Below are 54,819 nucleotides of genomic sequence, written 5' to 3' on the forward strand. Positions count from 1 at the left end.
GCCCCAAGGCGCGGTAGCCCCGCCGCCCCCGGCGACCAGCGCCTCGCCGAGCCGCTGAGCGTTGCTTCGGCCCCGGCAGCCAAGCGTGCGGGGGCCTTGCGCTTGTACAGCGGACGCGAGGAAGCGCCGTCAGTCGAAAGACTGCGGCGCTACATCGTTGGTAGATCCAGATTCTTTGCCTTCGCCCCTATCGGGGGAAGTGGTGCCCAGAAGAGGACTCGAACCTCCACGACCTTGCGATCGCCAGCACCTGAAGCTGGTGCGTCTACCAATTCCGCCATCTGGGCACGGGGTAGGCCGGCGCCTCTAGTGGAGGTTTGCGGGGGGTGTCAAACACTTTTTGCGAAAAATAATGGACTTCGCGTCGCGCTTGCCGTTTAGCCGTCCGCACGGCATTGGGGCCGCACGTTTGCGAGGCAAGAGGCGGAAGATGAAGGACAGGCTGGTAACCCTGATCGGCGGTGGGGGCTTCCTCGGCCGCTACGTGGCGCAGGAGCTGCTCGCCGCCGGCGCGCGCGTCCGCGTCGTCGAGCGCAAGCCCCGCGACGCCTGGTTTATCAAGACCCAGGGGAATCTGGGCCAGACCCAGCTTGTCGTCGGCGACATCACCAAGCCCGAGACGCTCGCCCGTGCGCTGCAGGGCAGCGACGCGGTGGTGAACTTCGTCGGCATCCTCGCGGGCGATTTCGACAAGGTCCACGTCCAGGGTGCGCGCAACGTCGCCGAGGCGGCCAAGGCCGCGGGTGCCGGCGCGCTGGTGCACATCTCGGCGCTCGGTGCCGATGCCGGCTCGCCCTCCGCCTATGGCCGCAGCAAGGCGGCCGGCGAGCAGGCCGTGCTCGCCGCCTTCCCGGGTGCAACCATTCTGCGTCCCTCGATCGTGTTCGGCCGCGAGGATGCGTTCGTGAACCGCTTTGCGGGCATGATCGCCGGTGCGCCGCTGAACATCGTGCCGATCGTGCGCGGCGAGACCCGGTTCCAGCCGGTGTTCGTCGCCGACGTCGCGCAGGCGGTGACGGCGGCGCTCGCCGATCCGGCGACGCATGGCGGCAAGACCTATACGCTGGGCGGCCCGGACGTGCTGAGCATGTCGGCGCTGCTCCACTGGATCGCCGGCGCGATCGGCCGCAAGCCGCATTTCGTCGAACTGCCCGATTCGCTTAGCGGTCTGATCGCCGCGCTGCCCGGCACGCCGATCACCCGCGACCAGTTCGCGATGCTGCAGGCCGACAATGTCGTGCCGGCGGGTGCCGAGGGCCTCGCCGCGCTGGGCGTTACGCCCACGCCGATGGCGACGGTGGCGCCGAGCTGGCTGGTGCGCTTCCGCCAGGCGGGCCGCTTCAGCCGCTTCCGCGCGACCGCCTGATCCATTCCCCCTGCCGGGCGGCGCCTTGCAGGGGTCGCCCGGCGCGACCCTGCAAGGAGCCTTTCCATGACCACGCTGCTGGTGGCGATCCTGCTCGGCATCGTCGAAGGCGTTACCGAGTTCCTGCCGGTCTCCTCGACCGGACACCTGATCCTCGCCAGCGAGCTGATGGGCTATGATTCGGCGCGCTGGGCGATGTTCAACGTCGTCATCCAGCTGGGCGCGATCCTGGCGGTGGTGGTGCTCTACTGGCGCACCTTCTGGGCGGTGCTGGACGGGCTGCTCAAGCTCAACCCGGTGTCGTTGCGCTTCGTACGCAACCTGCTGATCGCCTTCATCCCCGCCGCGGTGATCGGCCTCGCGCTCCACAAGCATATCGAGGCGCTGCTCGGCGCGCCCAAGGTGGTGGCCTGGGCGCTGATCGTCGGCGGCGTCGCGATTCTCGTCATCGAGCGGCTGGTCAAGTCGGCGACGATCCACGGCATCGCCGAGATCCCGATGGTGCGCGTGATCGGCATCGGCTTCGTCCAGTGCCTGGCGATGGTGCCGGGCATCAGTCGCTCGGGCGCGACGATCATGGGCGCGCTGTCGCTCGGCGTCGAGCGGCGCACGGCAGCGGAGTTCAGCTTCTTCCTCGCCATCCCGACGATGCTGGGCGCAACCGCGCTTGAGCTGCTCAAGAACCGGGAGATGCTGGCGACCAGCGGCGTCGGCTGGGGCGAGATCGGCGTCGGTTTCGTCGTCGCGTTCGTGGTGGCGCTGGCGGTGATCAAGTGGTTCGTCGGCATCGTGAGCAAGCATGGCTTCACGCCCTTCGCGCTCTATCGCATTGTTGCGGGAACGGCCGCACTGATTTGGCTTTCCATGCGATAAGGCCGTTTCGGACCTTTGCGACGTGGGTTTTCGTGTTTGGAAGGTGAAAAGTCGGGTTCTGAACCCATATAGGTAAGTATTACTGTCTTTATTGCGCTGCCGCTCTCCTGTAGGGGGGGCGGCATGGCTGACGATCCCATGCTCAAATTCGTCGGACGCCCGCAGGCGTATCCGGCCAAGCGCCCCGCCCAGCTGCGTGCGGAAGACTTTCGCGAGATCGCGGAGCGCTATGCGGTGCCCGATGCGGAATCGCAGGCCGGCCGCTGCAGCCAGTGCGGCGTGCCCTATTGTTCGGTGCACTGCCCGCTGCACAACCATATCCCGGACTGGCTGCGCCTGACGGCCGAGGGGCGGCTGCAGGAGGCGTACCAGCTATCCAACAGCACCTCGACCATGCCCGAGATCTGCGGCCGCATCTGCCCGCAGGACCGGCTGTGCGAAGGCAATTGCGTGATCGAATTCTCGGGCCACGGCGCGGTGACGATCGGCTCGGTCGAGAAGTTCATCACCGACACCGCCTGGGCCGAAGGCTGGGTGGAGCCGGTGCAGGTCGGGCGTGATCGCGGCCAGTCGGTCGGCATCATCGGCGCGGGACCTGCGGGCCTCGCCGCCGCCGAATATCTGCGCGGCTACGGCTATGAGGTCCATGTCTACGACCGCTACGATCGTTCGGGCGGGCTGCTCACTTATGGCATCCCCGGCTTCAAGCTGGAGAAGGACGTGGTGATGCGCCGCGTCGACCGGCTCGAGCAGGCGGGCATCGTCTTCCACCGCAATTTCGAGGTCGGCCGCGACGCGACGCTGGGCGAACTCCGCCAGCGCCACGATTCGATCCTGGTCGCCACCGGCGTTTACAAGGCGCGCGCGATCAAGGCGCCGGGCGTCGGCGCCAAGGGCGTGGTCGACGCGCTCGATTACCTCACCGCGTCGAACCGCAAGAATTTCGGCGACGCGGTGCCAGCCTATGACGATGGCAGCCTCAACGCGCTCGGCAAGCATGTCGTGGTCGTCGGCGGCGGCGATACCGCGATGGACTGCGTCCGCACCGCGATCCGCCAGGGCGCGGCGTCGGTGAAGTGCCTGTACCGTCGCGACCGGGCGAACATGCCGGGCTCGCAGCGCGAAGTCGCCAATGCCGAGGAGGAAGGCGTCGAGTTCGTCTGGCTCTCCGCGCCGGAAGCGTTCGACGGCACCGAGCAGGTGACCGGCGTGCGTGCCTCCAAGATGCGCCTCGGCGCGCCCGACGCCTCGGGCCGCCGCGCACCGGAGGTCGATCCGGGCGGGGCGCTGCAGATGCCGGCCGACCTCGTCATCAAGGCGCTCGGCTTCGAGCCCGAAGACCTGCCCAAGCTGTTCGGCGCCGAGGAACTGGGCGTCACCCGCTGGGGCACGCTGCGCACCGACGGCAAGACGATGATGACGAGCATGGACGGCGTGTTCGCCGCCGGCGACATCGTCCGCGGCGCGAGCCTGGTGGTGTGGGCGATCCGGGATGGTCGCGACGTCGCGGCGCATATGCATGCGTGGATGAAGGCACGGGCCAAGGCACCGGTCTCGGCACAGCGCGAAGCGAGCGTCGCATGAAGGCGCTCGCCACCGCACTGCTGCTCGCCGCCGCCAGCCCTGCGCTGGCGCAGACCCAGCCCCCAGCGGCGTCCGCACCGGCCGCCGCCGCGCCCGATCCCGCGCGCCTCGCCGTCGCGCGCGAGCTGGCGGACAAGCTGATCCCGCAGGGCATGTACCAGCGGATGCTGGGCGGGAATTTCAACCGCATGATGGAGTCGATGGTGGGCTCCGCCGCGGAGATTCAGATGCGCGACTTCGCGCAGATGGGCGGGATGAGCGAGGCGGAGGTTGCCGCGCTCGGCCAGACGACGCTGCGCGAGGTGATGGAGATCTATGATCCCTATTGGCAGGAACGCCAGCAGCGGATGATGCGGTCGATGATGGGCGAGATGGGCAAGCTGATGTCCACGCTCGAGCCCAAGGTGCGCGTCGCGCTCGCCCGGGCCTATGCGCGCGAATATACGCTGCCCGAGCTGCAGGCGCTCCAGCGCTTCTTCGCGACGCCGGCGGGCAGCCATTATGCGCGCAGCTCGATGGAGCTGATGATGGGGCCGGACATGGCGCAGACCATGGCCGAGGCGATGCCGGAGATCATGAAGCAGATGCCGGCACTGGTGCAGGCGGCGCAAGCCGGCACCAAGGACCTCCCGCCGCCGCGCAAGGCCGAGGATCTGACGCCGCAAGAGCGCGAGAAGATCCTGAAGCTGCTGGGCGCGAAGTCCGCCCCGCCCGCCAAGAAGTAAGCACCGCGCGCCCACGGGGCCCGCGCGAAGGAAGATCGAGGAAGACAATGGACGACATCAAGCTGGCCGCCGAGCGCCAACGCCTCGCCCGTGAGGGCATGTACCGCCCCGAATATGAAGGCGATGCCTGCGGCGTGGGCATGGTTGCGGCGACCGACGGTCAGGTGTCGCGCCGGGTCGTCCAGTCGGCGATCGATGCGCTGAAGGCGGTGTGGCACCGCGGGGCGGTGGATGCCGACGGCAAGACCGGCGACGGCGCCGGCATCCATGTCGATCTCCCCTTGCGCTTCTTCGACGAGCAGATCGTCGGCAGCGGCCACCGCGTGCTGCCGAACCGCCTCGCCGTCGGCATGATCTTCCTGCCGCGCACCGACCTCGGCGCGCAGGAGACCTGCCGCACCATCGTCGAGAGCGAGATCATCGAGGCGGGCTACACCATCTATGGCTGGCGCCAGGTGCCGGTCGACGTCTCGGTGATCGGCATGAAGGCGCAGGCGACGCGCCCCGAGATCGAGCAGATCATGATCGCCGGGCCGATGCCCGACGCGATGGACGCCGCCGAGTTCGAGCGCCAGCTCTATCTGATCCGCCGTCGCATCGAGAAGCGGGTGATCGCGGCGCAGGTGGGCGGCTTCTACATCTGCTCGCTGTCGTGCCGCTCGATCATCTACAAGGGCCTGTTCCTCGCCGAATCGCTGTCCGACTTCTACCCGGACCTCAAGGATTCGCGCTTCGAGAGCCGCGTCGCGATCTTCCACCAGCGCTATTCCACCAACACCTTCCCGCAATGGTGGCTGGCGCAGCCGTTCCGCTGCCTGGCGCATAACGGCGAGATCAACACGATCCGCGGCAACCAGAACTGGATGCGCAGCCACGAGATCAAGATGGCGAGCATCGCGTTCGGCGAGCAGAGCGAGGACATCAAGCCGGTGATCCCGGCCGGCGCGTCGGACACGGCCGCGCTCGACGCGGTGTTCGAGGCGATCTGCCGCTCGGGCCGCGACGCGCCCACCGCCAAGCTGATGCTGGTGCCCGAAGCCTGGCAGCAGGACGAGGATACGCCGCCGGCGCACGCCGCGATGTACCAGTATCTCGCCTCGGTGATGGAGCCGTGGGACGGCCCCGCAGCACTTGCGATGACCGACGGCCGCTGGGCGGTGGCGGGCATGGACCGCAACGCGCTCCGCCCCTTGCGCTATACCCAGACCTCGGACGGGCTGCTGATCGTCGGGTCGGAAACCGGCATGGTGCCGGTGCCCGAGGCGAACGTCGTCGCCAAGGGCCGGCTCGGGCCGGGCGAGATGATCGCGGTGGACCTCGACGAGGGCAAGCTGCTCCACGACCGCGCGATCAAGGACCAGATCGCCGGCGAGGCCGATTACGCTTCGATGGTGCAGGGCTTCCTGTCGATCGACGACCTGCCCGCGGCGCCGGCCGAGACCTATTATGAGCGCGCCGAGCTGTCGCGCCGCCAGGTCGCCGCCGGCCAGACGCTCGAGGACATGGAACTGATCCTCGCGCCGATGGTCGAGACCGCCAAGGAAGCGATCGGCTCGATGGGCGACGATACGCCGCTCGCGGTGATCTCGTTCAAGTCGCGGCTGATCAGCCAGTTCTTCCGCCAGAATTTCAGCCAGGTGACCAACCCGCCCATCGATCCGTTGCGCGAGCGCTATGTGATGTCGCTCAAGACGCGGTTCGGCAACCTCGCCAACATCCTCGATACCGAAGGCGCGGGCAGCCCGGTGCTGGTGCTGGAGAGCCCGGTGCTCACCAATGCCGACTGGCACCGGTTGCGCGCGCATTTCGGGTCGAGCGCGGCGGAAATCGACTGCACCTTCGCGGCCGATGGCGATCCCGAATCGCTCAAGCTCGCGATCAAGCGCATCCGCCACGAGGCCGAGCAGGCCGTCCGCGCCGGCTGCACCGAACTGTTTCTCACCGACGAACATAGCGGGCCCGACAAGGCGGCGATCGCCGGCGTGCTGGCGGCGGCGGCGGTGCACACCCACCTCGTCCGCCGGGGGCTGCGCTCCTATGCCAGCGTCAACGTCCGCACCGCCGAGTGCCTCGACACGCATTATTATGCGGTGCTGATCGGCGTCGGCGCGACCACGGTGAACGCCTATCTGGCCGAGGCCGCGATCGCCGATCGGCACGCGCGCGGCCTGTTCGGCGAGCTGAGCCTCGCCGAGTGCCTGAAGCGCCACCGCAAGGCGATCGACGAGGGACTGCTCAAGATCCTGTCGAAGATGGGTATCGCGGTGATCAGCTCCTATCGCGGCGGCTATAATTTCGAAGCGGTGGGCCTCAGCCGCGCGCTGGTGAACGACCTGTTCCCCGGCATGCCGGCCAAGATCTCGGGCGAAGGCTATGCCTCGCTCCACCTCTCGGCGATGATGCGCCACGAGGCGGCCTATGATGCGGGCGTGGCGACGCTGCCGGTCGGCGGATTCTACCGCCAGCGCGCGGGCGGCGAGGCGCATGCCTATTCGGCGCAGCTGATGCACCAGCTGCAGACCGCGGTCTCGAACGACAGCTATTCGAGCTATCTCGCCTTCTCGCGCGGGGTGCGGGACCTGCCGCCGGTGTATTTGCGCGACCTGCTCGAGTTCAACTTCCCCGAGAGCGGCGTGCCGATCGACCAGGTCGAGGCGATCACCGAGATCCGCAAGCGCTTCGTCACCCCCGGCATGTCCTTGGGCGCGCTCAGCCCCGAGGCGCACGAGACGCTGGCGATCGCGATGAACCGGATCGGCGCGCGCGCCGTCTCGGGCGAAGGCGGCGAGGATTCGGCGCGCTACACGCCCTACGAGAATGGCGACAACGCCAACTCCTCGATCAAGCAGGTCGCCTCGGGACGGTTCGGCGTGACCGCGGAATATCTCAACGCCTGCGACGAGATCGAGATCAAGGTCGCGCAGGGCGCCAAGCCCGGCGAGGGCGGGCAGCTGCCCGGCTTCAAGGTCACCGAGTTCATCGCCAAGCTGCGCCATGCGACGCCGGGCGTGACGCTGATCTCGCCGCCGCCGCACCACGACATCTATTCGATCGAGGATCTGGCGCAGCTGATCTACGATCTGAAGCAGATCAATCCGCGCGCGCGGGTGTGCGTCAAGCTGGTCAGCTCGGCCGGCATCGGCACCGTCGCGGCGGGCGTCGCCAAGGCCCATGCCGACGTGATCCTGGTCGCCGGCCACAATGGCGGCACCGGCGCCTCGCCGTTCACCTCGATCAAATACGCTGGCACGCCCTGGGAAATGGGCCTGTCCGAGGTGAACCAGACGCTGACGCTCAATGGCCTGCGCGGCCGCATCAAGCTGCGCACCGATGGCGGGCTCAAGACCGGGCGCGACATCGTCATCGCCGCGATCCTCGGCGCCGAGGAGTTCGGCATCGGCACGCTGAGCCTGGTGGCGATGGGCTGCATCATGGTCCGCCAGTGCCATTCGAACACGTGTCCGGTGGGCGTCTGTACCCAGGACGAGAAGCTGCGCGCCAAGTTCGTCGGCACGCCGGAGAAGGTCATCAACCTGATGACCTTCATTGCCGAGGAAGTGCGCGAGATCCTCGCCAAGCTCGGCTGCAAGAGCCTGGACGACGTGATCGGCCGCACCGAGCTGCTCCGCCAGGTCAGCCGCGGCGCCGAGCATCTCGACGATCTCGACCTCAACCCGATCCTCGCCAAGGTGGACGCGGACGATGCCGAGCGGCGCTTCAGCCTCAGCACCTTCCGCAATGACGTGCCGGACAGCCTCGACGCGCAGATGATCAAGGATGCCGCACCCGTGTTCGCGCGCGGCGAGAAGATGCAGCTCACCTATTCGGTGCGCAACACCCACCGCGCGGTGGGCACGCGGCTCTCGTCCGAGGTCACGAACAAGTTCGGCATGTCGACGCTGCAGGATGGGCACGTCCATGTCCGGCTGCGCGGCTCCGCGGGCCAGTCTCTCGGCGCGTTTCTCTGCAAGGGCATCACGCTCGAGGTGTTCGGCGACGCCAACGACTATGTCGGCAAGGGCCTGTCGGGCGGCATCATCGTGGTGCGGCCGATGGTCAGCTCGCCGATCGAGTCGTGGAACAACACGATCATCGGCAACACCGTACTATACGGTGCCACCTCGGGCCGGCTGTTCGCGGCAGGCCAGGCGGGCGAGCGTTTTGCGGTGCGCAACTCGGGCGCCGACGTGGTGGTCGAGGGCTGCGGCGCGAACGGCTGCGAATATATGACCGGCGGCACCGCGGTGGTGCTCGGCCGCGTCGGCATGAACTTCGGCGCGGGCATGACCGGCGGCATGGCGTTCGTTTATGATGTCGACGGCAGTTTCGAGCGCCACGCTAATCCGGAGAACATCACCTGGAACCGGCTGGCCTCCAGCCACTGGGAGGCCAAGCTCCGGTCGCTGGTCGAGGCCCATGCGGAGGAGACCGACAGCAAATGGTCGAAAGGCCTGCTGGAGGACTGGGACCGCGAAATCGGCAAGTTCTGGCAGGTGGTGCCGAAGGAAATGCTCACCCGGCTGCCGCATCCGCTGAACGACACCGTCGAAGCGGTGGCGGCGGAGTGAAAGAGGGGAGGTGGGGAGAGTTCCCCACCTCCGTCATCCCGGCGAAAGCCGGGATCCATTCGCCGGTCGCTCGCGGCAGGAGCCGAGACGGAGGCCCCAATGGATTCCGGCTTTCGCCGGAATGACGGGTTTGACGGGATGGCTTCATTCCAGTGCGGCGGCCACGTCGGTGTGGCGGAAGTCGTCGTCCTTGAAGAGCAGCGGGCAGTCCGCAAGGGCGGCGACCGCATAGGCCATGCAGTCGCCATAGTTCAGGCGGGCGGGATGACGTCCCTTGCCGAAACGGTCGAACGCGTCGGCGGCGACCTGCAGGTGATCCTCGCCGAACGGCACGATCACGAAGGGCGGCTTGGCGATCAACGCCGAGCCGGCGTCTGCGGCCGCGCGGGTCGATTGCCCGAGCACCACCATGCGAAACTCCAGTGCCGTCGGTGCGCCGATCAGCACGGTGTCGGTCTCGTCCAGCAGCGCCGCGATGCGATCCGCTTCGGGCTCGCCGAAGAGCAGGGCGACGAGTGCCGAGGTGTCGATCGCGATCACCGCGGCAGGCCGTGCTCGTCATATCCCAGTATGTCGTCGGCGCTGTGATCATTGCGCGGCTGACCGGCTGCAACTGCCTGGGCCCGCTTCAGCCGATCGGTGAAGCTGTCCTTGCTGGTCCGGTCGCGATCCATTGCCTCGCGCACGGCCATGCGGATCGCCGTCGTATAGCTCACCCCCTTGGCGCGCGCGTAGCGGCGCACCAGCCGGTCGGTCTCTTCGTCCTTGATGCTGAGCGCCATGGTGCGGCTCCGTTCTAGAATGCTTCTCAAAATATAGAAATGCGGCCCGCGCTACAACGAGTCTTCCCCGGCCCATTTCCGCTGCTTATGGCTTTCCCCATGTGGCAGCTCCTTCAATTCCCGCTCTGTCCCTTCTCGCGCAAGGTCCGGCTCCTGCTGGGCGAGAAGGGCATCGCCTATGAGCCGGTGCGCGAATCACCGTGGCAGCGGCGCGACGAATTCCTCGACCTCAATCCCACCGGCCAGACCCCGGTGATGATCGATGCCGAGCGCCACGTGACCCTGATCGACTCGACCGTGATCTGCGAATTCTTCGAGGAGACGGTGACCAAGAACGCGCTGCTCAACGGCTCGGCGGTCGATCGCGCCGAGATCCGCCGGCTGGTGGTGTGGTTCGATAACAATTTCTACAGCGACATCACCGCGCCGCTGCTCCACGAGCGGATGATCAAGCGGATCGTCTATCGCCAGCCGCCCGACGCCAAGGTGCTGCGCGACGCGATGAAGGCGGCGGTCGGGCATCTCGACTATATCGATTACCTGCTCGATCACCGCACCTGGCTGGCCGGTGCGACGATGAGCCTTGCCGACATTACCGCGGCGGCGCAGATTTCGGTCGCCGATTATCTGGGCGGAATCGACTGGAAGAGTCATGAGCTCGCCAAGCGCTGGTATATCGGGATGAAGAGCCGCCCGAGCTTCCGCCAGCTGCTCGCCGAGCGGATGGAGGGAATCACGCCGCCGGCCGATTACGAGAAGCTGGACCTGTAACGCGGGATAATCGCGGGGCCCGGCGCGTTTGGCTGCCAAACGGGAGAGAGTCCGCGATGCTCGAACATATACCGCACTGGCTGGGAAGCGCGCTGAAGGGGCTGCGCGCCGGCGCCAACAAGCTGGCGATCGTCCAGCCCGAACTCGGCAGCTTCGAGGTGCTCCACCTTGCCAGCCCGGCCTTTGCGAACGGCGGCCGCCTGCCCGAGCGCTTCACCGCGGACGGCGAGGGGGTGTCGCCGCCCCTGTTCTGGACCGGCGTGCCCGAGGGCACCGAGTGCCTGGCGCTGATCGTCGAGGATCCCGATGCGCCGGCGCCGCAGCCGCTGGTCCATGCGGTGATCTGGGGCCTGCCGGTCGAGGGCGACCTGAAGGAAGGCGCGATCCGCGCCGATGGGGCTGGCGATGCGGAGGGCAAGGATGTCGGCCGCAACAGCTTCCTCGGCGAGGGCTGGCTCCCGCCCGATCCGCCGACCGGCCATGGTCCGCACCATTATGCCTTCCAGCTGTTCGCGCTCGGCGGCGGCTGCGAGATCGGCGACAATCCCGGCCGCAGCGCGCTGGTCAAGGCGATGGCGGGGCATGTGCTCGCCGCCGGGCTGCTCACCGGCGTCTATTCGCGCGGTGAGGAAGCCCCCACCGGGCTGGTCGGCGAAACCGCGCCGGTCTGAGACCGGCGCGGCGCCGTTCAGCCGTTGACGACCGTGCCGCCGTTCGGGTGGAGTACCTGGCCGGACATGTAGCTCGAATCCTCGCAGGCGAGGAACAGGAAGGCCGGGGCGACTTCGTTGGGCTGGCCCGGCCGGCCCATCGGCACGCTCTCGCCGAAATGTTCGAGCTTCTCGGGCGACGCGCCGCCGCTCGGGTTGAGCGGGGTCCAGATCGGGCCCGGGGCGACGGCGTTCACGCGGATGCCCTTCTCGATCAGGTTCATCGACAGGCTGCGGGTGAAGGCAGTGATCGCGCCCTTGGTGGCGCTATAGTCGAGCAGCTCGGGCTCGCCCTGATACATCGTCACCGAGGTGCAGTTGACGATCGCGGCGCCCCGTTTGAGGTGCGGCGAGGCGGCCTGGACCAGGAAGAACATCCCGAAGATGTTGGTCTGGAAAGTCCGCCGGAGCTGCTGCTCGGTGATGTCGACGATGTCCTTGTCGGGATGCTGCTCCCCGGCATTGTTGACGAGAATGTCGAGGCGGCCGAACTCGGCGATCACCTTCTGCACGGCGTCCTCGCAGAACGCCTTGTCGCCCACGTCACCCGCAATGGTGATCGCGCGGCGGCCTTCGGCGCGGACCGCTTCTGCGGTGTCCTCGGCATCCCGGTGTTCGTTGAGATAGACGATGGCGACATCGGCGCCTTCGCGGGCGTAGAGCGCGGCGACCGCCCGGCCGATCCCGCTGTCGGCGCCGGTGACGATGGCCACCTTGTCCTTCAGCCGATCCGATCCGCGATAGCGCGGCTGCCACTCGGGCTTGGGATCAAGCGTGCGCTCCTCGCCGGGGAGCGCATCCTCGCGGACTCGGTCGATTACATGGTCTTCGGACATCGGCACGGCTCCTTGGATCTTGGGGGGGTGCCGAAAGAACCGGGCGCATGGGCCCCAAGTTCCAGATAAAAGGGGCCGCCGGGGCGGCCGGCAGGGTCAGCCGAGGAAGCTGGAGCCCTGCAGGCTGCTGCCGAGGATCATCACGCTGGTGATGCCGAACGATGCGACGCCGATGAGAAAGCTGCGGAACATGCTGATCTTCTCCGTCTGTGCGAGCGCGATCATGCGACCGGGATCACGGGGGTGGAGAACAGGACGAGCGCGGCGGTGAGCAGGACGGCGGCGCTGACGGCGATGGTCTGGTGCAGCGAAGCGAGACGAGCGGTCATGGTACTTACTCCCTGTGGTTCGGCGGACGGGCCATCCGACGGCCGATGCCAGCAGTTTTGCAGGGAGCGTGCCAACTCTGCTAAGTAGCTGTAATTCCTATGATGAGCTGCAATTCCGAACACAAGTAGGGCGAATTGCGAGACGAACGTTGGTAAATTTCGCCATTCAGCGGCGAAATTCGCTATAGCTGGCGCTGCCGATTTTCACCTGATTGCGGCCTTCGTGCTTCGCCAGGTACAGCAGCCGGTCGGCGCGGTGGAATGCGGTCTGGTGCATCTCGCCCGGCTCCACCGGCGTCAGCCCGGCCGAGAAGGTGATCTCGCCCAGCGGCGCGTCGTTGTCGCGAAGCTTGTAGCGCTTGGCCTGGACGGTGCCGCGGGCATGCTCGAGCACCGCGCGCGCCTGGTCGAGCGGCACGTTGGTGAAGAGGATGGCGAACTCCTCGCCGCCATAGCGCGTCACGAGGTGCCCGCGGCAGCACAGGCTCAGCGCGTCGGCGATCACCCGCAGCACGCGGTCACCCACCGCATGGCCGAAGCGATCGTTGACCGACTTGAAGTGATCGATGTCGCACACCGCGATGCACATGCTGCCCCCGGCGGCCTCCTGCGCGGCGAAGGCTTCCTCGAAGGCGCGACGATTGGGCAACTGGGTCAGCGGATCGCGGCGCGCATTGTCGCGCGCTTCTTCCAGCTTTTCGCGCAGGTCGTTCGCCTCGCGCGTTGTGCTTTCCAGCTTTTCCTCGGCGACGCGGATGCGGTCGAGCATCGCCGCGGTGATCCGGACGACGTCGTCATTTGCCTGCGGCACGTCGCCGCCGGTCGTCATCGCCTCGGCGCTCGCCGCCAGGTCGCGGCCGAAATCGGCAGTTTCGGCGCGCATCGCCGTCACCATGTCGGCAAAGCCCTCGACCTGCATCTGGGTGCGCGCGACCAAGCCTTCGGTGCGTGCCTTGAGATCGGCATGGCCGTCGGACGGATCTTCGGGGCTGTGGTCTGCGCTGAGCGTCTGGATGTCGCGCGGGGTGATCCGCACGCCGCGTTCGGTGATCAACTCCACGGCGCGGGCGAGTGCGTCTTCGGGTTCGGTAAACAGCCGGTGGACGAAGGCGTAGTTGGTCGGCGTCGGTGCCAGCCGCTGGTCGAGCAGGAACGCGCCGATCCGCTCGAAAAGCGCTCGGCCCTCGTCTCCTTCCATCTCTGGACGAATGGCACGCGCGATGCGCATACGCTCCTAACCCCCGTGCAAATCACGGCATGACGGCCGCTATGTTGCGCACAACGAATAAGCAGAGAGTGCTAATATTGAGTTGCCGGTACGTTCATCCTGAACGCGCGCACCTTCGAGGCAGGGCACCAGTCGGCGCATTATGGCCGTAAACCAGAGGTTTGGCGAGTTTTCACGGTGAACTGGTACCGATCCGAAGGTTTAATGCCCTCTGGATCGGTACGACGAAAAGCGCGGCGCTGGGACCCTGGCGCGTCAGTTCCGGTGAGTCGCGCGGTATTTTTCCACCGCGGCGAGGGTGAGTCGGATATGGTCGGCGGGGTTCGGATCCGAGTGGACGAACAGCACCTTGCCGTCGGGCGCGATCACATAGCTGGTCCGGCTGGTGAACTTGGCGACGGTGCCGTCGGGCTTCTTGGCCGCCACGTCATAGCCCGTAGCCACCTCGGGCGTCGCGGCGGCGACGGCGAACTTGCCCGCGCAATATTGGCTGCTGAACTGTTCGAGCTGGTCGACATTGCCGGCGGTCATGCCGATCACGGTCGCGCCTGCCTTGGTGAAATCGGGCAGCGCCTCGGCAAAGGCATGCGCCTCGGCGTTGCAGCCCGAGGTGAAGGCGGCCGGGAAGAAGTAGAGCACGACCGGGCCCTTCTTGAGCGCGGCCTTCAAGTCGACGGTGATCGGCTTGCCGGCCGCCGCGCCCTTGGCAATGAACACGGGGGCCTTGGCGCCGGTGGTGAGCGACGCATTCGCCGGCATCACGGCGAAGGGCAGGGCAAGGGCGGCAAGGGCGAGCTTCAGGCGCATATCGGTCTCCCAGGATAATTGGCCGTGTCTAGGCCACCCCGAACGCGGCGGCTAGCGGGTGAAGGCGATGCCGATCCGCGCGTGCGTGTCGTTCACGTTGTAGCGGTCTAGCGCTTCGCCATTGCCGGTGAATGCCTGTCCGAAGAGGTAGATGCCCAGGCCGCCGCCCAGCCGCCGCAGCGGATAGGAGACAAAGGCTTCGGCTGCACCGTGGCCGGTCTTCACATTGCCGCGCGCTGTGAGCGCGAGCTTGATGCCGTCCTTCTGCTGGATCGAGGTGGCGAGCGCGGTATAGCCGTAATACTCCTTCATGTCGTGGAAGGTGCCGCTACTGCCGACATAGACCCAGGCCTGCGGGGCGATGTCGATCCGCCAGTCGCCGCCCAGATCGAAGGTCTTTTCGCCCCGCACGAAGATGCGATTGATGTCGACCGAATCGGTGACACCGCGCCCGTTCGAATCGTGCCGCCAGCCGAGCGCGACCCGCGCCGTCTCGTCGACCGGCACATCGGCATAGAGCTCGGGGCTGTAGTTGGTCGAGCGGAAGGGACCTGAGGGTTCGTTCACCGCCCAGAACATCGTCTGGGTATAGGCGAAGCGGAAATTGCCGAGCTGGAGCGGCGCATCCTCGGCGAAGGGCCGCACCGCGAAGCTGACCTGCACCTTGCCCCCCGCATCGTCGGTGCCGAAGGCGCCGTAGATCGGCTCGTGCGGCTCGAACCGGGCGAGCAGCCCGCTCGAGCTGCCCGTCGAGCTCTGCACCACGGTTTCCTGCTCGGGCATCTCGGCCGGCTTGTGCTGCGCCGCCGGCGGCACCGCGAGCCCGGCGACCCCCACCGGCACGTAGCGCGCCTTGGCGAAGCCGTGCGGGGCGATGGTGGGCGTCGGCCCGGGGGTGCGCTCCAGCATCAGCCGGGTGCCGTCGGCGGCGGTGATCTCGAGCTGGCGCGGGCCGGCATCGGCGATCGGCGCCTCGCCCTCGTTGACTAGGAACACCTCGACGCCGCGCAGCGCCGCCTGTTCGGAGGCGGGCTGGGCCGGCACCGCGCGGACCTGCGCCAGCGCAGGCAGGGCGACAAAGCAGAGGCCGAGCAGGGGAAGGACGGCGATACCACGCATATTCCGGGAAGTGGCAGGCGTTTGTGACCTTGGCGAGTCAAATTCGGCCCGGTAGGGCTGGGGCATGGCCGTTTCCCAAACCGACATCGCGCTTGCCGCCCGCCTCGCCGACGCCGCCGGCGCCGCGATCCGCCCCTATTTCCGCGCCGAGCACGGCGTGGAGGCGAAGGAGGACCAGTCGCCGGTCACCCTCGCCGATCGCGCCGGCGAGGAGGCGATGCGCAAGCTGCTGATCGCCGAGCGCCCGATGGACGGCATCATCGGCGAGGAATTCGGCGTCCGCGAAGGCACCAGCGGCCGGCAATGGGTGCTCGACCCGATCGACGGCACCCGCGCCTTCATCGCCGGGCGCCCGGTGTTCGGCACGCTGATCGCATTGGTCGACAATGGCTGGCCGGTGCTGGGGGTGATCGACCAGCCGATCATCGGTGAGCGCTGGCTGGGCGTCACCGGCCGCCAGACGCTGTTCAACGGCAAGCCCGCCACCACCCGCATCTGCCGCGAGCTGAACCAGGCGATTCTCGCCACCACCTCGCCCGCGCTGTTCGACGACGGCCAGTTGCACGCCTTTGAGCATCTCGACGCCAAGGTGATGAGCACGGTGCTTGGCGGCGACTGCTACAATTATGGCTGCGTCGCGAGCGGCTGGCTCGACATCGTCGTCGAGGCCGGCCTCAAGCTCCACGACTTCGCCGCGCTGGTGCCGGTGATCGAAGGCGCGGGCGGGCGGATGTGCGACTGGCAGGGCGATCCGCTCCACGCCGGCAGCAACGGCGAGGTGATCGCGGCGGGCGACCCGGCGCGGATCGACGACATTCTCGAGGCGATGGACTGCCGAGGGCACTGATTGGGGTCAGCGCCCGTCCCAGAAAGCGGGATGGGCGTCGATCGTGCGGACCAGCCAGTCGGCGATCCGGCGCTGTTCCGCCAGCCCGTAATGGCCATGGCAGGCGGTGGCGCGAAACTCCGCGGTGGGGAAGGGCAGGAACAGTATGTCTCGGGCTCCGGCCGTGCGGGCCGCGGTGCCGATCTGCGTCTCCGCCGCACGCAGCATCGCGACCTGCTCGGGCGGTGCACCGCTGGTGTCGAACCACCAGAGGAGGAAGACTGCGCGTGGATAGCGGCCTTGCAGCCGCGCGAGAAACTGGCCGTAGTGCTTGGCATAGTCGGCGACGAGCGCGTCGAGCGTCGGCCAGCGCGCATCGGGGCGGAAGCCGGCGAAATCGGCCTGCAGCTTGAGCATCACGATCTGCGGCTGCCAGTGCGGATCACGGTAAAGGGCGGGCTCGGCCGGCAGGCGGCGCGGCCATAGCTGCTCCATCGTCCCCTGCGGTGCGGTGCCGCCGAAGTTGCGGATCAGCCCGCGGCCGGAGATAGCATTCACCTGATAGTCGGCGCCGAAATGCTGCGCGGCAAGCGCGGCGAAGGCATCGGGCGTATCAGTGGTGGCGCGGACCTGCGCCTCGGTGCAGTCGATCCGATCGGCCCGCGCGGCATAGCCCGCCATCGACGAATCGCCGATGAACTCGATCTGCCGCTGGCGCGGCTGGGGAGCGGGCAGGCTGCTACCCGGGCCAACCAAGAAGCCGCCGAAGCGCGCGGGCGCGGCGCTTTCGGTGACCTTGTCGAGCCGGATGTGGTGCGCGCCGGGTGAGAGACCGTCGATCGTCGCATCGGTCTTGCCCGGGCGATCGATCGTCACCGGCGGCCCGCCGTCGATGCTCGCGCGCCATTCGTTGATCGCATCGTCAAACCGCAGCACCACGCGCCGTCCGCGAAAGGCCGCTTCGAAATAGACGCCCGGCCATTGATGGCGATAGCTGGTGGCGGTCGCCTCGACTCTACCGCCGACGTGAATGGGCAAGTCTTCCAGTGCCTCCGATGCAGGAGGCGCGATCCTCACCCGCTGCGGCGGTCGAACGTCGCCCGCCATGGCGAGCGCAGCGGAGAGGATCAGCAAGCGCAGCATCGCGCACCGATCCTGCGCCCGCCCAGCCATCTCGTGCAAGCGGATCAGAAGATGCCGAGGAACTTCTTGCGCTGCCGCTTCTCTTCGCCGACGTTCGCCTTGCCGCTTTCCGACTTGGCGGTGGTGCCGCGGCCGACATCGTCGCGCGGGCGGCCCTTCGCGTCGCGCTGGCTGGCGGCGGTGGCTCCGGACAGGACTGGCCCGCAATCGGCGGCCTTGGCATCGCCGAAGTCGACGAAGGCGAGGACACCAGCGATCGGGGTGGCGGCCATTGCCAAGCCCAGTCCTGCACCGGCGCGACCGACCAATTCAGGGCTGATCACGCTGATCCCCGGCTTGGCGAAATAGCCCCCGATCCCCACCGGCGACTGGCCCGAGAACAGGCTGAACCGCTTCGAATCGGCACGGAAGGCGAGGTCGATCGTCTCGTTCTTGAAGCTGAACCCGCCGCGGCCAAGCATCACGTTCTTCTGCGTGTCGATCAGGATCGGGTCGGCCGCGGCGATGCCGTCGCGGACGGTGAAGCCGATCAGCCCGCAATTGATCTGCACCGGCTCCTTCAGCTTCTTCTCGAACATCTTCTGGACGAAGGTGCCGATGTCGAACTCGGCGAGCTCGGTGTTGCGGGTCCAGAAATTGCCCTTGGGCAGGATCACCGCGATGCGGCCGTTGGCGGTGCCGAGCGAATCACGGACGCTGTTGCCGCTGCCGTTCATCTGGATGCGTGCCTTGAGCATGCCGGTGGTGCCGGACTGCTCGGCGCCGAAGCCGGCAAGCAGCACGCCCATCGGCGTCGGCGACAGGCGGATGTCGTAGGTGGTGAACACCGGCGTCTTGCGCGCGTCGATGCTGATGTCCGAGCTCACCGTGCCGCGCGCCAGGCTGAAGTTGAGCGGGCTCAGCTTGAGCAGCCGGTCGTTGAGATCAAGGCCCAGCTCGATGTTCGACACCGGCAGGTTGGGCGCGCGGACGGTGCGCACCTGCCACTGCACCTTCGCATCGAAATTCTTCAGCGCCTCGATCCGCAGCGGCGCGTCCGGCAGCAGCCGCGGCGTGCCGGAGACCTGCGTCACCGCCGCCTGCGCACCCTGAGCCGCCAGCGCATCGGGATTGTAGCCGATGAACGGCCCGGCATCGACGACGTCGAGCACATGGGTGAACAGGTCGGCGGTCACCAGCATGCGCGGCTCGCCGAGCTTCACCGTGAACTTGCCGGCGAGGTCGCTGTCGCCGAACCGGCCCTTCATGCCGGTGAAGCGCCATGCGTCGCCTGCCTTGGTGACGACCGAGGTCAGCCGGTAGCTTCGCGTGTCGGGCACCGCGATGCCGGCGAGCAGGAATATGTCGGCGAGGTTCTGCCCGCGCAGGTCCATGTGGAGCTTGGCGCCTTCCAGCACCGTTGCGCCGGGCAGCGTGCCCGCGATGTCGACCCGGCTGCGCACGCCCTCGGCATGCAGCCGCAACCGGTTCTCGCCGCCCGCCAGCGTCTTGTTGGAGGAGAGCAGCGCGCCCGCCAACGTGAAGCGGGCCCCACGCGCCGTCCCGTTGCCGTCGAAGCGGATCGTGTCGGCGAAGCGATTGTCCTCGGCCGCCACCGTGTCGACGCGAATCGCCGCATCAAGCTGGTGGCGGGGATCGAGGTAGCGGATCTGCGTGCCGGCGATTCGCGCGCGCTGGATCAGCGGCATGGTCAGCGGCTCGCCGCCGCCGCCGCCGAAGGTCCACGTATTCTGCTTCCCGTCGCGATCCCATTGCAGGTCGATTCGCCCGTCGGTGAGGCCGAGCCACTGGAAGCGCTTCTGGTCCGCGAGCAGCGAGAAGGTGGCGATTCGCGCATCGATCCGGGTGGCGGTGAAGAACGGGCTGGTGCCCGCCCAGTCCGGGTTCTCGACGCTCAGCCCTTCGGCCACGAACTTCAGGTTGAACGGCGCGAAATAGAGCTGGAAGTCGCCCGCCACGCGCACCCTGCGGTCTGCGCTGCTGCTCGCGATCAATTCGAACGTGCCCTTGAGGAACCGGCCCTTGGTGACGAACAGCACCGCCCAGGCGAGCACCGCCAGCCCCACCAGGCTGGTGACGACCGCGATCGTCGCGGCGAGCGGCGCGCCCATCGCGCGCGCCGGCCGGGGCTGCGGGGGGGCCTGCTCGGCGGTGAGAACGGGGCTGTCCAGATCGGCCATGAACCTCAAAATCCTTGCTGCCCGCGCGGTTCCCCGGTGGTTGCATAACGCCCAACCATCGGCTAAGGGGCCGCCTTTCCGCGATCGAGGGACCGTCCGGCTAATAGGGCTGCCGCGGCTGTCTGCAATCGTCGAACCATAAGGAGACGAAAATGCCCAAGCTCAAGACCAAGAGCGGTGTGAAGAAGCGCTTCAAGTTCACCGCCACGGGCAAGGTGAAGCACGGCGTCGCCGGCAAGCGCCACCGCCTGATTTCGCACAATTCGAAGTATATCCGTACCAACCGCGGCACCAGCGTGCTGGCCGACGCCGACGTGGCACACGTCAAGGCGTGGGCGCCGTACGGCCTGAAGTAAGGGAGTCCTGAAAAATGGCACGAGTGAAGCGTGGTACGACCACCAAGGCGAAGCATAAGCGGATTTTGGATCAGGCGAAGGGCTATTATGGCCGTCGCAAGAACACCATCCGCATCGCGCGCCAGGCCGTCGAAAAGGCCGGCCAGTACGCCTATCGCGACCGCAAGGTAAAGAAGCGCAGCTTCCGCGCCCTGTGGATCCAGCGCATCAACGCCGGCGTCCGCGCCGAAGGCCTGACCTATTCGCAGTTCATGCACGGCCTCAAGCTGGCCGGTATCGAACTCGACCGGAAGGTCCTGGCCGACATCGCGATGCACGAAGGTGAGGCGTTTACCGCCATCATCGCGCAGGCGAAGGCGGCACTGCCCCAGGCCGCCTGAGCGGTTCTGCGAGCAAGCTGAAAATGGGGCGTCGAGGCTAAGGCTTCGGCGCCCTTTTTCTTGGGTTTCCAACAGGGGAGACGATCCCGTGGCGATGAAGACCTGGTGGCTCTACGTCACCGCCGTGTTCTTTGTTTCGATGACGCCGGGGCCGAACATGCTCCACGTGATGGTGCAGAGCATCCGCGAGGGCGCGGCCCGCGTGCTGCCGACCACTGCGGGGCTGATGAGCGCGAACCTGTTCTGCCTGATCGCATCGGCGGCCGGGCTGGGGGCGCTGCTCAAGGCGTCGCCGGGCCTGTACGACGTGCTGCGCTATGCGGGGGTCGCCTATCTGGTGTGGCTGGGCATCAAGGCCTGGCGCGCGCCGGTGGAGGAAGCCCATGAAGATGCGCCGGTGCCGGTGCGCCAGTCGGTGCGGGCGCGCTATCTGACCGGGCTCGGCACCGGGCTGTCCAACCCCAAGCTGATCGTCTTCGCCGCCGCGCTGTTCCCGCAGTTTCTCGACGTGGGCCGGCCGTTCCTGCCGCAATTGGCGATCCTGATCGCGACCTTCGCGGTGATCGAGGCCTTTTGGTTCTCGGTCTATGCGCTGGGCGGCCGCTCGCTCGCGGCATGGCTGGCACCGGCGGCGCGGCAGCGGATGTTCAACCGGGTGACGGGCGGCGTATTCGTCGCCTTCGGCGCCGCCCTGCTCGGCAGTCGGGTATAGCGTTCCCTCAAACGCCTTGACCTAGGGCCCCGTCTGGGGTTCCAGCCATCTCGCACAGTGAACGGAAAACGATGACCACCGATCTCGATACCCTGCGCGGCGAGCTGCTTGCCGCGATCGATGCCGCCACCGCGCTCGATGCGCTGGAGGCGGTGCGCGTCCAGGCGCTCGGCAAGCAGGGCGCGATCACCGGCCTGCTCAAGACGCTCGGCAAGCTCACCCCCGAAGAGCGCCAGGAACAGGGCCCGCGCATCCATGGCCTGCGCGAAGCCGTCACCGAGGCGCTCGCGACCGCCAAGGCCGCGCTGGAGCAGGCCGCGCTCGACGCGCGCCTCGCCAGCGAGACGGTGGACATGACGCTGCCGGTCGACGGCGTGGCCCCCGGCTCGGTCCACCCGGTCAGCCAGGTGATGGACGAGCTGGCCGAGATCTTCGCCGATCTGGGCTTCGCGGTCGCCACCGGCCCCGAGGTCGAGGACGACTGGCACAATTTCACCGCGCTCAACATTCCGGAGACGCATCCGGCGCGCGCGATGCACGATACCTTCTACCTCGCCGGCGCGCATGAACGGCCGATGGTGCTGCGCACGCACACCTCGCCGGTGCAGATCCGCACGATGACGAGCAGCAAGCCCCCGATCCGCATCATCGCGCCGGGCCGCGTCTATCGCTCGGATTCGGACGCGACGCACACGCCGATGTTCCACCAGATTGAAGGCCTGGTGATCGACAAGGGCATCACGCTCGGCCACCTCAAGTGGACGCTGGAGACCTTCCTCAAGGCGTTCTTCGAGCGCGACGACATCGTGCTGCGCCTGCGCCCCAGCTATTTCCCCTTCACCGAGCCTTCGGCCGAAGTCGATGTCGGCTTCACCTGGAAGGACGGCAAGCGCGTGATCGGCGGCAGCGGCGACGCGCCCGGCGGCGGCTGGATGGAAGTGCTGGGCAGCGGCATGGTGCACCGGCGGGTGATCGAGGCCTGCGGGCTCGATCCGGACGAATGGCAGGGCTTCGCCTTCGGCACCGGCGTCGACCGGCTGGCGATGCTCAAATATGGGATGGACGACTTGCGCCCCTTCTTCGACGGCGATCTGCGCTGGCTCAAGCATTACGGCTTCTCGGCGCTCGACGTGCCCACGCTGAGCGGGGGAGTGGGCGCATGAAGTTCACCCTCTCGTGGCTCAAGGAGCATCTGGAGACCGAGGCCTCGCTGACCGAGATCCTCGAGGCGCTGACCCGTGTCGGCCTCGAAGTCGAGGGCGTCGAGAATCCCGCCGAGCGGCTGAACGGCTTCCGCGTTGCCCGCGTGCTGACGGCCGACCGCCACCCCCAGGCCGACAAGCTGCAGGTCCTCAGCGTCGAGACCGGCGACGGCGTGCTGCAGGTCGTCTGCGGTGCGCCCAATGCCCGCGCGGGGCTAGTCGGCGTGCTCGGCCTGCCCGGCGCGGTGGTGCCGGCCAACGGCATGCAGCTCAAGGTCTCGGCGATCCGCGGCGTCGAATCGAACGGCATGATGTGCTCGACGATGGAGCTGGAGCTCGGCGAGGATCATGACGGCATCATCGAGCTGCCGGCCGATGCGCCGGTAGGCACCGCCTTCGCCGACTATGCGGGGCTCGACGATCCGGTGATCGACGTCTCGATCACGCCGAACCGCCAGGATTGCATGGGCGTGCGCGGCATTGCGCGCGACCTCGCTGCGGCCGGCCTCGGTACGCTCAAGCCGCTCGACGCGGTGATCGCCGACCTGCCGGCGATCGCGCCGCAGGGCGCGGGTCCGGACGTGCGCACCGACGACGCGGCGGGCTGCCCGGCCTTCTACGGCCAGGTCGTGCGCGGCGTGAAGAACGGGCCGTCGCCCGACTGGCTGCAGCAGCGCCTCAAGGCGGTGGGGCAGAAGCCGATTTCCGCGCTGGTCGACATCACCAACTTCGTAATGTTCGGGCTCGGCCGCCCGCTCCATGTGTATGACATGGCGAAGCTCTCGGGCGGGCTGGTCGCGCGCAAGGCCAAGGACGGCGAGACCGTGCTGGCGCTGAACGGCAAGACCTACACGCTCACCGACTCGATGACCGTGATCGCCGACGATGCGGCGGTGCACGACATCGGCGGCATCATGGGCGGCGAGCATTCGGGCTGTTCGGACGACACGACCGACGTGCTGATCGAATGCGCCTATTTCGATCCCGAGCATATCGCCCGCACCGGCCAGAAGCTGCTGCTGACCAGCGACGCGCGCACCCGCTTCGAGCGCGGCGTCGATCCCGAATTTCTCGACGAAGGGCTGGCGATCGCCACCCGGCTGGTGCTGGCGCTTTGCGGCGGTACGCCGAGCGACGTCACTCGCAGCGGCATGCCGCCCAAGGGGGGCGCGGTCGTCGGCTATGATCCCATGCTGGCGGAAACGCTGGGCGGCCTCGCCGTGCCGGCCGCTAGCCAAGTCGAGATCCTCGAAAGCCTCGGCTTTGTCGTCCAGCCGCTCGACGGCAATGGCGATCCGGTGGAGCTGGGCGAGGGCTTCGAAGCCTTTCGCGTCACCGCGCCGAGCTGGCGTCGCGACATCGACGGCCCGGCCGACATCGTCGAGGAAGTGATCCGCATCGCCGGCATCGACAACGTGCCCTCGACCCCGCTACCGCGCACCCCTGGTGTCGCGACGCCCACCGCGACGCCCGAGCAGAAGCTCGAGCGCCGGATGCGCCGCACCGCCGCCGCGCGCGGGCTGAACGAAGCGATTACCTGGAGCTTCCTCCCAGAAGCGCAGGCCGACGTCTTCGGCGGCGGCGCCTGGACGCTGGCCAACCCGATCAGCGAGGACATGAAGGTCATGCGTCCCTCGCTGCTGCCCGGCCTGCTGGCGGCGGCGGAGCGCAACCTCAAGCGCGGCGCCACCAGCGTGCGCCTGTTCGAGGTCGGCCGCCGCTATCTGGCGGACAAGGAGCGCCTGACGCTCGGTGTCGTGCTGGCCGGGTCCAAGGCTGCGCGCGGCTGGCAGACGGGCAAGGCCCAGCCCTTCACCGCGTTCGACGCCAAGGCCGAGGCGCTGGCGCTGCTCGAGGCCGCCGGTGCGCCGGTCGCCAACCTGCAGGTGATGGGTGAGGCGGGTGCTGCCTACCATCCCGGCCAGTCGGCGACGCTGCGGCTGGGCCCCAAGACCGTGCTCGCCGGCTTCGGCATGGTCCACCCGAGCGTGCTCAAGGCGTTCGACCTGGACGGCGCGGTGGCAGCGGTGGAGATCCATCTCGACGCGCTGCCCGCGAAGAAGTCGACCGGCTTCACCCGCCCGGCCTTCACGCCCCCGGCGCTCCAGGCGGTGACCCGCGACTTCGCCTTCCTGGTGCCGACCGCGCTGGCGGCGGGCGATCTCGTCCGGGCCGTGAAGGGTGCCGACAAGGGCACGATCGTCGACGCGCGGCTGTTCGACCTGTTCACCGGCCAGGGCGTGCCGGAGGGACAGAAGTCGTTGGCCATTGAAGTCACGCTGCAACCGGGCGAAAAGAGCTTCACCGACGCGGATCTGAAGGCGGTGGCCGACAAGGTCGTCGCGGCGGCCGCAAAGCTTGGCGCAACCCTGCGAGGATGATGCGATGATCGAGCGGTTCCTACCCGGGCTCGACGCCCTTCTGGCAGAGCCGCTCGACACGCATTCGGTGTCGGTCGCCTTCCCCGGCGACATGGACCCGCATGAGCGCGAGGGCCGCTATGGCGTGTTCCTCGATGCCGAGCTGCGCATCGCCGGGCTCGGCACCTGCGGCGGCGGTACGCTGATCGAGACGCTCGACGATGCCGGCCAGTGGCGTCCGGCGTGCGCGATCCTCGACGTCGACCTCACCGATCTCGACCGCGGCCGCGCCTTCTGCCGCGACGAGCTGGTCGCGCTCGGCTGCCCCGAGGGTACGCTGATCCAGTATGACGACCGCGAGGACCGCTGGGACGGCGCGACCTGGCACTGCAGCGAGCCGCGCTCGTTCGACGAGGACATGCTGCCCTATCGCGATAATTGACGGGCGGATGCAAAAAGGGGTTGCGCTACCCCCGATCCTCGTTTAGGCGCCGCACCTCACCGCGCGCCCGTAGCTCAGCTGGATAGAGCATCAGACTACGAATCTGAGGGTCGGACGTTCGAATCGTTCCGGGCGCGCCATTTCGGTTCAAAGGCGCGAACGCCTAGCACCGCCGCCTCTACGCCAGAGGCGGCGGTTAGGGTTCGGAGCAACTCACTGCGCAGGCCGCGAATCCGAACCTCCGTCTTGCTGACCACCTCGACGCGCTGCGCGACCGCCCGGATATGATCGCGGGCAAATGAGCCATCGCCCTGACGCAGCTTCTTGCGCGCCGCCATCGCAAAGGCACGCAGGCTCTCTGGCGTGATCGCAGGACCGATCTTCTCGATATGCGCCACCGCCCGCTCGGCATCGCCCCTGGCTTGATCGCGGGTTGCCGTCAGTTCGGCGATCCGATCCTTGAGCGACGAATCGCTCACGTCGATCACACCATTCTCGATCGCGTCATAGAGTCGCTTGAGCTTCGCTTCGGCCTCGGTCGCGCGGCGCTCCAGATCGGCGACATGGAGCCGCCGCTGATCCACCCATTCGTCGCGGCGTTCGAGAATCTGATCCATCATCTCTTCAAGCCGCTTCGGATCGAGCAGTCGCCACTCTAGATGCCCGACTACGGCTTCGTTCAGCCGATCCATCGGGACCGTGATGCCAGGGCAGCCCTTCGCGCCCTGCCGCGCCTTCGTGGAGCAAGTGTAATAGCGATACTCGCGGCCGACGCTGCTGGTGCCGGTGCGCAGCGTCATTGCGCCGCCGCAGCACGCGCAGAAGCAGATACCCGTGAGCAGCGTTGGGCCGCCCACGGCCATCGGCGGCATCATCTTCGGGCTGCGTGCCTTGAGCGACCGCTGCACGGCCTCGAACTCCGCCTCCGAGACGATGGCGGGCACTTCCATGATCGCGTGCTCGCTCTCGGGCTTGGGGGCTTTGGTGCGATAATCCCGATAGTTGAACTTGTGCTGGCCGATATAGGTCGTGCGGGTGAGCACCTGATGCACGGCTCCAAGCCCCCAGCGCCCGCCGTCGCGGGTGCGGATATTGTTGTCGTTGAGCCAGGTCGCGATTGCCTTGAGGCCCATCGGCCCGTTGTCATCAACGCCGTTCAGCGCCATCCGGTAGATGCGCCGCACCGTCTCGGCCTGGATCGGGTCGATCTCCAGCTTCTTCTTGATCTTCGCGCCGCGGTGGCCAGCCTCGACGATCCGATAGCCGATGGGTGGCCGCGCGCCGTTCCAGAAGCCTTGCCGCGCATTCTCCTTCATCGATCGCAGCGTGTGCTTGCCGTTCTCTTTCGACTGATATTCGTCGAACAGCGTCATGATCTGGCGCATCATCACGCTCATCGGATCGTCGCCCAAATCTTGCGTAATCGAGATCAGCCGCACGCCATTCTTCGCCAGCTTGCGGACGTAGAACTCGAACTGAAACTGGTCGCGGAAGAAGCGCGAGAAGCTGTGGACCAGGATCACGTTGAACGGCGACGGCTTCTGCATCGCTGCGTCGATCATCGCCTGAAATGCCGGCCGACGATCATCGGTCGCGGTGTTGCCCGGTTCGACGAACTCGGCCGCGACCTCCCAGCCGCGCGACAGGCAATAGCCTTCGATCTGGCGGCGCTGGTCGGGGATCGACAGGTCGCTCTCGGCCTGGCGGCCGGTGGAAACGCGCAGATAGAGCGCGGCGCGAGCTATTGCCATGACCGGCGGGGTGTCCTCGACGCGAAGGGCGGCGTCGGTCATGGCCTTATCCTCCTTAGTTCACGGCAGGGGGCCGAACAGGTCGTCCAGCTCCTTGCGCAAATGGCCTTCGATGACGCGCAACTCGGCGTCGCCGATCGGCACCCGCTCGGGCCAATCGTCCGTGACCGCGAATGGCCCGCAATCTTTGATGGCGCGAGCGCGGGACGGCGCGCGCTTCGCTGGCGCCTGCATATAGTCGTGCAGGTCGTCGAGACCGTCCGACCAGCCGCGCGGCGCGCGACGACGACGTTTGCGAGACAGGGCCATGCGCCGATGCTGATGCCCGGCTGGGCTGGGTGCAAACGGTCCGGCCCGGCGTAGCGCAGATAAGTGTTCAGGGCGGCTTTGCCGCCGAACGCCGCGTCGCGGCCCGTGGTCGCCAGCGCCATCGCCGTTACTCCTCCGACTCGAAGCTGCGGTTTTCGCGGCAATGCCAGAGGCGCAGAATGAAGATGGTCGCCGCTACGAGCTCGTAGCGCATCTCGTAATTGCCCACGATGATCCGGCGGACCTCGCGCGGCTCATAGGCTTCCAGCTTCTCGCCGATCCTCGGATAATCGAGCAGCCGATCCGGTGCGTGGGCGAGCTGCTGGACCACGCGCGCTGCCGCTTCGGGCGCGACCGGGCTCAGATGCTCGTGCAGACGCACAAGGTCCGACGACGCCTTGCTGGTCCACTGGATCTTCATTTGATCGGTGAGGGCAGCGGTTTGTCCGTCCCAAGGCTGTCGGCCCATGCCGTGATCGCCTGGTGGTCGATCACCCGTCCGGCATCGACGTCATCAAGGGCTTCGAGCGTCATCCGGTGACGTTCCTCCTCCTGATCGACCCATGCGGCGAGCGCTTGTTTCATCACCCAGCCGCGCGAGCGTTCGAGCCGCGAGGCCATCGCTTCAACCTTTTCCGCGAGCCCCAAGGGGACGTGCGCGGTCAATACCTTCGTCTCAGTCGCCATGTTTATCACCTGCCATCAATCTGATTAAAATATAATCGAAATGACGAGAAAGGCAAGTTGGGCGGGGGGGGCGCCTCCCTGCGGGACCGCCGCTCTATCTCCGCTGCACTCCGACCGAGCCCCTGACGGGTCTCGTCCCTGCCGGGTGACGATCAGCATGGCGGGTTGGCGCTGACGCGCTGGTTGGCAATCCGCATCGCGGATTGTCGCTATTCAATGCTGCGGAGATCGGGCCAGGGCTGCGCCGGCCCGATCGCGCTGCTGTGTCGTTTCACTCCCGCGATGGGGTGGGCGTCGCTTCCCTTTAGGCCCGCCGCGCCGGGCCGCAACGCGCGTGGCCGCGCTTACTTCCTCTTCGTTCCAGCCCTTCGGGTGCGTCCCGGCTCCGTCGGCGGGCCTGCCGGTCGCTTCTTCGCCGCCCACCCCATTCCGGGGTGAGTGCGGTTTTTAGGAGAAGTGTGATGAACGCTGTTACCGAAACCGTTGCTGCCGAGCCTGTATCGGGCGTCGAGATTTTCGTGCCGCTCGCCAAGCTCAAGAAGTCCCCGCGCAACGCCCGTAAGGTGCCGCATGGGGAGGCCGCTATCGAGGCGCTGGCCGCGTCGATCCAGCATAAGGGGCTGATCCAGAACCTTGTCGTGGAGCCGGAAACCAAGGAGGACGGGACGCCGACCGGCTATTATCTCGTTACCGCTGGCGAGGGCCGCAGGCTGGCGATGCTGCTGCGCGCCAAGCGCAAGCAGATCAGGAAATCCGAGCCGGTGCGCTGCTGGCTGGATACCGCCAACGATCCGTCCGAGATCAGTCTGGACGAGAACGTGACCCGGACCCCGATGCACCCCGCCGACCAGTTCGAGCGGTTTGCGGAGCTTTCCAATGATAAAGGCTGGGGCGCGCAGGAGATCGGCGCGCGGTTCGGCGTGTCGGCGGGCGTGGTGAAGCAGCGGCTTCGCCTTGGCGCTGTCAGCCCCAAGCTGTTGCAGGTCTATCGTGAGGATGGGCTGACCTTGGATCAGCTTATGGCCTTCGCCATCACCGAGGACCATGCCCGGCAGGAGCAAGTGTTTGAGGGCCTGCATCACAATCGCGAACCTTGGATCATCCGGCGCGACATGACCGCCGCCAACGTGCCCGCCGATGATCGCCGTGCGGTATTCATCGGGGCCGACGCCTATGTTGAGGCCGGCGGCAATATCATCCGCGACCTGTTCAGCGAGGACCGTGGCGGGTTCTTCGAGGATGTGGGCTTGCTCGATATGCTCGCCGCCGAAAAGCTGCGCGACATTGCGAGCGAGGTGCAGGCCGAGGGCTGGAAATGGGCCGAGGCGCATATCGACTATCCTCATGCCCACGGGATGCGGCGTTTCTATCCGCAGCCCATCGCCCTGTCCGACGAGGACGAGGCGCGGCTGGACGCGCTGTCCGCCGAGTATGATACGCTTGCCGATGGCTATTCGTCCTATGACGAAATGCCCGAGGACGTTGCGGCGAAGCTGGAGGCGGTGTCCGACGAGATCGACACGATTTCGGCCAAGCGTTCGGCCTACGACGCCAATGTGATCGCGCATGGTGGGGCGTTCGTCGTGTTGCACCATGATGGCAGCGTTCGAGTCGAACGTGGTTTCGTGCGGCTCGAGGATGAGGCGCTGGCCGACCCACAGCCCGAGCCGGAAGAAGGCGATGCGACCGTCCCGGAGACCGGGAAGGACGAGCGGCCGGAGGATGGCGATGAGGACGTGCAGGACGTTGAGGAGGAAGAGGAGCCGGGCAAGCCGATTTCCGACAGCCTCACCCGCGACCTGTCCGCGCATCGGACGCTGGCGCTTCGCGTGGCGCTGGCCGATCAGCCCGATACGGCGTTGATCGCGCTGACCCATACCCTGACCGCGCAACTGTTCTACAGCTATGCCGAGGCCGGTTGCCTTGAGGTTCGTCCGACCGTGACCCCCCTGGGAAGCCATGCGGACGGGATCGAAGACACGCCCTTGGCGGCGCGGGCGAGCGCGCAGCATGAGGCATGGGCCGAGCGCATGCCGCGTGACGTGGCTGACCTGTGGGACTTCATCGTCGGACTGGCGGACGAAAAGCGCATTGCGTTGCTGGCGCATTGCGCGGCGCGCACCGTCAACGCACTGCGTCTGCCGTGGGACCGCAAACCCCGCTCGCTGCAAACGGCGAACAGGCTGGCGACCGAGCTGGCACTGGACGTGGCGAGGGACTGGACACCTACCGTGGACAGCTACCTTGGCCGTGTCACCAAGGCGCATATCGTGGAGGCCGTCGCCGAAGGCGTGTCGGAGGATGCCGCCCGCCGTATCGCGGACATGAAGAAGCTGGACATGGCGCAAGCCGCCGAGCAGCTTCTGGCCGGGACCGGCTGGCTGCCCGCGATCCTGCGGACGCCCGAGCCGGAGGCGGAGCAGCCCGCGACCGTCGAGGAGGACGGCGAAGCGTCCTTTGCCGTCGCCGCCGAATAGCGGCATTGGGCCGGGGCCGCGCGAGCGGCTCCGGCCTTATCCTTCGACCGGAAAAATCGCGGCGGCGCGCTTGTCGCGCGCCGCCGCTGTTCGATCAAGGTGCGTCCTGAAGGCCCAGCAAGGTGCGGTGAGCCTTCTCCAGGCGGTCGGGTTGCCGGCCTTCCTTCATCATGACTTCGAAATAGCGGGTACAGCGAAGCATCGCGTCGAGCGCGAAGGACAGCGCTTTCGGGATCTCCGTTTCGAACGGACCCAGAATATTGGTCACGCCGCCTTTGCCATTTCTCTTCTTCAAGCCATCGAGACTGCTGCTGGACAGATGGCCGTAAAAAGCGCTGACCAAACGATATTCGAGATAACCCGACCGTTTCGGCATGGTCTGGGCGATCTTTTTAACACTGAGGCTCTTTCGTTTGGCTAGCTTCGCAACGTGATGCGCCTCGCGCTTCAGCGACGCCGCGACAACGGCGGCATCCGAGGGATGCTCTTCGCGAAGTAATATCTCCCGTTGGATCGCATTGTCGTGCTCGTCGATCTCCAGCGCTTCGAGCGCCTTGAGTGGATCGGTGGCGAGCAGGCTCAGCCAGAATCCCACTTCGTAGATCGCGCGCACGGCGCCCGCCGCTTCGATGGCCATGGCGCGTTCGGCCAGCATGACAGATGCCGCGAACGCGTTCATCGCGCGCCCATACATGCGCACCGCTGTCGGGGCTTGCGCATCAGCCGGCCCACCATTGCCGGCGTCCTGATGTTCCTGGAAGAGCCAGGTGGCGTAACGATTAACGTCGCGCGCCAGGTCGAATCATGGCGCATAATTCTCGATGTAGATCGCCCGCCAGTCCTCGATCAGGGGCGAGAGCAATCCTTCCTCCGCCAGTCCCTCGCGAGGGTCTTGGTCTTCCCGCTGGTAGTCGTGATTCGTCATCGCACCGGCGTAGCATCTTCGCGGGAATGATGGGCGCTACTGACCTCCTCGTTTCGCGCGTGTGCGCCACGATCGCTTTGTCCCTCTGCTATTCCTAGCCCGGCGCTGCCCAAACAGCCTCCCCAATGGCTGGTCTGCCCGAGGCCGTTCGCCTTCCCGCAATGGCGGATCGCCACTTTTTTCCGCCGCCTGCGGCTTTGCATCGCGAGGCAAAAAAGCGGCGCTCCGCCATCCTCCGCTGCGCTGCGGCCCTTCGGGTGCGCGGTCGATCGTCCCCAGCCGACGAAACGCCATCGAGGCCGCGATGGGCGCGGTCCGAGCAAGCAGGAGAATACGGCATGGCTACGATCGGTACCTTCACCGCCAACAGCAAGGGCGAGTTCGCCGGCGTCATCAAGACGCTTACCCTCAACACCAAGGCGACCCTCCGCCCGGTCGACAAGGACGGCGAGAAATCCCCCGACTTCCGCATCAGCACCGCTGACATGGACATCGGCGCGGCCTGGAAGAAGACCAGCCGCGAAGGCCGCGACTACATCTCAGCCAAGCTGGACGACCCGAGCTTCCCGGCTCCGGTCTACGCCACGCTCTCCGAGAGCGACACCGCCGGCGAATACGTCCTCATCTGGTCGCGCTGACCAGCCAATGACGCCCCGCTCCTCGGAGCGGGGCGTCATTCTCGTCGAAACAGCACGCCGTCTTGACGACAAATGCAAAGCCGTCCCAATCGACGATTACGTTCTGCCGAGCTTCTGTTACTGCGGGTCGAGGGGGGATCGTGGCTCATCTATCAGTAACCGCGTTAGCGTCCGAGACGATGGCTGCACTCACACGTGCTGCGGTCCAGGCATCGTCGACGCCGTTACCTGTCGCAGCGCCGCCTGCTTCCAGTATGGTCGTGTGGGCGGCGATCATCGGCGCAACCAGCGCGCTACTCGTCTCGATATTAAAGGACTATCTCTTCGAGCGTTTGAAAGAACGGCGCGTCAGGGAGCAATCGGAGGCTACTGTATATCGTCAGTATCTGGCGCCGCTAAGCGAGTCCTGCGAGAAGATCGTCTGGCGATCGAAAGAAATATTTATCGACAAGCGGCATGCGTTTTTGAAGACTTCCACGCTTCCGTTAGATTTCAACGCCTACAAGCGGATCAGCACACTCTACAGGATCGCGACGCTGATCGGGTGGATTCGGGGGATGAACCTTGAGTTGCGTGCCCTGCCGCGTGGAAAAACAAACGTCGCCACGCCGATTTCAAAGCAGATCGCAGCTTTTCAAAAGGCGCTCGCGGACGGACCACACGTTGAACTCCATCGCCTGACGCGACTTAGCGCCCTTTGGGGTATCGATCTCACAAGGCTCGATCAGACCTGCCAAGCAGCCCTAGCCATGCGCTTCGAAGTGGAGGCTCACACAGCCACTGAGGGTAAACTGAAATCAGACCCCGATCACCTTCGGAGTCTTCCCGTCGATAAAAAGTTGGAAATTTGCCGACGTCTTGCCGCGTATCTCGCCAAGGAAACGGGGGGCAAGGCGCCGGATGACGATGTTGTAAGAGAAACCGTAGAGCGCGCCGTCGGCGGATTGTCCTACCGTGAAGCGCTGCTCTATCGCGATTGGCAGGACGCGCTGGGCGACGCGATGATTGAACGAGACCCGGATTCTGTCCGGCGGTTCCGTATCATCGGATATGAGAAATTCACGCGGCTCCTGGAAACCGATGCTCCTTGGTTCGCGGTGCTCTCCAGAAGCATCGACGACATAGACTTTGACGAAATCGACCCCAGTGATTTTCGGTCGCAGCAACTGCGGGATTTGTCGGCTGCCGTCGCTTCCATCCTCATCGGCATCGCCGGAACCAAGGATGCATCTCTAGTCGACGCGACGACCCTTGAAGCCGCGGCCGGATTACAAAAGGCAATTGCGGAAGCCACTCAGACCGCAGGAGCATGATGTAACAATGGAGATGATCAGCGTCCCGATTTCCATAGCGTCGCTCGCCGTTTCGGTCGGTACCTTCTGGTTGGTCCTTCTTCGCCGAGGGCGCTTGGCAATGACGATGCCGACGATCGTGTTTTTCGGCCATGACATCGTGCCAAAACCCACACCTAAGATCTTCCTTCGGACGCTGCTCTACAGCACCGCTGCTCAGGGACAGGTTGTCGAAGGCATGTATGTTAAGGCGCTCAGGAACGGCACCGAACGGACGTTCAGCTTCTGGGGTTATGGCGAAACCGAGAAGCTGTCCGCCGGCAGCGGTCTATATATCAGCCGTGCGGGGCTGGCCGCCAATCATCATTTCGTTCTTTCCGTCCATGAGGACGAATATCGGTTCGAGCCCGGCGATTATGCGATCACTGTCTATGCCCGCGTCGTCGGGCGACGGAAGCCCCTCAAACTTTCCAGCATTTCCATCACGCTCAATGATGAGCTGGCGGCAGAGCTTCGACTACAAAGGGGTGTACTCTTCGAGCGGAATCTGGACGGCCGCTACGAGGGGCACGCCCGCGACAGATGACCTGCCGACCGCGTCTATGATTCCCCACGGCTAAGCGATCGGGCCGAGATCGTTGGGGAACAGAGAAGGATGCGGTTCGAGCCGACTGACATTTTCGGGATATGTGATGTCGAAGCGCTAGCGCCGGGAAGCGCTTGCTTTGACAACAACAAGGGGCTTGGGGCGCTGCCCCTGGCGCCCTTCGGAGCGGCTTCCGCCCAGCTTCCTCCACGCTTCGCGTTCCGTGCAGCCGGTTCCCCGCGAAGCAGCCCACTCCGGTTGCACCCCCGGTCTCGCCGACGGGCAGGGTTTCAGCGCGGCGCTCCGCTGCGCGGAAACCCAAGCCCAAGGAGTCCAGCCATGTATCATCAGCTTGCCACCCGGTTCGGCCGCAATGCCCACCAGATCAGCGGCAGGGAGCCGCTCGACAATGAGGCACTGTATCGGCACGTCCCGTCCATCTTCGCCCGCGAGGCACACGACAGCCGGTCGGATCGCTACGTCTATGTTCCGACCATCGACATCGTGGAGGGGGTGCGCCGGGAAGGATGGTTCCCGTTCTTCGCCGTGCAGTCCGTTCCCCGCGACGGCAGCCGCCACGGCCACGCCAAACATATGCCGCGCCTGCGCCGTGCTGACGGCATCGGCAAGCCCGAGGCCGCCGAGGTCATCATCGTCAACAGCCATGACGGGACCAGCGCCTATCAGATGTTTGCCGGGATGCTGCGGTTCGTCTGCACGAACAGCATGATTGCGGGCGAGCGGTTTGAGGAGGTCCGCGTTCCGCACAAGGGCAATATAGAGCATGACATTATCGAGGGCGTTTATACCGTGGCCGAGGATTTCCCCCGGCTGATCGACGCCAGCGAAACCATGAAGGGGATTCAGCTTTCCGAGGACGAAAGGCGCTTGCTCGGCGAGGTTAGCCTTGTCGCGCGCTATGGCGAGGACGAAAGCCCGTTGCGGCCTGAGCAGATCATCGAGCCGCGCCGCCGCGAGGACACCGACCGCAGCCTGTGGACCACGTTCAACGTGATACAGGAGAATGTCATTCGGGGCGGGTTGCAGGGCCGCAGGCGCAACGCAGAAGGCCGCATCCGCCGCGCCCAGACCCGTGCGATCAACGGTATCGACCAGAATGTGACGCTCAATCGCGCTCTCTGGACCTTGGCCGAGGGAATGCAGCGCCTCAAAGCGGCCTGACCCCCATTACCGCAGGGCCGAAATGTCGGCCCTGCGGTTCCGCCAATTCGCGCCGATCCGCCATGGCGGACCGGCGGCGACCGCGCGTCCCAAGATCCGCGCGGTCGCAATCGCGCTCGCCGGGCAGACGCCCGGCTCGCAAATTCAGATGAAGGTTAGTCGGTCTCGGAGAGATCGGTCGCAGCGACAAGTTCGGCCGGCGTTACGCCGAGTGCCGAGGCCAGGTGAAACAACGTAACGACCGTCGGATTACGTCGACCGCGTTCCAGATCGCTGACATATTGTTGGGTAAAGCCGGACGTCTCGGCAAAGCGCTCCTGGGTAAAGCCCTTCTCCTTCCTCAATCTGGCAAAGTTCAATCCCACGAGGCGCCGCATGTCCATGCGCGGCAAACTGGACGATACAACTTATTCGGTTTATCCCATATAAGGTGTATTCACTGATTGGTGCGCGCTATCTCTGCCATTAGTGCATTCAACGATGCAGGACTTGCGCATAGCCCGGCGGTGTATTTCGGCTAGATTGGCTAACGGGGCGGGACCAACGCCATGAGCAGATGCCAGTTCAAGGATCAGGCGCCGGAGGCTGCAAAGGTGACGGCGTATGACGAAAGCCATGCGCAGGACTATCTGCGCCTGCTCGATGCCGAGGATGGGGGCGCAGACTGGCGCACCGTCGCTGCCGAGATTTTCGGTATCGATGCCGCAATCGAACCCGAACGGGCGAAGGCGGTGCACGCGAGCCACCTCGCGCGCGCAAGGTGGATGACAGAGGTCGGATATGCACATCTGCTAGGTGCGGAACCGCCGTTAAATCGTTAATATTTCGTCCGATTTGGTGCGATTAAGTCGTCAGTCCCGCCGCGCGACAGGCATGGCTGAGCGCAACCTTTGCGCTATCTGGGGGCGATCACGACGCCATCATGACACCCCTGAAGTATGTGCGATACGCACATGGGAGGATGCCATGCCGACGCCGCCACGGCGTCGCCAGCGGCGCGCCGATGGTCTATCCGGCGCGCTCGGGCGCGCCGATCTAGCTGCCGAATTCCTGCGAAGGAACCACACCTACCGCGCCGAACATGCGCAGATGCAGCAAAGCATCGCGAGCGGCGCCGTCGCGAGGAACACCGCCGAGGCGGCATTCGCGCGGCGCTGGGGGTTGTCCTTTCGCGACGGCGCCGGATGACCTGTCGGAGCCGGTCGCCTGGCGCCCCGAACTGACCGCCGTCACGGTCATTCTGGACGCCGCACCGGAGGGATTTGAGGCAGCAGCCCCGGTCGATCCGCGCGCGCTGGGTGCGCTGCTTGCCGACCTCGCCGGGATCGACGGACGCCATGTCATCGTCGCCGACGCTGCGGGCGAGCATCGGCTTTGGTTCCGCGCGCCGACGCCCGGTCAGCCGCTCGCCGCCGTCATCCCGCTCGACAAGGATTTCATCACCCGCATCGCGAGCCTGCTGCGTTTCCACCGCCGGCTGCTCGGGCGAGCGCCAGGGCCACTGCCGCGCGGTTGGCCGCTCACCGCCTATCGGCTTGTCCGGCTCGACCTGATGCTCTGCGCGCTCGACCTACGCGACTCCGGCGCGACCTACCGCGAGATCGCTGCCGAACTGGGCCGCGACGATGCGATCCGGCTATCGGCGAGCGACTGGAAGATGTCGGCCTCACGTTCGTTCGTCGTGCGCCTGGTCCGCGACGGCATCGCAATGATGAACGGCGACTATCGCAAGCTGCTCCGTATCCGCTGACAGATCTTTGCGGGCCTGCCCTGGCGGGGGTGGTCGCATCCGTGCAGCCGCACATCTTCATACCCCACCTGGCCGCCTCCCTTCTGACAATTACGCCTCCTGCCGCCACCGCCCGCAGGAGCCATCATTTGTCCGATACGCCCACCAATTTGCCGCCCCGCTTCCTGCGAACGCCCGAAGCCGCGCGCTTTCTCGGCCTCTCGGGCCGGACCCTTGAGAAGCACCGCTATTTCGGCACGGGCCCGGCCTACCGCCGGATCGGCGGCCGCGTCGTCTATTCGGTCGATGACCTGCGCGCCTGGGCCGACATCGGCATCAAGCATTCGACCTCCGATCCGGGGCAGGACGATCTCATGCCGCGCGCGGACTCCGCCATCGCCCGGAGCCGGCGATGAACGTCCCTCCGTCACCCATGCGCCACCGCCAGCCGTCCGATGACGACATGACCTGCGTCGAGCTGACGTGGATCGAAAAGCGGATCGAGCACTGGATCAGGTTCGGCCGCGTCGCGGCGGACGAGATTGTCGACCGCCGACGCCGCATCGTCCGCTTTCGCCCCGGCGCGATCTTCGCTTTCGTCCGCTGGGCGGCGAACGACTACGGCACGGTCAGCTCGCGCATCGATATCGTGCGCGCGGTCGGCGCGGGCGAGGCGTTCACGACGCTGCCCTTCGTGCGGCCGGGCGGCGACATCCTGCTCAAGATCGAGGGTTGGCCGAAGGTCAGCCAAGTGCTCGCGGCGATCGACGCGACCGAGGCCGCGGGCGTCGATCCCTGCGACGCCGCGCCCGACCATTGGCGGCACGTCGCCAACCGCATCGCCGCCGGACAAGCGCCGCGTCTCTACACGCTTGAGCGCCATCACGCCTGGCTGAAGCGCCGGGAGATCGAGGGATGACGCGCCGCTTCTATGTCCGCGCCACTGTCGCTGCCGCAACCGGGTTCACGGCTGCTTTCGCTGCGATCGCCGCCATTCATCCCGTGCCGCGCGTGCTGTGGAACGCCAGCGCCAGCGCGCCGCTCGGGCTCTACCGGATCGAGCCCGAGCGCGACCCGCCGCCCGGCGCGCTGGTCGCCGTCACGCCGCCCCAGCGTCTCGCGCGCTGGATGGCCGAGCGCCATTACCTGGGCGAAGGCGTGCCGCTGCTGAAGCATGTCGCCGGCAAGGCAGGACAGCGCATCTGCCGGCTGGGCGACAGCGTGAGCGTCGATCGGCGGCCCGTCGCTGTTGCGCGCAAGCGCGACCGGCTCGGCCGTCCACTGCCCGTCTGGCAGGGCTGTCGCACACTGGCGACCGGCGAACTGCTGCTGCTCAATCCTGCCGTCCCCGACAGCCTGGACGGCCGGTATTTCGGCTCGCTGCCGGCCTCAACCGTGATCGGCCGCGCAATCCCGATCCTCACCCGCGATGCCCCCGGCGCGCCGCTGACGTGGCGCGGCTGGAGCCGTGAACCCCGCACCTAGCCGCCAACTGAAAGGACCATCCCATGCAAATCGGCATGTTCACCCGCACCCCCAAAGGTTTTCAGGGCCGGATCGAGACGATGACGCTCGACGTGGCGCTCCGCATCGTTCCGGCAGAGCCGCAGGACGGCGAGAACGCGCCCGACTGGCGTGTCCATCTTGGCAAGACCGACAATGGCCCGGAGGTGGGCGCAGGCTGGAACGAGACCGGCGAGCGCGCTGGCGACTACGTCTCGCTGCGCCTCGACGATCCCGGCTTCTCGCAGCCGATCCGCGCCGCGCTGTTTCGCATCGGCGATGAGGATAGCGCCTGGGCGCTGCGCTGGAACCGGCCGCAAAAGCGCCGCGAGGAGGATTGAAGCGGTGCGCGTCTCGATCATCCCCTGGTTCGCGGGAAAACCGTCTCATCCCTTCGTCCCGCTCGGTCGCGGGTCGGCCGGCGCGCGCAGCGAAGGTCAAGGGCGGTCAACGGCCGGCGCTCTGCGCGCACCCTTTACCGCAGCGAGCACGCTGGCAGGTTGGCGTAGAAGCGGAGTCGGATCGGCTCTGGCGCTGACGATCCTGCTGTTTTTGCCCGGCGTCGGGCCGGTCGCGGCATCGGCGCAGGATGTCTCCGCCGATCGCGCGCCGGCCCATCATCCCTATGCCGGATATGTCGCCGACGCCGCGCGGCGGTTCGGCATTCCCGAGGCGTGGATTTGGGCCGTGATGCGCGTCGAGAGCAACGGCGACGCGCGCGCGGTTTCGACGGCCGGCGCGATGGGGCTGATGCAGATCATGCCCGCGACTTGGGGCCGTCTGCGCGCACGCTACGGGTTCGGCGCCGACCCCTTCGACGTGCGCGACAACATCATGGCGGGGACGGCTTATCTGCGCGAGATGCACGACCGCTACGGCGATGCCACCGCGATGCTCGCAGCCTATAACGCCGGGACCGGACGCACCGACGATTACCTGTCGCGCGGCCGTCCACTGCCCGCTGAAACCCGCGCCTATCTCGGAAGGCTGGCGTCGATCACGGGCGGGGGCGGCGATACTCGGCTTGCCGCCGCGTCGCTTCCCGATCCGTTGGCCTGGCGTCGCGCCGCGCTGTTCGTGCGCGTGGCGAGTGCGCAGGATGCGATGTCCGGCGTCCAGTCCGGTGGCGGGTTCACGGCGTCCGCATCGGCGCCTGAGCCGCCGTCTGTCAGCCCCGCGACCGACAGCTCGCAGGCCGTTCCGCAGCGTGAAGCTGCTCCGGCCGACACGCTGTTCGTTCCCCGCGCCCGCGCGGGCCGACCGCAATGACCGGCGGCCTCCTTCGATCGTTTGCCCCCCTCGGTTTGAAGGGCGAAGGGGCAGGAAGAAGTCGGAGGGGACGAGGGCAAGATACAAGCCGCACCCCGTTTCGCCGAAAAGCCGAGGCTTTTCATGTGGCTAACGTGGGGGCGTCGGTCGGCGAGCGTGCCGCTCGGAAGGAAAAAGCTAGGCATTTCAACGCGCCGAACGGCACCACGGCCGGTTTTCGGCGGAAAGCGGCCCGACCATGAGCGACGAGCGCGAGTTTCGCGTTCGGCCGGGCAAGGCCAAGCGCAGCAAGGCGCAGGGCCGCAATGCCCGCGGGCTGGTCGCCGAGGTGCTGCGCGTCGCGGCAACGAGCGGCGGCAGCCAGCGCGGGGGCTGGGGCGGACCCAGCCGGCGCGGCCAATCGAGCTTCGGGAAGGGACGCACGGCGTTTGCGCGCAGTCGCCTGTTCGGCTCCGGCCGCCGCGTGCTGGTGAAGGCGCTGCCGGTGCGCCACCGCATCGGCGGCCGGCGCATGGCGCCGCTGTCCGCGCACATCGCCTATCTCAAGCGCGAAGGCGTGACCCGCGATGGCTCGCCGACGCGCATGTTCGACGCCGAGTCCGACCGCGCCGATGATCGCGCGTTTGCGGATCGGTGCAGGGACGACCGACATCATTTCCGCATCATCGTATCGCCCGAAGATGCGAGCGAGCTGACCGACCTTCGCGAATACACCCGCGACCTTGTGCGCCAGATGGAGGCGGACCTGGGAACGCGGCTCGATTGGGTCGCGGTCGATCACTGGAACACCGACAACCCGCACGTCCATCTGCTGGTGCGCGGGCAGACCGACCAGGGTGCCGATCTCGTCATGGCCCGCGACTATATCAGCCACGGCCTGCGCTCGCGCGCCGAGGAGCTGGCCTTCGCCGAGTTGGGGCCGAAGCCCGAGCATGAAATCAGCCAAGCGCTCGACCGCGAGGTAACGGCGGAGCGCTGGACCCGGCTCGACACCGAGATCGGCCGCGTTGCCGACGAGCTGGGCGTCATCGACCTGCGCCCGGAGCGACCAGGCCCGGACGATCCGTGGCTCCGCCGCCTGATGGTCGGGCGCTTGCAGCACCTTGAGACGATGGGGCTCGCCGCCGAGGGCGAGCCGGGCCAATGGGCGGTCGCCGAAGGCGCGCAGGCGAAGTTGCGCGAGCTAGCCGCGCGCGGCGACATCATCCGCACCATCGGCCACGCGCTCAAGGATCACGGACAAGACCGATCGCTCGACAGCTATGCGGTTCTGAGCGACACGCCCGAGAAGCCGATCGTGGGTCGGTTGATCGGCAAGGGGCTGCACGATGAACTGACCGGCGCCGCCTATGCCGTGATCGACGGCACGGACGGCCGCGCGCATCATGTCCGCTTGCCCGGCATCGAGGGGCTGGAGCACAGCCCCAAGCTCGGCGGCATCGTCGAGCTGCGCGCGGTCGGCAAGCCCGGCGAGCCGAAGCCGAGCCTGATCCTCGCAACGCGATCGGACCTCGACCTGTCGGCGCAGGTCAAGGCGCCCGGTGCGACCTGGCTGGACCATCGCCTGATCGAGCGCGGCGTGGGCGTCGCGGACGGCGGGTTCGGCGCCGAGGTGCGCCGCGCGATGGACGCGCGCACCGACCATCTGGTCAAGGAAGGGCTGGCGCGCCGGTTCGGCGAGCGAACGGTGTTCGAGCGCGGTCTGATCGACACGCTGCGGCGGCACGAGCTGGACTCGGTTGGCGCGAAGATCGCGGGCGAGACGGGCCTTGCCTATCGGCCGACGCAAGCGGGCGAGAAGATCGCCGGCGTCGTTCGCCAGCGGCTCGCGCTCGCGTCCGGCCGCTTCGCCCTGATCGACGATGGCCTCGGCTTCCGCCTCGTACCCTGGGCAAGCGCCCTCGAACAGCAGCTCGGCCGTCAGGTGTCCGGCGTGATCCGCGACGGCGGCGGGCTCGACCTGATGATGGGCCGCAAGCGCGGCCTCGGCCTCTAGCCAGCGCAAGGAGACAAGCATGTCCGCGACCAAGATATTGTGGGGCCAGGTCATCACCGTGTTCCTGATCGTGCTCGCCGGTGTGTGGGGCGCGACGCAGTGGACTGCGGCCGCGCTCGCCTATCAGCCCGAGCTTGGGCCGCCCTGGTTCATGGCTTTCGGCTGGCGGGTCTATCCGCCGCCGGCCTTCTTCTGGTGGTGGTTCTCGTTCGATGCCTATGCGCCAGCCATATTCCAGACCGGGGCATTCATCGCCGCGTCGGGCGGGTTCGTGTCGATCGCTGTCGCAATCGGCATGTCCGTGTGGCGCGCGCGCGAGCTGAAGAACGCGGAGACATACGGCTCGGCGCGCTGGGCCAGCGAGAAGGAAATTCGCGGCGCAGGGTTGCTGGGGCCGAACGGCGTCGTGCTCGGCAAGCTCGCGCGCGATTATCTGCGTCACGATGGCCCCGAGCATGTGCTGTGCTTCGCGCCGACGCGGAGCGGCAAAGGCGTCGGTCTGGTCGTGCCGTCGCTGCTGACCTGGCCGGGATCTGCGATCGTCCATGACATCAAGGGTGAGAACTGGCAGCTCACCGCCGGCTTCCGGTCGCGGCATGGGCGCGTGCTGCTGTTCGATCCGACCAACGCTGCATCAGCCGCCTACAATCCGTTGCTCGAAGTGCGGCGCGGCCAGTGGGAGGTGCGCGACGTGCAGAATGTCGCCGACGTGCTGGTCGATCCAGAAGGCAGTCTCGAGCGTCGAAACCACTGGGAAAAAACTTCGCACTCGCTGCTAGTCGGCGCGATCCTCCACGTCCTCTATGCCGAAGCCGACAAGACGCTGGCCGGCGTGGCGTCGATTCTCTCCGATCCGTCACGCACAATCGAGCAGACGCTAGCCGCGATGATGGCGACGCCGCACCTGGGTGAAGCGGGCGTGCATCCTGTCGTCGCCTCGGCCGCGCGCGAACTGCTGAACAAATCCGACAACGAGCGGTCAGGCGTGCTCTCGACCGCCATGTCGTTCCTCGGGCTCTATCGCGATCCTGTCGTGGCGCAGGTCACGCGGGCGTGCCATTGGCGCATATCGGATCTGGTCGAAGGCGAGACGCCGGCGACGCTCTATCTGGTCGTGCCGCCCAGCGACATCTCGCGGACCAAGCCGCTAATCCGCCTGATCCTCAACCAGATCGGACGCCGGCTGACCGAGGAGCTGACACCAAAGGGCAACCGCCAGCGCGTGCTCCTGATGCTTGACGAGTTCCCGGCTCTCGGCCGGCTCGACTTCTTCGAGTCCGCGCTGGCGTTCATGGCGGGCTATGGCTTGAAAGCGTTCCTGATCGCACAGTCGCTCAACCAGATCGAGAAGGCATACGGGCCGAACAACGCGATCCTCGACAACTGTCATGTCCGGGTGAGCTTCGCCACCAACGACGAGCGCACCGCCAAGCGCGTGTCGGACGCGCTCGGCACCGCGACCGAGATGCGGGCGATGAAGAACTACGCCGGGCATCGCCTGTCGCCGTGGCTGGGGCATTTGATGGTGTCGCGCTCCGAGACCGCTCGCCAGCTCCTCACGCCCGGCGAGGTGATGCAACTTCCGCCCGGCGACGAGATCGTGATGGTAGCGGGTGTCCATCCGATCCGCGCGAAGAAGGCGCGCTACTTTCAGGATCGCCGCCTGTCCGAGCGGATCATGGACGCGCCCAAACCGAGTGCGGGCGCGGCGCGGGCCGACGACTGGACCGGCCGTGCCGCCGCCGCCGATCCGGCCGACGTGGCGCGGATCGTGCGGGCGCAGGAGGACGCCGCCAATGGCGGGCTCCGCCGTGAACCCGAGCTGCCCGAGCATGTCGCCATCGCGCCGGAGGCATCACCACCGCCCGCGCAGGAGTTTGCAATCGTCGATGACGAGCAGGACGATGTGGCGCGGCAGGCGGCCGTCCGTCGCCGGATGCAGGGGCTCGCACGTCAAGCGTCGCTCGCCCCCGGCGACGGCATCGAGTTGTAGGCAGCGGTCATGCGCGTTCGGCTCAACGTCTATTTTCCGCCCATGCTCGCCAAGCAGATCGACGAGTTGGCGATCCGGCGACGCATCTCGCGATCGGCGATCGTGGAGGCGGCGGTCACGTCCTATCTGTCGCCGGACGGCGCAGATCGGATGGAGGCGGCATTTGCCCGGCGGCTCGACCGCCTATCGCGCCAGGTCCAGCGGCTTGAACGCAATACGGGCCTTTCGACAGAGGCGTTGGCACTGTTTGTTCGCTTCTGGCTGTCGGTGACGCCGCCGCTGCCGGACGAGGATCAAGCCGCCGCCCAAGTGAAGGGTCGCAAGCGCTATGAGGGCTTCGTCGAAACGCTCGGCCGGCGCTATGCGAGCGGCAAGAGCCTGCTCGACGAGATCCCCGAAGATGTGCGGCCCAAATCCGCGACCGATTCGGAGTAAACGCGGGCCGATTGCAGGAACGGCCAGCGGGCCGATCCGCCATCGGTAAGTTTCTGCCGCCGCCTCTACTACGCCTTCAGCTATCTGTTGCTTAGGCCCCGTTTCTGCCTCTCTTGATGTGCCCCGACAGCCGGGCGGCGGTTCGCCCGGCCCTTATGAGGGGCCAGTTCCTTGACCGTTCACCCGATCCGATCCGAGGCGAAGTCACGCGGCGCGAGAATGCTGCGGACGGCTCTCGGATCGTCGATTGCAGCCTGGCTCGACGATCCGGCTGTGATCGAGGTCATGTTGAACCCAGACGGGCGGCTGTGGGTCGATCGCCTCGGCGACGGGATCAGCGACACCGGCGAGCTGCTGTGCGCCGCCGATGGCGAACGCATCGTCCGCCTAGTTGCGCATCATGTCGGCGTCGAAGTTCACGCCAAGTCCCCGCGCGTTTCGGCCGAATTGCCCGAAGGTGGTGAACGGTTCGAGGGACTGCTTCCGCCTGTCGTCGCAGCCCCGGCTTTCGCGATCCGTAAGCCCGCCGTCGCGGTGTTCACGCTCGACGATTATGGGGCGGCCGGGATCATGTCGGCGGCCGAGGCGGCGGCGCTGCGCGATGGTGTTGCGGCCCGCGCCAACATCCTGGTCGCGGGCGGCACCGGCAGCGGCAAGACCACCCTGGTCAACGCGCTCTTGGCCGAGGTCGCCAAGACCGCCGACCGTATCGTCTTGATCGAAGATACGCGCGAGCTGCAATGCGCCGCGCCCAACCTCGTCGCCATGCGGACCAAGGATGGCGTCGTTTCGCTTTCCGATCTCGTCCGGTCCTCGCTCCGCCTGCGGCCCGATCGCATCCCGATCGGCGAGGTGCGCGGCGCTGAAGCGCTCGACCTGCTTAAAGCCTGGGGGACCGGGCACCCCGGCGGCATTGGCACCATCCACGCTGGAACCGCGCTCGGCGCGCTGCGCCGTATGGAACAGCTCATTCAGGAAGCCGTCGTCACGGTCCCCCGCGCGCTGCTCGCCGAGACCATCGACCTGATCGCCGTCCTGGTCCGCGATGGGCATGGCCGCCGTCTCGCCGAGCTGGCGCGTGTCGAGGGGCTGGACCCCATCACCGGCGACTACCGCATCGCTTCGCTTTCCCAACCCCAGCCAGGAGACGTCAAATGATCCATGCCCTTCGGCATGGCGCACACCGCGCCATGCTCGCCGCCACCGCCAGCGTGATCGCGCTGACTGCTGCTGTTCCCGCTTATGCGTCGGGATCATCGATGCCGTGGGAAGCGCCCCTTCAATCCATCCTCCAATCGATCGAGGGGCCGGTCGCAAAGATTATCGCGGTCATCATCATCATCGTGACCGGCCTGACCCTCGCGTTCGGCGACACATCGGGCGGCTTCCGGCGGCTGATCCAGATCGTGTTCGGCCTGTCGATCGCCTTCGCCGCGTCGAGCTTCTTCCTGTCGTTCTTCAGCTTCGGCGGCGGGGCGCTCGTCTGATGGAAGCGAGCGAGCCGATCGCGGGCTTCTCCGCTCCCGTCCACCGGGCGCTGACCGAGCCGATATTGCTCGGCGGCGCACCGCGGGCGCTCGCCATCGTCAACGGGACGCTGGCGGGCGCGATCGGTCTCGGCCTGCGTCTCTGGATCGCGGGCCTCGTCATCTGGGCGATCGGCCATGCGCTCTCGGTCTGGGCTGCGCGCCGCGACCCGCAGTTCGTGGACGTCGCCCGCCGCCACCTCCGTTACCCGACATGGATGCAGCCATGATGAGCCTTCGCGAATACCGTGGGCATGCGGCCCATCTCGCCGACTTCCTGCCTTGGGCCGCACTGGTCGGCGCGGGCGTTGTTCTGAACAAGGACGGCAGCTTTCAGCGCACAGCCCGTTTCCGCGGCCCCGATCTCGACAGCGCCACGCCGGCCGAGCTGGTCGCCACGACCGCACGACTGAACAGCGCGCTGCGCCGGCTCGGATCAGGCTGGGCGATCTTCGTCGAAGCCCAGCGCACACCCGCGCTCGACTACCCGGAGTCGGAATTTCCCGATCCCGTCTCAGCGCTGGTCGATCTGGAGCGGCGCGAACAGTTCAGCGAGGAGGGCGCACACTTCGAGAGCCTCTATTTCCTGACGTTGCTGTGGATGCCGCCGGCCGAGGAAAGGGCACGCGCCGAAGGCTGGCTCTATGAAGGGAAGTCCACCAACGGCGTCGATCCGTGGGAGCTGCTCAAGGGCTTCACCGATCGCAGCGACCGTGTGCTGAATCTGGTCGAGGGCTTCGTGCCCGAAGTCCGCTGGCTCGATGACGCCGAGACGCTGACCTACCTGCACAGCACCATTTCTACCCGACGCCAGCGTGTGCGTGTTCCCGAAACGCCCATGCACCTCGACGCGCTGCTCGCCGACGAGCCGCTGACGGGCGGGCTGGAGCCGCGCCTGGGCGACCATCACCTCCGCACACTCACCATCGTCGGATTCCCGAGCGTCACATTCCCCGGTCTGCTCGACGAACTGAACCGGCTCGCCTTCGAGTATCGCTGGTCCACCCGCGCGGTCATGCTCGACAAGACCGATGCGACCAGGCTGCTGACCAAGATCCGGCGGCAATGGTTCGCCAAGCGCAAGTCGGTCGCCGCCATATTGAAAGAGGTGATGACCAACGAGGCATCGACGCTGCTCGACAGCGACGCCTCTAACAAGGCGGCCGATGCCGACATCGCTCTGCAGGAGCTGGGCGCCGACTATGCCGGCATGGCTTATGTCACCGCGACGGTGACGGTGTGGGACCGCGATCCCGCCATTGCCGCCGAAAAGCTGCGGCTCGCCGAGAAGGTCATCCAGGGCCGCGACTTCACGGTCATCCCCGAGGGCATGAACGCGATCGAGGCGTGGCTGGGAAGCCTCCCCGGTCACACTTACGCCAACGTCCGCCAGCCCCCGATCTCCACTATCAATCTCGCCCACCTGATCCCCCTGTCAGCAGTATGGGCGGGGCCGGAACGGGACGAGCATTTTGGTGCTCCCCCCTTGCTCTATGGCAAGACCGAAGGCTCGACCCCGTTCCGGTTTTCCCTTCACGTCGGCGACGTCGGCCACATGCTGATCGTCGGTCCGACCGGCGCGGGCAAATCCGTGCTGCTTGCGCTGATGGCGATGCAGTTCCGCCGCTATGGGCGTGCGCAGGTCTTCGCCTTCGACTTCGGCGGTTCGATCCGCGCCGCCGCGCTCGGCATGGGCGGCGACTGGCAGGATTTGGGCGGGACGCTCGCCGACGAGGCCGGCGACGGCGTGCAGCTCCAGCCGCTCGCCCATATCGACGCGCCTGCCGAGCGGGCATGGGCGGCCGAATGGCTGGCGGCGATCTTCGCGTCCGAGGGCGTCGCGGTCGATCCGCAGGCCAAGGAGCATATCTGGTCGGCGCTTGGTTCGCTGGCGTCGGCGCCGATCGGCGAACGCACGCTCACGGGTCTTGCTGTCCTGCTACAATCGCAGCAGCTCAAGCAAGCGCTCGCCTCCTACTGCATCGGCGGGCCGTGGGGCCGGCTGCTCGACGCCGAAGCTGAACGGCTCGGCGAAGCCTCGGTGCAGGCGTTCGAGACCGAGGGCCTGGTCGGCGCCGGCTCGGCCGCAGCCGTCCTGTCCTACCTGTTCCACCGGATCGAAGGCCGGCTCGACGGCTCGCCAACGCTCATCATCATCGACGAAGGCTGGCTGGTACTCGACAGCCCGGACTTCGCCGCCCAGCTCCGCGAATGGCTGAAGACGCTCAGGAAGAAGAACGCCAGCGTCATCTTCGCCACCCAGAGCCTCGCTGACATCGAAACGTCGAGCATCGCCCCGGCCATCATCGAAAGCTGCCCGACGCGTATCTTCCTGCCCAACGAACGCGCGGCCGAGCCGCAGATCGCGGCCATCTATGAGCGCTTCGGCCTCAATGTCCGCCAGATCGAAATCCTCAGTCGGGCGACGCCGAAGCGCGACTATTACTGCCAGTCACGGCGGGGAAATCGCCTGTTCGAGCTGGGCTTGGGCGAGGTCGCGCTGGCCTTCGCCGCCGCGTCCTCGAAAACCGACCAGCTCCGCATCGCCGAATTGATCGAAACCCACGGGCAATCCGCTTTCGCGGCCGAATGGCTGCGCCATCGCGGCTCTGCCTGGGCCGTCGAGCTTCTTCCCCCCGATCCTCGGCATCAACCTCAGCAGGAGTTACCGCTATGACCAGAATGAATCTTCGCCCCGCCGTCCTGGCCGGCGTGCTCGCTGCCACGGCCATCGCGCCGGTGGCCGCTCCGATGCCGGCTTACGCGCAGTTCGGTTTTGGTGGGATCGTCTATGACCCGACCAATTATGCGCAGAACGTGCTGACGGCGGCTCGCTCGCTCCAACAGATCAACAACCAGATCCAGCAAATCCAGCAGCAGGCGACGAGCCTCATCAACGAGGCGAAGAACCTTGCCTCGCTGCCGTTCAGCCAGCTCCAGCAGTTGCAGCAGCAGGTTCAGCGTACCCAGCAGTTTCTCGGCCAGGCGCAGCGCATCGCCTATGATGTGCAGAACATCCAGCAGGCGTTCACCAGCCGCTACACCGGCTCGGCGCTGACCGGCACGCAGGCGCAGATGGTCGCCAACGCGAATGCGCGTTGGCAGGATAGTGTCGGCGCGTTCGAGGACTCGCTGAAGGTACAGGCGGGTGTCGTCGGCAACATCGACGGCGCGCGCACGACGATGACCGGCCTGGTCTCGGCCAGTCAGTCGGCGACCGGCGCGCTTCAGGCCGCGCAGGCTGGCAATCAGCTTCTCGCGCTGCAATCGCAGCAGCTCGCCGACCTGACCGCCGCCGTCGCGGCGCAGGGCCGCGCGCAAGCGCTCGAATCCGCGCGGCATACGGCCGAGGAGGCGGAGGGCCGCGAACGGTTCCGCCGCTTCATGGGCAACTGAGGATCGCGTCCGATGCTGCACGCATCCTCGCGCACGGCCAAGATCGCGGGCGTCGCCGCGCTGGCGGGCTTGATGATGGCGGTGGCGATCGTCGCCGCCGTCCACAAGCCTGAACCCGCACAAGCCCCGCCCGTCGCCGTGCGCGGGGAGGCGCGCCAGGACCGGCTCGCCCGCGAACTCGAACGCTGCGCGACGCTCACCATGCCAGACTCGGGCTGCGAAGCGGCCTGGGCCGAGAACCGCCGCCGCTTCTTCCGTCAAGATGCTCCCACGCCCGCGGTGGATGCCAGCAAACCCGCAGCTCCCGCAACCGAGACCCCCGCGCCATGAACGACACCAGCGTCATCGACACGTTCCTCAATGTCTTCACCCGCTACATCGACAGCGGGTTCGGCCTGCTCGGCGGCGAGGTCAGCTTCCTCTCGACCACATTGATCGCCATCGACGTGACGCTCGCCGGGCTGTTCTGGGCCTGGGGCGCCGACGAGGACGTGCTTCAGCGCCTCGTCAAGAAGACGCTCTACATCGGCGTCTTCGCGTTCATCATCGGCAATTTCTCCAACCTCGCCAACATCGTGTTCCAGTCCTTCGCCGGCCTCGGCCTCAAGGCGAGCGGCGGGGCGATGTCGCTGGGCGATTTCATGAAACCCGGCACGATCGCGGCGACAGGGTTGCAAGCCGCCAAGCCGCTGATGGATGCGGCAGGGCAATTCTCGAACCTGTGGGCGGTGTTCTCGAACCTCGCTTTGATCCTCGTGCTGTTGCTCGCCTGGGTCATTGTGGTGCTCGCCTTCTTCATCATCGCGGTGCAGGTCTTCATCACGCTGATCGAGTTCAAGCTGGTGACGCTGGCCGGCTTCGTGCTGCTGCCCTTCGCCTTCTTCAACAAGACCGCCTTCATGGCCGAACGTGTGCTCGGCCATATCGTCTCCACGGGCATCAAGGTGCTGGTGCTCGCGGTCATCACCGGCATCGGCACGACGCTGTTCAGCCAGTTCACTAGCGCAAACCTCGGCACGGCGCCCGACATCAATCAGGTCATGGCGATCGCGCTCGCTGCCCTGTCGCTGTTCGGCCTCGCCATCTTCGGCCCCGGTATCGCCAACGGCATCGTCTCGGGTGGTCCCGCACTTGGCGCGGGCGCCGCGGCCGGAACCGCGCTTGCCGCCGGCGGGGCGCTCGTCGGTGGCGCAGCCGCCGCCCGTCTTGGGGTCGGGGCGGCTGCCGGCGTGATCGGCGGCGCTGCCAGAGGTGGTGCGTTCGCATCGGGTGCGGCGAGCAGCGCCTATGCGCTCGGCTCAGCTGGCAAGACCGGCGGAGCGGCGGTTGCGGGCGGTGCGGCGGGCGTTGGCCGAGCGACCGCAGGCGCGGCCATGTCGCCGCTTCGCAAGGCCGCAGCATCCCTAAAAGATAGCTATCGCTCGGGCGGCCGCGCGGCCGTGACCGCAACGGGCGGCACGATCTCGGGGGGCACGTCGTCGCCCGCGCCGTCGGCTGATGGGCCGCCCACCTGGGCAGCGAACATGAAACGCCGCCAGACCATGACCCACGGCGCCACCGTCGCCGCCCACACGCTGCGCTCCGGCGACGGTGGCGGCAGCGGTGCGTCCGTCGACCTCAGCCAGAAGGACTAACCGCCCATGTTCCGACGCCCAACCATCCGCTACGGCCAGACCCCCGAGCCGATCACACCCTATCAGCGCGCCGCCCAAGCCTGGGACGACAGGATCGGCTCGGCCCGCGTGCAGGCGAAGAACTGGCGGCTCGCCTTCTTCGGCGCGTTGGCGCTCTCGGGCGGACTTGCAGGGGGCCTCGTCTGGCAATCCGCGCGAGGCCATATCGTGCCGTGGGTCGTGCAGGTCGACAAGCTCGGCGAGGCACAAGCCGTCGCGCCTGCAGAGGCCGACTATCGTCCGACCGATCCGCAGATCGCGTTTCATCTCGCGCGCTTCATCGAGCAGGTGCGCAGCATCCCTGCCGATCCGATCATCGTCCGCCAGAATTGGCTTCGCGCCTACGACTTCACCACCGACAAAGGCGCGCTGTTCCTCAACGACTATGCACGGGCGAACGACCCCTTCGCTCAGATCGGCAAGGTCCAGGTCGCGGTGGACGTGTCGAGCGTGATCCGTGCTTCGCCCGACAGCTTCCGGGTGGCCTGGACCGAACGGCGCTATCAGGACGGCAGCCTTGCCGCCACCGAGCGCTGGTCGGCCATCCTCACCGTTGTTTTCGTGGCCCCGCGCACGCCCGACGCCCTGCGCAAGAACCCGCTCGGGGTCTTCGTCAACGCCCTCAACTGGTCAAAGGAGCTGTCGCAATGAGACGCCCAATGCTTCGTCGCGCCGCCTCGGCGGTCCTGCTCGCCACAACCTCCGTGCTCGCCGCTTGCGCCACCACGTCAGCCAAGCCGCCGGCCATAGCCTATGACAATCCGCCGCCGGCCGAGATCGCGGCCACTCCGGCGCCCGAGCCGCCCAAGCCGGTCGAGGTGGTGGCGATCCCCGAGCCGCTGCCGCTTCCCGGCCAGTTGAAGCCAGTCGGCGAAAGCCCGCGTCCGCCGGAATCCGCCGATCCGCGCAACCGTGTCGGCGCGGCTAACGCGGCTGCCCGCATGCAGCCGGTGCGCGACGGCTTCCTCAATGCGATCCAGCAATATCCGTGGACGGACGGTGCGCTCTATCAGGTCTATGCCGCGCCCGGCCAGGTGACGGACATCGCGCTTCAGGAAGGCGAGCAGCTCGTCGGGGCCGGGCCGGTTGCGGCGGGCGATACCGTGCGCTGGATCATCGGCGATACGACCAGCGGCGCGGGCGCGACAGCTCGGGTGCATATCCTCGTTAAACCAACCCGGCCCGACCTTTCGACCAACCTCGTCATCAACACCGACCGGCGCACCTATCATTTGGAACTGCGCGCGGGTGCAGCAACCTACATGGCGTCGGTGAGCTGGACCTATCCGCGAGATGCGCTGATCGCCTTGCAGGGCCGCAACGCTGCTGCCGCAGCCACCGTGCCGGTCGCGGCTGGCGTGGACCTGACAGCGCTCAATTTCCACTATCGGATCGATGGCGATCGTGCGCCGTGGCGGCCGGCCCGTGCGTTCGATGATGGTCGGCAGGTGTTTATCGAATTTCCGGCGGGGATCTCGCAGGGCGAGATGCCGCCGCTGTTCGTGACCGGTGCGGCCGGCGACGCCGAACTGGTCAATTACCGCGTGCAGGGCCGTTACATGGTTGTCGATCGCCTGTTCGCCGCCGCCGAGCTGCGCCTGGGCGACAAGCGCAGCGAGCAGCGCGTGCGGATCGTGCGCGACGATGGCCGGGAGCGGCGCTGATGAGCGATCCTTCCGACATTCCCGCCGCCGAAGCGGTCGCGGCTCCGGCCGACCGCCAGGCCTTCCAGCTCCGGGGCGATCCGCCGCGCGTCATGCGGCTTTCGCGAAAGGCGCTGGCTATGGTGGGCATCGCCGCCGGTCTCGGCATCGGCGGCTCGCTGATCTATGCCTTGCGGTCAGTCGGTCCGCACGAAGCGAAGGAACTCTACAACACCGACAGTCGCGCGGGCGAGGCGATCACATCCGGTCCCAAGGATTACGGCCAGGCTCCAAAGCTCGGGCCGCCGCTCCCGGGTGATCTCGGTCGTCCGATTGTGTCCGCGCAGCAGCGCGGGGAGGCTGTTCCCGTGCCGCCGATCGGCGCGCAAGCCGGTCAGCCCGATGCCGCCGCCCGAGCCGAGGAAGCAGCGCGCCAGCGCATCAGCCAAGAGCGTGACGCAGCGCGGACCAGTTCGGTCTTCCTGGGCGGCCGCACGGCCACCGTAGCCGGAGCGGCAGCGCAGCCCATCGCCGCCGTGCCATCGGACGCGCCGGCCCCCGCACAGCAGGCCGCCAGCCAGGGCGACCAGGCCGCAAAGCGGGCCTTCATGGCGCAGGCGTCCAACCAGCGCACGGTCAGCGTCGAGCGGCTGACCGCTCCGGCATCACCCAACATCGTCCAGGCTGGCAGTATCATCCCGGCCGCGCTCATCACCGGCATCCGGTCGGACCTTCCCGGCCAGATCACCGCTCAGGTGACGCAGAACGTCTATGACAGCATCACCGGCCGAATCCTGCTCATCCCGCAAGGCGCACGGCTGATCGGCGAATATGATAGTCAGATCACCGCCGGGCAGACCCGCGTGCTGCTCGCCTGGGATCGGCTGATCCTGCCGGATGGCCGCTCGATCGTTCTCGAACGCCAGCCAAGCGCTGATGCCGCCGGATATGCAGGCTTGCAGGATCGCGTCGACCAGCATTGGGGCAACATGCTCAAGGCCGCCGCGATCTCCACCCTGCTCGGCATCGGGGCCGAGATGACGACGAACAACAACAACTCGCTGGTGCAGGCGCTTCGCTACGGGACGCAGGATACCGTCAATCAGACAGGGCAGCAGATCGTGCGCCGCCAACTCGGCGTGCCGCCGACGCTCACCATCCGGCCGGGCTATCCCCTTCGCATTGTCATCACCCGCGATCTTGTCCTCGAACCCATCGGAGGAACGCGATGACCAAGTTGAAGCTGGGGCCGCTGGCCGACGACAGGCCGATCAAGCTCACGATAGAGTTGCCGGCTGCCGTGCATCGTGACTTGCAAGCCTATGCCGCGGCGCTGGCGGCCGAGACAGGCGGCTCGCCTGCCGCACCCGAAAAGCTGATCGGGCCGATGGTCACGCGGTTCATGGACACAGATCGCGGTTTTCGGCGGCGGCGCGCAAAAAGCGATTGAAGCTTGCGGGCCTCAGTGGCCCATGAATTTCTTGAAGCGATCCCGACCCTCGGCTTCCGTCACCGCCTGCTGGGCGTTGGCGCATTCGTCGCCGCGCACCGAGCCGTCTCGGCATCCGGCGACCACGCGCCGCGCTTCATCGAGGTTGGCGGTGAAATACTGCATCCCACGCGCCGCCCCTGGTTCGGCGATCACGGGGGCAGGACTGACGGCCATCGCCGACGTGGCAGGCGGCATGATGATCGGACGCAGCACGAATCCCGCGCCAAATCCGATGGCGAGCATGGCGAGAGCGACGATGAATATCTTTCCTTGCATCATGATGTTTAGCTCCCAAGCGAATATTATTCCGCCGGATTCTCCGAGATGTTGAAGGATAGCGCGTAGCGGGTCTTTATGAAATGGAGGAAGCGCCGAAGTGCGGGATTACTATTGTCGTCGTGCCAGTATCCCGAATATCCGATCAGCATCGGCCCTTGCTCGGCATGAACGGGCCGATAAACCACGTCGGGATAGCGCGCCCCGGTGCTACCTTCGCAGACAATGGTGAGGCCAAGTCCATCGCCTAGCAGGTTCAAGATTGTCTCGCGGCTGCATTGGTGCATTCTGACGTTTGCTTGCATTCCTAAGACGGACAAGCGGCCGAGTAGCATGTGGCGGATTTCCGGGCCGGGGTCCGTTGCGGGGAGAAGAAAACGCTCACCGCGCAGATCGGTCCAATGCACTGTCTCGCGTTCGGCCAAGGGATGGCTGGCAGGTAATGCGACCAGTACGCGCTCGCTCCAGAACGGCTCACGTCGATAGCCGTCGTGGTCCGCTTCCCCCGCCAGAATGGCGATATCTATCTCCCCAATATCAAGGCCAGCAAGCAGGACGGCTCGTTCTGCTTCTACTCCATCCAAGTCGACGTCTGGATGAGCACCGCGCCAGCCAATCACAGTGGCCCGCAGATTACCGGCCGACAATGAACAATAATGTCCGATCATCAACCCGCCAGCGCGACCCTGACCAGCGGCGCGCGTCACGGCGATCAGTTTATCTGCACCAGCGACCATCGGCC

At 66.8% G+C, this 54,819-nt stretch carries 58 protein-coding genes, 2 tRNA genes and 1 pseudogene (1 of these 61 only partly in view); 43 read left to right on the forward strand and 18 right to left on the reverse strand.

The features are described from left to right. Positions 1-200: 200 nt before the first annotated feature. A tRNA-Leu gene (locus CA234_RS07340) sits at positions 201-287 on the reverse strand. A gap of 143 nt (positions 288-430) precedes the next feature. Here CA234_RS07340 and CA234_RS07345 point away from each other — a divergent pair. From CA234_RS07345 to gltB, 5 genes are all read left to right on the forward strand, one after another. Beyond that, entirely contained in the window at positions 431-1,366 is a 936-nt protein-coding gene (locus CA234_RS07345) for a complex I NDUFA9 subunit family protein (protein WP_125975790.1), read from the forward strand. 66 nt (positions 1,367-1,432) lie between these two features. Then, positions 1,433-2,239 carry an undecaprenyl-diphosphate phosphatase gene (locus tag CA234_RS07350; protein WP_125975792.1) on the forward strand — a complete coding sequence of 269 codons (807 nt, stop codon included), beginning with the start codon at positions 1,433-1,435 and terminating at the stop codon, positions 2,237-2,239. Positions 2,240-2,362: 123 nt separating this feature from the next. Continuing rightward, positions 2,363-3,823 (forward strand): NAD(P)-dependent oxidoreductase, encoded by a 1,461-nt coding sequence (locus CA234_RS07355; RefSeq protein ID WP_126001272.1) that lies wholly within the window; start codon positions 2,363-2,365, stop codon positions 3,821-3,823. Then, entirely contained in the window at positions 3,820-4,548 is a 729-nt protein-coding gene (locus CA234_RS07360) for a DUF2059 domain-containing protein (RefSeq protein ID WP_126001273.1), read from the forward strand. The genes CA234_RS07355 and CA234_RS07360 overlap by 4 nt, the downstream gene beginning before the upstream one ends. Before the next feature lie 47 nt (positions 4,549-4,595). Next, positions 4,596-9,116: a glutamate synthase large subunit gene (gene gltB / locus CA234_RS07365; RefSeq protein WP_126001274.1), complete on the forward strand. Its 4,521-nt coding sequence runs from the start codon at positions 4,596-4,598 to the stop codon at positions 9,114-9,116. 144 nt (positions 9,117-9,260) lie between these two features. On the opposite strand, the gene CA234_RS07370 is transcribed toward gltB, so the two are convergent. Together CA234_RS07370 and CA234_RS07375 are read right to left on the reverse strand one after the other, a co-directional pair. After that, positions 9,261-9,656, reverse strand: a complete 396-nt coding sequence (locus tag CA234_RS07370) for a type II toxin-antitoxin system VapC family toxin (protein WP_126001275.1) — start codon at positions 9,654-9,656, stop codon at positions 9,261-9,263. Next, a complete protein-coding gene (locus CA234_RS07375) occupies positions 9,653-9,898 on the reverse strand; it encodes a type II toxin-antitoxin system VapB family antitoxin (RefSeq protein ID WP_125975802.1) in 246 nt (81 codons plus the stop codon). The genes CA234_RS07370 and CA234_RS07375 overlap by 4 nt, the downstream gene beginning before the upstream one ends. A gap of 99 nt (positions 9,899-9,997) precedes the next feature. On the opposite strand from CA234_RS07375, the gene CA234_RS07380 reads away from it, so the two are divergent. Both CA234_RS07380 and CA234_RS07385 read left to right on the forward strand, forming a co-directional pair. Then, positions 9,998-10,669, forward strand: coding sequence for a glutathione S-transferase family protein (locus CA234_RS07380; RefSeq protein WP_084583791.1), 672 nt, complete (start codon positions 9,998-10,000; stop codon positions 10,667-10,669). 56 nt (positions 10,670-10,725) lie between these two features. Continuing rightward, complete coding sequence (locus tag CA234_RS07385) at positions 10,726-11,340, forward strand: YbhB/YbcL family Raf kinase inhibitor-like protein (protein ID WP_126001276.1); 615 nt, start codon at positions 10,726-10,728, stop codon at positions 11,338-11,340. A 17-nt stretch (positions 11,341-11,357) separates the two neighbouring features. Here the strand turns inward: CA234_RS07385 and CA234_RS07390 are convergent, their stop codons facing one another. The 5 genes from CA234_RS07390 to CA234_RS07405 form a co-directional block, all read right to left on the reverse strand. Further along, positions 11,358-12,215, reverse strand: a complete 858-nt coding sequence (locus CA234_RS07390) for a glucose 1-dehydrogenase (RefSeq protein WP_126001277.1) — start codon at positions 12,213-12,215, stop codon at positions 11,358-11,360. Between the two features lie 96 nt (positions 12,216-12,311). Next, complete coding sequence (locus tag CA234_RS25165; protein WP_277600210.1) at positions 12,312-12,440, reverse strand: hypothetical protein; 129 nt, start codon at positions 12,438-12,440, stop codon at positions 12,312-12,314. Positions 12,441-12,710: 270 nt separating this feature from the next. Next, positions 12,711-13,772, reverse strand: coding sequence for a GGDEF domain-containing protein (locus tag CA234_RS07395; RefSeq protein ID WP_125975808.1), 1,062 nt, complete (start codon positions 13,770-13,772; stop codon positions 12,711-12,713). A gap of 255 nt (positions 13,773-14,027) precedes the next feature. Next, a complete protein-coding gene (locus CA234_RS07400) occupies positions 14,028-14,579 on the reverse strand; it encodes a redoxin domain-containing protein (RefSeq protein ID WP_126001278.1) in 552 nt (183 codons plus the stop codon). Positions 14,580-14,630: 51 nt separating this feature from the next. Further along, entirely contained in the window at positions 14,631-15,698 is a 1,068-nt protein-coding gene (locus tag CA234_RS07405; RefSeq protein ID WP_241213340.1) for a phospholipase A, read from the reverse strand. Positions 15,699-15,762: 64 nt separating this feature from the next. Here CA234_RS07405 and hisN point away from each other — a divergent pair, with 64 nt between their 5' ends. Then, positions 15,763-16,545 carry a histidinol-phosphatase gene (gene hisN / locus CA234_RS07410; protein WP_125975812.1) on the forward strand — a complete coding sequence of 261 codons (783 nt, stop codon included), beginning with the start codon at positions 15,763-15,765 and terminating at the stop codon, positions 16,543-16,545. A gap of 6 nt (positions 16,546-16,551) precedes the next feature. On the opposite strand, the gene CA234_RS07415 is transcribed toward hisN, so the two are convergent. Further along, positions 16,552-17,667 (reverse strand): acetylxylan esterase, encoded by a 1,116-nt coding sequence (locus CA234_RS07415; protein ID WP_126001279.1) that lies wholly within the window; start codon positions 17,665-17,667, stop codon positions 16,552-16,554. Between the two features lie 44 nt (positions 17,668-17,711). After that, positions 17,712-19,847 (reverse strand): AsmA family protein, encoded by a 2,136-nt coding sequence (locus CA234_RS07420; protein WP_126001280.1) that lies wholly within the window; start codon positions 19,845-19,847, stop codon positions 17,712-17,714. A 152-nt stretch (positions 19,848-19,999) separates the two neighbouring features. Here CA234_RS07420 and rpmI point away from each other — a divergent pair, with 152 nt between their 5' ends. The 8 genes from rpmI (at position 20,000) to CA234_RS24805 (ending at position 25,958) form a co-directional block, all read left to right on the forward strand. Next, on the forward strand, positions 20,000-20,203 hold the full coding sequence (rpmI, locus tag CA234_RS07425; protein WP_010543145.1) for a 50S ribosomal protein L35: 204 nt from the start codon (positions 20,000-20,002) through the stop codon (positions 20,201-20,203). A gap of 14 nt (positions 20,204-20,217) precedes the next feature. Next, positions 20,218-20,583 carry a 50S ribosomal protein L20 gene (gene rplT, locus CA234_RS07430; RefSeq protein WP_010543146.1) on the forward strand — a complete coding sequence of 122 codons (366 nt, stop codon included), beginning with the start codon at positions 20,218-20,220 and terminating at the stop codon, positions 20,581-20,583. A gap of 88 nt (positions 20,584-20,671) precedes the next feature. Further along, a complete protein-coding gene (locus CA234_RS07435) occupies positions 20,672-21,295 on the forward strand; it encodes a LysE family translocator (RefSeq protein WP_206431119.1) in 624 nt (207 codons plus the stop codon). A gap of 71 nt (positions 21,296-21,366) precedes the next feature. Further along, positions 21,367-22,458, forward strand: coding sequence for a phenylalanine--tRNA ligase subunit alpha (pheS, locus tag CA234_RS07440; RefSeq protein WP_126001281.1), 1,092 nt, complete (start codon positions 21,367-21,369; stop codon positions 22,456-22,458). Then, entirely contained in the window at positions 22,455-24,878 is a 2,424-nt protein-coding gene (gene pheT / locus CA234_RS07445) for a phenylalanine--tRNA ligase subunit beta (protein ID WP_126001282.1), read from the forward strand. The genes pheS and pheT overlap by 4 nt, the downstream gene beginning before the upstream one ends. 4 nt (positions 24,879-24,882) lie before the next feature. Further along, on the forward strand, positions 24,883-25,299 hold the full coding sequence (locus CA234_RS07450) for a hypothetical protein (RefSeq protein WP_125975823.1): 417 nt from the start codon (positions 24,883-24,885) through the stop codon (positions 25,297-25,299). A gap of 63 nt (positions 25,300-25,362) precedes the next feature. Next, a tRNA-Arg gene (locus tag CA234_RS07455) sits at positions 25,363-25,439 on the forward strand. A 249-nt stretch (positions 25,440-25,688) separates the two neighbouring features. After that, entirely contained in the window at positions 25,689-25,958 is a 270-nt protein-coding gene (locus CA234_RS24805; protein WP_241213342.1) for a hypothetical protein, read from the forward strand. 9 nt (positions 25,959-25,967) lie between these two features. Here CA234_RS24805 and CA234_RS24810 read toward each other — a convergent pair. From CA234_RS24810 to CA234_RS07470, 3 genes and pseudogenes are all read right to left on the reverse strand, one after another. Then, a pseudogene (locus CA234_RS24810) lies at positions 25,968-27,092 on the reverse strand (recombinase family protein); the annotation flags it as partial. Positions 27,093-27,486: 394 nt separating this feature from the next. Next, positions 27,487-27,780: a type II toxin-antitoxin system RelE/ParE family toxin gene (locus CA234_RS07465; RefSeq protein ID WP_086129724.1), complete on the reverse strand. Its 294-nt coding sequence runs from the start codon at positions 27,778-27,780 to the stop codon at positions 27,487-27,489. After that, on the reverse strand, positions 27,777-28,046 hold the full coding sequence (locus CA234_RS07470; RefSeq protein WP_086129725.1) for a ribbon-helix-helix domain-containing protein: 270 nt from the start codon (positions 28,044-28,046) through the stop codon (positions 27,777-27,779). Before CA234_RS07470 ends, CA234_RS07465 begins: the two co-directional genes overlap by 4 nt. 461 nt (positions 28,047-28,507) lie before the next feature. On the opposite strand from CA234_RS07470, the gene CA234_RS07475 reads away from it, so the two are divergent. Next, complete coding sequence (locus CA234_RS07475; protein ID WP_126001283.1) at positions 28,508-30,523, forward strand: ParB/RepB/Spo0J family partition protein; 2,016 nt, start codon at positions 28,508-28,510, stop codon at positions 30,521-30,523. A 94-nt stretch (positions 30,524-30,617) separates the two neighbouring features. Here CA234_RS07475 and CA234_RS07480 read toward each other — a convergent pair whose 3' ends face one another. Together CA234_RS07480 and CA234_RS25170 are read right to left on the reverse strand one after the other, a co-directional pair. Continuing rightward, a complete protein-coding gene (locus CA234_RS07480; protein ID WP_086129727.1) occupies positions 30,618-31,217 on the reverse strand; it encodes a hypothetical protein in 600 nt (199 codons plus the stop codon). 108 nt (positions 31,218-31,325) lie between these two features. After that, on the reverse strand, positions 31,326-31,448 hold the full coding sequence (locus CA234_RS25170; RefSeq protein ID WP_256924155.1) for a hypothetical protein: 123 nt from the start codon (positions 31,446-31,448) through the stop codon (positions 31,326-31,328). 338 nt (positions 31,449-31,786) lie between these two features. On the opposite strand from CA234_RS25170, the gene CA234_RS07485 reads away from it, so the two are divergent. From CA234_RS07485 to CA234_RS07500, 4 genes are all read left to right on the forward strand, one after another. Continuing rightward, positions 31,787-32,086 (forward strand): DUF736 domain-containing protein, encoded by a 300-nt coding sequence (locus CA234_RS07485; protein ID WP_086129728.1) that lies wholly within the window; start codon positions 31,787-31,789, stop codon positions 32,084-32,086. Between the two features lie 179 nt (positions 32,087-32,265). Next, a complete protein-coding gene (locus tag CA234_RS07490; protein ID WP_126001285.1) occupies positions 32,266-33,399 on the forward strand; it encodes a hypothetical protein in 1,134 nt (377 codons plus the stop codon). Positions 33,400-33,406: 7 nt separating this feature from the next. After that, positions 33,407-33,964 (forward strand): hypothetical protein, encoded by a 558-nt coding sequence (locus CA234_RS07495; protein ID WP_086129730.1) that lies wholly within the window; start codon positions 33,407-33,409, stop codon positions 33,962-33,964. Between the two features lie 339 nt (positions 33,965-34,303). Next, the gene (locus CA234_RS07500; protein WP_126001286.1) at positions 34,304-35,146 is read left to right on the forward strand and encodes a DUF932 domain-containing protein; all 843 of its coding nucleotides are present in this window, start codon (positions 34,304-34,306) and stop codon (positions 35,144-35,146) included. Positions 35,147-35,301: 155 nt separating this feature from the next. Here the strand turns inward: CA234_RS07500 and CA234_RS07505 are convergent, their stop codons facing one another. Next, positions 35,302-35,529, reverse strand: a complete 228-nt coding sequence (locus CA234_RS07505) for a helix-turn-helix transcriptional regulator (RefSeq protein WP_086129732.1) — start codon at positions 35,527-35,529, stop codon at positions 35,302-35,304. A gap of 165 nt (positions 35,530-35,694) precedes the next feature. Here CA234_RS07505 and CA234_RS07510 point away from each other — a divergent pair, with 165 nt between their 5' ends. The 22 genes from CA234_RS07510 to CA234_RS07615 all read left to right on the forward strand — a co-directional run bounded on the left by CA234_RS07510 (position 35,695) and on the right by CA234_RS07615 (position 53,759). Beyond that, positions 35,695-35,967 carry a DUF2285 domain-containing protein gene (locus tag CA234_RS07510; protein ID WP_086129733.1) on the forward strand — a complete coding sequence of 91 codons (273 nt, stop codon included), beginning with the start codon at positions 35,695-35,697 and terminating at the stop codon, positions 35,965-35,967. A 145-nt stretch (positions 35,968-36,112) separates the two neighbouring features. Continuing rightward, positions 36,113-36,334, forward strand: coding sequence for a DUF6499 domain-containing protein (locus CA234_RS24815; protein ID WP_086129734.1), 222 nt, complete (start codon positions 36,113-36,115; stop codon positions 36,332-36,334). Then, positions 36,228-36,896 carry a DUF2285 domain-containing protein gene (locus tag CA234_RS24820; RefSeq protein ID WP_200888830.1) on the forward strand — a complete coding sequence of 223 codons (669 nt, stop codon included), beginning with the start codon at positions 36,228-36,230 and terminating at the stop codon, positions 36,894-36,896. Before CA234_RS24815 ends, CA234_RS24820 begins: the two co-directional genes overlap by 107 nt. 128 nt (positions 36,897-37,024) lie before the next feature. Further along, entirely contained in the window at positions 37,025-37,291 is a 267-nt protein-coding gene (locus CA234_RS07525; RefSeq protein ID WP_015459426.1) for a helix-turn-helix domain-containing protein, read from the forward strand. Beyond that, positions 37,288-37,794, forward strand: coding sequence for a DUF2840 domain-containing protein (locus tag CA234_RS07530; protein WP_086129735.1), 507 nt, complete (start codon positions 37,288-37,290; stop codon positions 37,792-37,794). The genes CA234_RS07525 and CA234_RS07530 overlap by 4 nt, the downstream gene beginning before the upstream one ends. Further along, complete coding sequence (locus CA234_RS07535; protein WP_086129736.1) at positions 37,791-38,360, forward strand: S26 family signal peptidase; 570 nt, start codon at positions 37,791-37,793, stop codon at positions 38,358-38,360. The genes CA234_RS07530 and CA234_RS07535 overlap by 4 nt, the downstream gene beginning before the upstream one ends. 23 nt (positions 38,361-38,383) lie before the next feature. After that, positions 38,384-38,719 carry a DUF736 domain-containing protein gene (locus CA234_RS07540; protein ID WP_086129737.1) on the forward strand — a complete coding sequence of 112 codons (336 nt, stop codon included), beginning with the start codon at positions 38,384-38,386 and terminating at the stop codon, positions 38,717-38,719. A 4-nt stretch (positions 38,720-38,723) separates the two neighbouring features. Next, positions 38,724-39,647 (forward strand): lytic transglycosylase domain-containing protein, encoded by a 924-nt coding sequence (locus CA234_RS07545; protein WP_086129738.1) that lies wholly within the window; start codon positions 38,724-38,726, stop codon positions 39,645-39,647. 238 nt (positions 39,648-39,885) lie between these two features. Then, entirely contained in the window at positions 39,886-41,643 is a 1,758-nt protein-coding gene (locus CA234_RS07550) for a DUF3363 domain-containing protein (RefSeq protein ID WP_086129739.1), read from the forward strand. A gap of 19 nt (positions 41,644-41,662) precedes the next feature. Beyond that, positions 41,663-43,636 (forward strand): conjugal transfer protein TraG, encoded by a 1,974-nt coding sequence (locus tag CA234_RS07555; RefSeq protein ID WP_086129740.1) that lies wholly within the window; start codon positions 41,663-41,665, stop codon positions 43,634-43,636. Positions 43,637-43,645: 9 nt separating this feature from the next. Then, entirely contained in the window at positions 43,646-44,071 is a 426-nt protein-coding gene (locus CA234_RS07560) for a CopG family transcriptional regulator (RefSeq protein ID WP_086129741.1), read from the forward strand. Positions 44,072-44,242: 171 nt separating this feature from the next. Beyond that, entirely contained in the window at positions 44,243-45,229 is a 987-nt protein-coding gene (gene trbB, locus CA234_RS07565) for a P-type conjugative transfer ATPase TrbB (RefSeq protein ID WP_086129742.1), read from the forward strand. After that, complete coding sequence (locus CA234_RS07570; RefSeq protein WP_086129743.1) at positions 45,226-45,558, forward strand: TrbC/VirB2 family protein; 333 nt, start codon at positions 45,226-45,228, stop codon at positions 45,556-45,558. The genes trbB and CA234_RS07570 overlap by 4 nt, the downstream gene beginning before the upstream one ends. Then, positions 45,558-45,827: a VirB3 family type IV secretion system protein gene (locus CA234_RS07575; RefSeq protein WP_086129744.1), complete on the forward strand. Its 270-nt coding sequence runs from the start codon at positions 45,558-45,560 to the stop codon at positions 45,825-45,827. The genes CA234_RS07570 and CA234_RS07575 overlap by 1 nt, the downstream gene beginning before the upstream one ends. Further along, entirely contained in the window at positions 45,824-48,274 is a 2,451-nt protein-coding gene (trbE, locus tag CA234_RS07580; RefSeq protein WP_086130083.1) for a conjugal transfer protein TrbE, read from the forward strand. The genes CA234_RS07575 and trbE overlap by 4 nt, the downstream gene beginning before the upstream one ends. Then, on the forward strand, positions 48,271-48,993 hold the full coding sequence (gene trbJ / locus CA234_RS07585; protein WP_086129745.1) for a P-type conjugative transfer protein TrbJ: 723 nt from the start codon (positions 48,271-48,273) through the stop codon (positions 48,991-48,993). Before trbE ends, trbJ begins: the two co-directional genes overlap by 4 nt. Before the next feature lie 12 nt (positions 48,994-49,005). Next, positions 49,006-49,323 carry a putative entry exclusion protein TrbK-alt gene (gene trbK-alt / locus CA234_RS07590; protein ID WP_086129746.1) on the forward strand — a complete coding sequence of 106 codons (318 nt, stop codon included), beginning with the start codon at positions 49,006-49,008 and terminating at the stop codon, positions 49,321-49,323. Next, positions 49,320-50,627: a P-type conjugative transfer protein TrbL gene (gene trbL / locus CA234_RS07595; protein ID WP_086129747.1), complete on the forward strand. Its 1,308-nt coding sequence runs from the start codon at positions 49,320-49,322 to the stop codon at positions 50,625-50,627. Before trbK-alt ends, trbL begins: the two co-directional genes overlap by 4 nt. A 6-nt stretch (positions 50,628-50,633) precedes the next feature. Beyond that, entirely contained in the window at positions 50,634-51,317 is a 684-nt protein-coding gene (trbF, locus tag CA234_RS07600; protein WP_086129748.1) for a conjugal transfer protein TrbF, read from the forward strand. Continuing rightward, positions 51,314-52,330 (forward strand): P-type conjugative transfer protein TrbG, encoded by a 1,017-nt coding sequence (trbG, locus tag CA234_RS07605; protein WP_086129749.1) that lies wholly within the window; start codon positions 51,314-51,316, stop codon positions 52,328-52,330. The genes trbF and trbG overlap by 4 nt, the downstream gene beginning before the upstream one ends. Next, a complete protein-coding gene (locus CA234_RS07610) occupies positions 52,330-53,541 on the forward strand; it encodes a TrbI/VirB10 family protein (protein WP_086129750.1) in 1,212 nt (403 codons plus the stop codon). Before trbG ends, CA234_RS07610 begins: the two co-directional genes overlap by 1 nt. Beyond that, the gene (locus tag CA234_RS07615) at positions 53,538-53,759 is read left to right on the forward strand and encodes a DUF2274 domain-containing protein (RefSeq protein WP_086129751.1); all 222 of its coding nucleotides are present in this window, start codon (positions 53,538-53,540) and stop codon (positions 53,757-53,759) included. Before CA234_RS07610 ends, CA234_RS07615 begins: the two co-directional genes overlap by 4 nt. 12 nt (positions 53,760-53,771) lie before the next feature. Here the strand turns inward: CA234_RS07615 and CA234_RS07620 are convergent, their stop codons facing one another. Both CA234_RS07620 and CA234_RS07625 read right to left on the reverse strand, forming a co-directional pair. Next, positions 53,772-54,080, reverse strand: coding sequence for a hypothetical protein (locus tag CA234_RS07620; protein ID WP_086129752.1), 309 nt, complete (start codon positions 54,078-54,080; stop codon positions 53,772-53,774). A gap of 23 nt (positions 54,081-54,103) precedes the next feature. Beyond that, a protein-coding gene (locus tag CA234_RS07625; RefSeq protein WP_086129753.1) for a LysR family transcriptional regulator crosses the window boundary here: on the reverse strand, positions 54,104-54,819 show its 3' portion. The gene runs 211 nt beyond the window's last position; 716 of the gene's 927 nt are visible here — the last part of the coding sequence; its start codon lies off the right edge, out of view; its stop codon occupies positions 54,104-54,106.

It is taken from the genome of Sphingomonas sp. ABOLE (genome assembly GCF_003950455.1).
In the GTDB taxonomy this organism is placed as follows: Bacteria; Pseudomonadota; Alphaproteobacteria; order Sphingomonadales; family Sphingomonadaceae; genus Sphingomonas; species Sphingomonas trueperi.

Bases quoted from the DNA above. Each gene is read 5' to 3' on its own strand.
- CA234_RS07350 (WP_125975792.1), top strand. From the start codon at position 1,433: ATGACCACGCTGCTGGTGGCGATCCTGCTCGGCATCGTCGAAGGCGTT.
- CA234_RS07550 (WP_086129739.1), top strand. From the start codon at position 39,886: ATGAGCGACGAGCGCGAGTTTCGCGTTCGGCCGGGCAAGGCCAAGCGC.
- CA234_RS07505 (WP_086129732.1), bottom strand. From the start codon at position 35,529: ATGGACATGCGGCGCCTCGTGGGATTGAACTTTGCCAGATTGAGGAAG.
- CA234_RS07540 (WP_086129737.1), top strand. From the start codon at position 38,384: ATGCAAATCGGCATGTTCACCCGCACCCCCAAAGGTTTTCAGGGCCGG.
- CA234_RS07360 (WP_126001273.1), top strand. From the start codon at position 3,820: ATGAAGGCGCTCGCCACCGCACTGCTGCTCGCCGCCGCCAGCCCTGCG.
- CA234_RS07555 (WP_086129740.1), top strand. From the start codon at position 41,663: ATGTCCGCGACCAAGATATTGTGGGGCCAGGTCATCACCGTGTTCCTG.
- rplT (WP_010543146.1), top strand. From the start codon at position 20,218: ATGGCACGAGTGAAGCGTGGTACGACCACCAAGGCGAAGCATAAGCGG.
- CA234_RS07345 (WP_125975790.1), top strand. From the start codon at position 431: ATGAAGGACAGGCTGGTAACCCTGATCGGCGGTGGGGGCTTCCTCGGC.
- CA234_RS07530 (WP_086129735.1), top strand. From the start codon at position 37,288: ATGAACGTCCCTCCGTCACCCATGCGCCACCGCCAGCCGTCCGATGAC.
- CA234_RS07620 (WP_086129752.1), bottom strand. From the start codon at position 54,080: ATGATGCAAGGAAAGATATTCATCGTCGCTCTCGCCATGCTCGCCATC.
- CA234_RS07575 (WP_086129744.1), top strand. From the start codon at position 45,558: ATGGAAGCGAGCGAGCCGATCGCGGGCTTCTCCGCTCCCGTCCACCGG.
- pheT (WP_126001282.1), top strand. From the start codon at position 22,455: ATGAAGTTCACCCTCTCGTGGCTCAAGGAGCATCTGGAGACCGAGGCC.
- CA234_RS07390 (WP_126001277.1), bottom strand. From the start codon at position 12,215: ATGTCCGAAGACCATGTAATCGACCGAGTCCGCGAGGATGCGCTCCCC.
- CA234_RS07355 (WP_126001272.1), top strand. From the start codon at position 2,363: ATGGCTGACGATCCCATGCTCAAATTCGTCGGACGCCCGCAGGCGTAT.
- gltB (WP_126001274.1), top strand. From the start codon at position 4,596: ATGGACGACATCAAGCTGGCCGCCGAGCGCCAACGCCTCGCCCGTGAG.
- CA234_RS07570 (WP_086129743.1), top strand. From the start codon at position 45,226: ATGATCCATGCCCTTCGGCATGGCGCACACCGCGCCATGCTCGCCGCC.
- CA234_RS07535 (WP_086129736.1), top strand. From the start codon at position 37,791: ATGACGCGCCGCTTCTATGTCCGCGCCACTGTCGCTGCCGCAACCGGG.
- CA234_RS07560 (WP_086129741.1), top strand. From the start codon at position 43,646: ATGCGCGTTCGGCTCAACGTCTATTTTCCGCCCATGCTCGCCAAGCAG.
- CA234_RS07415 (WP_126001279.1), bottom strand. From the start codon at position 17,667: ATGCTGCGCTTGCTGATCCTCTCCGCTGCGCTCGCCATGGCGGGCGAC.
- hisN (WP_125975812.1), top strand. From the start codon at position 15,763: ATGGCCGTTTCCCAAACCGACATCGCGCTTGCCGCCCGCCTCGCCGAC.
- CA234_RS07450 (WP_125975823.1), top strand. From the start codon at position 24,883: ATGATCGAGCGGTTCCTACCCGGGCTCGACGCCCTTCTGGCAGAGCCG.
- CA234_RS07510 (WP_086129733.1), top strand. From the start codon at position 35,695: ATGAGCAGATGCCAGTTCAAGGATCAGGCGCCGGAGGCTGCAAAGGTG.
- CA234_RS07470 (WP_086129725.1), bottom strand. From the start codon at position 28,046: ATGGCGACTGAGACGAAGGTATTGACCGCGCACGTCCCCTTGGGGCTC.
- CA234_RS25165 (WP_277600210.1), bottom strand. From the start codon at position 12,440: ATGATCGCGCTCGCACAGACGGAGAAGATCAGCATGTTCCGCAGCTTT.
- trbF (WP_086129748.1), top strand. From the start codon at position 50,634: ATGTTCCGACGCCCAACCATCCGCTACGGCCAGACCCCCGAGCCGATC.
- CA234_RS07375 (WP_125975802.1), bottom strand. From the start codon at position 9,898: ATGGCGCTCAGCATCAAGGACGAAGAGACCGACCGGCTGGTGCGCCGC.
- CA234_RS07400 (WP_126001278.1), bottom strand. From the start codon at position 14,579: ATGCGCCTGAAGCTCGCCCTTGCCGCCCTTGCCCTGCCCTTCGCCGTG.
- CA234_RS07485 (WP_086129728.1), top strand. From the start codon at position 31,787: ATGGCTACGATCGGTACCTTCACCGCCAACAGCAAGGGCGAGTTCGCC.
- CA234_RS24815 (WP_086129734.1), top strand. From the start codon at position 36,113: ATGCCGACGCCGCCACGGCGTCGCCAGCGGCGCGCCGATGGTCTATCC.
- CA234_RS07385 (WP_126001276.1), top strand. From the start codon at position 10,726: ATGCTCGAACATATACCGCACTGGCTGGGAAGCGCGCTGAAGGGGCTG.
- CA234_RS07405 (WP_241213340.1), bottom strand. From the start codon at position 15,698: ATGCGTGGTATCGCCGTCCTTCCCCTGCTCGGCCTCTGCTTTGTCGCC.
- trbL (WP_086129747.1), top strand. From the start codon at position 49,320: ATGAACGACACCAGCGTCATCGACACGTTCCTCAATGTCTTCACCCGC.
- pheS (WP_126001281.1), top strand. From the start codon at position 21,367: ATGACCACCGATCTCGATACCCTGCGCGGCGAGCTGCTTGCCGCGATC.
- trbG (WP_086129749.1), top strand. From the start codon at position 51,314: ATGAGACGCCCAATGCTTCGTCGCGCCGCCTCGGCGGTCCTGCTCGCC.
- CA234_RS07490 (WP_126001285.1), top strand. From the start codon at position 32,266: ATGGCTGCACTCACACGTGCTGCGGTCCAGGCATCGTCGACGCCGTTA.
- CA234_RS07615 (WP_086129751.1), top strand. From the start codon at position 53,538: ATGACCAAGTTGAAGCTGGGGCCGCTGGCCGACGACAGGCCGATCAAG.
- CA234_RS07420 (WP_126001280.1), bottom strand. From the start codon at position 19,847: ATGGCCGATCTGGACAGCCCCGTTCTCACCGCCGAGCAGGCCCCCCCG.
- CA234_RS24820 (WP_200888830.1), top strand. From the start codon at position 36,228: ATGCGCAGATGCAGCAAAGCATCGCGAGCGGCGCCGTCGCGAGGAACA.
- CA234_RS25170 (WP_256924155.1), bottom strand. From the start codon at position 31,448: ATGACGAATCACGACTACCAGCGGGAAGACCAAGACCCTCGCGAGGGA.
- CA234_RS07610 (WP_086129750.1), top strand. From the start codon at position 52,330: ATGAGCGATCCTTCCGACATTCCCGCCGCCGAAGCGGTCGCGGCTCCG.
- trbJ (WP_086129745.1), top strand. From the start codon at position 48,271: ATGACCAGAATGAATCTTCGCCCCGCCGTCCTGGCCGGCGTGCTCGCT.
- CA234_RS07480 (WP_086129727.1), bottom strand. From the start codon at position 31,217: ATGTATGGGCGCGCGATGAACGCGTTCGCGGCATCTGTCATGCTGGCC.
- CA234_RS07495 (WP_086129730.1), top strand. From the start codon at position 33,407: ATGGAGATGATCAGCGTCCCGATTTCCATAGCGTCGCTCGCCGTTTCG.
- CA234_RS07475 (WP_126001283.1), top strand. From the start codon at position 28,508: ATGAACGCTGTTACCGAAACCGTTGCTGCCGAGCCTGTATCGGGCGTC.
- trbE (WP_086130083.1), top strand. From the start codon at position 45,824: ATGATGAGCCTTCGCGAATACCGTGGGCATGCGGCCCATCTCGCCGAC.
- CA234_RS07465 (WP_086129724.1), bottom strand. From the start codon at position 27,780: ATGAAGATCCAGTGGACCAGCAAGGCGTCGTCGGACCTTGTGCGTCTG.
- CA234_RS24805 (WP_241213342.1), top strand. From the start codon at position 25,689: ATGCGCCACCGCCCGCTCGGCATCGCCCCTGGCTTGATCGCGGGTTGC.
- CA234_RS07380 (WP_084583791.1), top strand. From the start codon at position 9,998: ATGTGGCAGCTCCTTCAATTCCCGCTCTGTCCCTTCTCGCGCAAGGTC.
- CA234_RS07500 (WP_126001286.1), top strand. From the start codon at position 34,304: ATGTATCATCAGCTTGCCACCCGGTTCGGCCGCAATGCCCACCAGATC.
- trbK-alt (WP_086129746.1), top strand. From the start codon at position 49,006: ATGCTGCACGCATCCTCGCGCACGGCCAAGATCGCGGGCGTCGCCGCG.
- rpmI (WP_010543145.1), top strand. From the start codon at position 20,000: ATGCCCAAGCTCAAGACCAAGAGCGGTGTGAAGAAGCGCTTCAAGTTC.
- CA234_RS07395 (WP_125975808.1), bottom strand. From the start codon at position 13,772: ATGCGCATCGCGCGTGCCATTCGTCCAGAGATGGAAGGAGACGAGGGC.